Origin of the sequence: Arthrobacter sp. KN11-1C (assembly GCF_052180225.1) — a bacterium.
Lineage (GTDB): Bacteria > Actinomycetota > Actinomycetes > Actinomycetales > Micrococcaceae > Arthrobacter.
The window spans coordinates 1821342-1878240 of the sequence record NZ_CP197467.1 but is presented as its reverse complement, the minus strand read 5'-3'; the positions used below and the strand labels follow the sequence as shown (position 1 = coordinate 1878240).

Below are 56899 nucleotides of genomic sequence, written 5' to 3'. Positions count from 1 at the left end.
CCGACGATGTACGGGCGGGTCTCGATGCCGTTGGCGAGGGCGAACTCGAATTCCTCGACGATGCGGTTGGAGGCGAGCTTGAAGTCGGTCTCGGGGCCGATTTCCGGAACGAGGTAGTGGTAGTTCGTGTCGAACCACTTGGTCATTTCCAGCGGCTGCTGGTCCTTGTTGCCGCGGGCCAGGGTGAAGTAGCCATCGATGTCGAGCTGGCCTTCGGCGTTGAGCTGCTGGCCGAAACGGGCCGGGACGGCGCCCAGGTGTGCGGTGGCGTCGAGCACCTGGTCGTAGAAGGAGAAGGTGCCCGGAACGGCGGCGGCTTCGTTGAGGCCGAGTTCCTGGAGCCGCTTGGCGGTGGTCAGCTGGATGTCCTTGGCAGCGGCGTCAAGGGCAGCGGCATCGATCTTGCCGGCCCAGTAGGCTTCGATTGCCTTCTTGAGTTCGCGGCGGCGGCCGATGCGCGGGTAGCCGAGCAGGGATGCGGCGGGGAACGCTGCGTTGGTCTTTTCAGTGAGATTCTGTTCAGTCATGGGATTTCCTTGGGGCAGTAGGTGCAAATCGATGTGTCGAGGGGTGCGCGGAGCAGCGTTGGCTGATCAGCTGACGAGTTCTTGGCGGCGGGCGATGGCGCTGAGCCTGCTGGCGGGCCGGGCCGGGCGGGGCAAGGCAAGCTTGTCCAGCACGTCCAGGGCGCAGGCATGCTCGTTGAAGGTGTACAGGTGGATGCCCGGAGCACCGGCCTGCAGGGCGGCGTTGGCCAGGTCCACCGTGGCGCGGACTCCGATCTTGCGCCGTTCGGCGTCGCTGTCCGCCGCGGCAAGGCGCTCGATCAGTTCCGGTGCGGGTTCGACGCCGGTGAGCTCGCCGAGGCGCTTGAGCCGGCGAAGGCTGGTCAGCGGCATGACGCCCGGGATGATCGGGATCGTGACGCCGGCCCGCCGGGCACGGGAGATCAGGTCCGCATATTGCTCCGTGTGGAAGAAGACCTGAGTGATGGCGAAATCGGCACCCGAACGCTGCTTCGCGAGCAGCACCTCGACGTCGTGCTCTACGCTCGGCGACTCCGGGTGGCGCGTGGGATAGGCGGCCACGCCGACGGCGATCTTGCCCGCGCAGAGGAGAGCCGAACGCCGCTGTTCCACACGCCGGATGAGTTCGATGAGGTCCTGGGCGTAGCGCAGCGAACCGCTGACTGGCTGGCCGCTGTCCTTGGGGAGGTCGCCTCGCAGGGCAAGGATGCCGCGCACGCCGTTGTCCAGGAGTTCGCCGATGATCTCGGCCAGTTCCTGCGGGGTGTTTCCGACGCAGGTCAGGTGTGCCAGTGGCCGCAGGGTGGTTTCGAGCAGCAGCCGGTTGATGAGCTCGACGGCGGTGTCCCGGTTGGAACCGCTGGCACCGTACGTCACGGAGACGAAGTCGGGATCCGTCGCCTCAAGCTCCCCGATAGTGGTCCAGAGGGACTCCGCAGCGGCCGGAGAGCGCGGCGGGAAAAGTTCGTAGGACAGGGCAACAGGGGTGGCGCCGGTGAGGTTCGGATGGGTGTCGATGAGGCTTGGTGGTGACATTTGCGTCCTTGGCTGTGTGTCAGCGGGCCTGCGTTCATGGACGTGAAAACCAGGTCCATGGACTGCAGAATCGGTGAATTGAGTTTGGGGATACACGCAACGAACTCCAGCAGGGCGCAGCCGCGACTGTTACGCCTGGAATGAAGTTGTCCGTGTGCAAATGTCAGGCCCACATGGGGGCACCCACACCCTCCTGCCTGCCTTCAAGAGGCAGATCCGGCGGAGGATCGCTGACACGTTACCGCGGTAACTTGAATACGACTCTAGAACGGGGCTCGGGTCGCCACAAATCCTCCACCGAATTAAGACGCACTTTTACGCTACGTTTCGCCCGATTTCTGAAGATTCTTCGCTGGGGCTTCCAGCCTGGTCCGGCCGGCCAACATTACGCCACGGGGAGCCCCGATGCGAGCCCTCCCCTTGGCGGTCCGGCAGGACTATTCTTTTGCCATGATCCAGCTTCCCGCCAGTTACCAGGAGTACCTCGCCGGCAAAGAGGAAAGATTCGTCCAGACCGTCCGCCCCATCCTGATGCAATCGGCCGCAGACCAGCTTCACGGCGTGCGCGTGGTCTACAACCACAGCGGCCACCAAGCGCATCTGGATGATTCCATCCCGTACGGCACCGTCGTGGAGGACATCGACTGAGCCCTGGCTGCTTAGCCTTTCATCGCGCCCGAAAGCGCGAACGCACTGCCGGAGCCCCTGGCGACCACAGTGTAGAGGATAAGCACCGGGACGGAATACAGGATGGAGAACGCGGCGAGCTCTCCGTAAGCGATGGCTCCATGCTGTCCGAAGAAGCTGAAAACGGATACCGCGGCCGGCTGTTTGGAGTTGGACAACAACAGGATGAACGGGACGAAGAAGTTCCCCCAGGCCTGGATGAAGACGAAGATGAACACCACGCCCAGCCCTTGCCTCATCAGCGGCAGGACGATTCTCCGCAACGTAGCCAATCCGGAGGCGCCGTCCATCCAGGCAGCTTCCTCCAACTCAAGCGGCACGGAGTCCATGAAGTTCTTGGTCATCCAAATGGCCATGGGCAAGGTGGTGGTTGCCATGAAAAAAATGGTTGCCGGCATCGAGTCCAGCAGTTGCAACTGCACGAACAGCCCATAGACCGGCACCATGATTGCCGTGACCGGGAGCGAGGTACCGAACAGGATCGCATAGAGGAACGGCTTGTTGAAGCGCGATTGGTAGCGGGACAGCGGATAGGCCGCCAGGACCGCAGCCGCCAGGTTCACGACGGCGGTTCCGGCGGAGAGCAGGAAGCTGTTCGCGAGCGGCTGGAACAGCAGGCCAGGCGTCAGTACGGCGGCAAAATTCGCGAACGACGGCGATGCGGGCCACCGCGTCTCGTATCCGGCGTGCGGATCGACGGAAGCAAAAAGCAGCCACGCAAGGGGCAGCACGAAGCACACGCCGATCACGGCCAAAGCCGCATTCGCGGCCAAGCGGACGCGGAGGCGTCCCCAGCCCACCGCCGTCGGGCGCTTCCCGGCGAGCAACGGAGCGCGACGGAGGGACGTCACGGTTTCGCCCCCCGGATCAGCCTGACGTACACGGCCCCGAAGACCATGCCGATCAGGATCAGGACCGAAGCGATCGCGGTGCCGTATCCGATGTCTCCGAGCTTGAAGGCTTCCTGGTACGCCAGCACGGGAAGGGTGGTGCTCGCGTCGGACGGACCACCCGCCGTCATCACCCAGATGAGGGTGAATACCGCGAGCGTCTGGAGGGTGATCAGCATGAGGTTGGTGGCGATGCTCCCGCGGATGATCGGAAGGGTGATGAAGGCCAGGCGTTGCCAACCCTTGGCGCCGTCCATGAGTGCGGCTTCGGAGATGTCGCGCGGGACTTGGGAAAGCGCGGCCCTGTAGACCAGCATCGAGAACGCGGTGCCGCGCCAGACATTGGCCAGGACCACGGCGGCCATGGGAAAGGCATAGAGCCAGTTGGTGCCCTGGACACCGAACAGTCCCAGAAGCTGGTTGAGCGTCCCGTCCTGGCTGAAGTACGCGTAGGCCGCGAAGGCCGCCACGATCTCAGGCAGTATCCACGAAGCGACCACCACCGTGCCCACGAGCGATGCGGTGGCTCTCCCGGATCGTGTCATCAGCAAGGCGATGCCCAGGCCCAGGGCGTTCTGTCCGAGGATCGCGGACGCGATGACGAAGACCACCGTCAGCCATGCCGAGAGCGGGAAGACGGAGTCCGTCAGCATCCGGGCGTAGTTGTCCAGGCCGACCCATTGAGGGGTCAGTGCCGCTTTGCCGGACAACGCGGCGTTGGTGAAGGAGGCATAGAAGGACCACGCCACAGGGGCCAGCATGAAGAGGCCCAGCAGCACGATTGACGGAACTACCGGCACCAAGCGGAGCCTGCGACGCAGAGTCCTTTGGATGGGGGTTCTGCGCCGGAGGGAATCGCGGCTGCGGGAATCAGGGACTGCCATGCGTCATTTCTGCATGACCTTGGCGTCGCCGACGAGTTTCTTGACCGAGGCGTCGTATTCGGCCGCGGCCTTTGCCGGGCTTTGCTTGCCGGTGATGACCGCCTCGGTGGCTTGTTGGACGGCGAGGGAGATCTTCGGATAGTCGGCTGTTGCCGGACGGTAGTGCGTCACTCCGACCAGGTCGGAGACAGGCTTCACGAACGGGTTGGCCGCTTGGTACCCGGGATCGGACGCGACATCGGTGCGGACCGCGATCTGGGAGTTGTTGACGTCGAACGCCAAGGCATTCTTCTTGTTCAACGCAGTCGTCAGGAACTTGAAGGCCAAATCCGGGCTTTTGGTCTTCGCGCCGACGGCGAGCGTCCAGCCACCGGACATGCTCACTCCACCGGGATCCTGACCGAACTGGGTGGGGAACGTGGCTACTCCCATGTCCTGGGTGTAGCCGGCCCATTCATATGACCCGCCCTTCTGCCAGAACGATGGCGCGTACGAGCCTTCGACGGTGGCGCCCATTTTGCCCTGAGGCAGCCACTGGCCAAAGACCTTCTTCCACACATTCGAATCGAGGGCGTCCGCCGGCGTCACGGAAAGCTTCTCGTCGTAAAGGGTCTTCAGGAACTGGAGTGAATCGGTGAATCCCTTGGAACCGAGCACCCACTTCTTGTCACTCTCCGAATACAGGGAGCTGCCCGTTCCGTAGAGCAGTTCGTAGAAGCTCTGCATGACGGTTCCTTCACCGGTGCCTGTTCCGGCGTACATGCTGAAGGGAATCACTCCTGGATCCGCGGCCTTCATCTTGCGGGCCGCGGCCAGGATGTCATCCCAGGTCTTCGGCTGCCAGGGCACGGGTATGCCGGCCTTCTGGAGGACTGACTTGTTGTACCAGATCGCCCTGGTATCGGTGCCGAGCGGGACGGCGTAGATACTGCCGTCGTCACCGCGTCCCGCGGCCTTGGCACCCTCGTTGAATTTGGACCATTCGTCCCACGAGGCCAGCTGCGAGTCGAGTTTCAGCAAGTATCCGGCGTCGACGTCCGAGCGGACCTTGAAGGTGTCCTCGTAGAAGACGTCCGGAGCGGTGTCGGGGGAACGCTGGGCCAGCGCGAGCTTGGTGCCATAGTCGTCGTCGTTGGCCTGGATTGGCTCCAGGTCCACGGTGACGCCCGCGTTTGCTGCTTCGAATTCCTGCTTGGCATCCTGGAAGACCTTGTCCAGGGCGGTGAAGGAGTCCGTCTTTTGGTAGACGATCTTGATGGTTTGCTTGCTGATGGCTTGCGGTTGGGCAGAGCAGGCTGCCGAGGCCAAAAGGCCAACGACCCCGAGCAGTGCTGCTCCGATCCGGACTGGGCGACGCATGACGCTCCTTCTTCAAGCGGCTGCAGCCCCCCACACTTCAGCTGGCCCAGCCTGTTGCCATTATTGATAAATGCAGCCCTGAGACACAGGACGTGGTGAAGGCCTCAGCCTTCCAACAGAAGCCGCTGGGCGCGCGGCGCAAGAGTGTGTTCCAGTACCAGGCAGGCCGCACCGATCGCGCCGACGTCTTCGCCCACTCCGGTCCCGACAACTTCGATGCCGTGGATGCTGTTGGCGGCACTGTTGGCGGCGAGCAGTGCGGGTATGCGCCCCAAGTAGCGTTCCGCCATGCGGCCCCAGAACGGGCCGCCGAAGACGACGCGTTCGACGTCGAGGGTGTTGGTCACCACCGCAACCGCGCGGGAAACCAGGACCGCCGACTTATCGATGATCGCGATGGCGCGCTCGTCGCCTGCATCCGCGGCATCGCAAAGCCGGGCAAAGCCTTCCTGCACTTCCGGGCCCTCGGTGCCTTTGCGGCCACCGTTCAGGACACCTTGCTCTTCGGCTTCGGCCACGAGGACCTGCGGTATACAGGACGACTTGACGCACCCGCGCAGGCCGCAATCACATTCCGGCCCGTCCGGATCCACAATGATGTGTCCGATTTCGCCGGCGTTGCCGGATGTTCCCCGGACAACTTCGTCGTTCAAGACGATGCCGCAACCGATGCCGGTGCCCATATACATGAAAATGAAACTGCCGGTTCCGCTGGCCCCGCCTGCCCAGGTTTCGGCGACCGCCGCGCTGGTGACGTCCTTGTCCACGAGGGTCTCAAGTCCGGTGGCTTCGGCGAGGGCGTCCCTCAAGTGCACCCGGTCCCACCCCGTCATCAGGGGCGGATCGACGACGGTTCCCTCATCAAGGTCTATCGGGCCGGGCGCCGCGACGCCAAGTCCCGCGATCTTCCCGGTATCGACACCGGAAGCTTCGATCAGCGCCTTGATTTCCTCCGCTATGGCGGCGATGACGCGCTGTGGATTGCTTCCCGTCGGAGTGGGAATCCTGGAGTGCTTCACGACGTCGCCCACCAGGTCCAGCACAACGGTGGTGATGACGGCGGGGTCGAGGTGGACGCCAAGCGCGTACATTCCGGACGGGTTCAGGCGCAGGATGGTGCGGGGCTTTCCCGGACCGCTCCCTTCCTTGCCTGCCTCGATAATGAGTTGCTGATCCAGGAGGCGGCGGGAGATGTTCGAAATAGTCTGCGGTGAAAGGCCAACGATTTGGGCAAGCTCCACGCGGCTCAGTCCGCCTGATGAGCGCCTGATGGCGTCGAGAATGACGGTCAGGTTGAAATCCCCCATGCGTGGCAGATTGGTTCCGCGCCTCGGAGTCGGCTGCCGGATCTCAGTCACGGATTCCCCTAAAATCATTCGAATAATGCTGTTGCATTTGCATCGTACGGCACGTGTGCTTGTCCCGGTATGCCCACACGCTGCGCGGGCGTAACGGACGCCGATATTGCTGATGGGAGGCCCGGAATATGGCACTGATGCCGCAGGCCGAGCTCGACGTCACCGCGGAGTTGGTAAGGAATCTACTCGAGGAGCAGCTGCCACGGCTCTCGGACCTTCCGTTGGAACTGGTAGCCAATGGCTGGGACAACGTCATGTACCGGCTCGGCGAGGAGTGGGCCGTCCGCTTGCCCCGCCGGGAGGCGGCAGCACAGTTGATGCTGCATGAGCAGCAATATCTCCCCGAATATGCCAAGCGGTCCCCCGTCCCACTCCCAAGCCCTATCCACTTGGGGCGGCCGTCTGCGGACTTCCCCTGGCCTTGGAGCGTGGCTCCTTGGTTGGAAGGACTCCCGGCTGTGCTCGTTTCCCAGGAGTCACGGAACGCGGCGGCCGAGGACCTGGCCGCGTTTCTCCTCGCCATCCACGTCCCGGCCGCGCCGGGTGCTCCCGTCAATCCCGTGCGCGGGGTGCCTTTGGCAGCGAGGTCGGACGCGGTCATGGACAGGCTCCGCGATTCCAGGCGCTATCCGCAAGCGGGGCGGTTGCGGGCGCTCCTGACGGAGGCTTGCCTTGCCCCACCGTGGGACGGGCCCGCACTGTGGCTGCACGGCGACCTCCACCCGGCGAACGTCCTTGTGCGGCCCGACGGCCGGCTCGCCGCCGTCGTCGACTTCGGAGACCTCGGCGCCGGGGATCCCGCCGTCGATCTCGCCGCGGCGTGGTTGATGTTCGACGGCGGTGCGCGGCATCGTTTCATGGCGGCCTTCGGAGCCGCCGTGGATGCGGCGGCGTGGGCCCGGGCCCGCGGCTGGGCTGTGGTCCTCGCGACGGCGATGGTCAGTTTCTCGGATGACAATCCGGCGATGGCGGGAATCGGGCGCTTCGGGGTGGAGCAGGTGCTGTCGGAGCGCTGCCCGCCGAACCGGGCGGGCGACTAGCGTTTGATGCTGCGTGTCACGGTGAATTTCGGGTTCCGGCCGATTTCCGTGGTGGGGCCGATCAGCCTTTCCAGCGCAGCGCGGTACTGCAAGTGGCTGTTGTAGACAGTCCAGAGTTCGCCGCCGGGAGCCAGGACCCGCGCTGCGGCATCGAACATCTTCGTGGCCGCGCCGGCATGGACGCTGGCGCCGAGGTGGAACGGCGGATTCAGCAGGATGAGGTCGGCGCTGCCCGGTTCGAAGGTGGACATGGCGTCGTCCTGGACCACCGTGATGCGGTCTGCCAGACCGTTGGCTGCCGCCGTTGCCCTGGCGGACGCGACGGCCGCCGCAGATTGATCCGTCGCTGAAACCCGGGCCTCGGGACGGTTCCGGGCGTACATCGTCGCGAGGATCCCGGTCCCGCAACCAAGGTCCACCGCGTGGCGCGCCGTGGGGATCCTGTCCAGGAAGCCCAGGAGGAAGCGCGTGCCGATATCCAGCTTCGTGCCTGAAAACGCACCTCCGTGGGCACAGACCGTCATGCCGAGCTCCGTGTTCTGCTCCGAGACCGGGAAGGGCTCCGGCGTTTCCGGCCGCGTGGGATTGATGGCGAGCAGGACACGTGACTTCCGCTGCGCAAGCTGTGGCTGCACGGACTCGAAATTGCGTTCCAGGACGGCGTTCATGCCCAGGGTCATGTGCTTGACTCGTCCTCCGGCGAGCAGGACCGCGTCCGGCGCCGCAAAGCGGGCAACGGCGTCGACGATTTCCTCCAGTTCCGCGAGGGCCTTGGGGAGCTGCACGATCACCAGTTCGGCGCCGTCGAGCAACCCGGCACCCAGCTCGAACTGATCGAAGCGGCCGGCCAACCCGGACGCGTCCGCGTTCCGTTGCAGCGCGAGCCTGCCGGCGTAGAGGTCCTGGGTCACGCGCACGTGCCCGACGCCGAGGGCCGCCACAGCGCCCAGGGTCAGGGCCCCGTAGCGGTCACCGATCACAGCGACGCGGGTTTCCTGGCCGGGCACGTAGCCTGCCGCGGTCTCAAGGAGGAGCCTGTCGGTGGCGTCATGCGCCTGCAGGTTCTCTGCCTCGACGTCGGGGAAGCGGCGCAGGGTGCCGAACAGCGTCTCAAGGGTTTCATCCAGCTCGGTCAAGGTCACGGTGCACCAATCTATCCCCCTCGGGAACCCTCGACAACATAGGGGTGGCGGAGGAAGGTAGAGATTGCAAGTAACCGACCGTCTGACCGCTGCCGTCGGCACGGCACCCGCCGCAGCAGTGGCCCAACTAGCTCGCAGTTGATGTCGTTTTCAGGGCTGAAAGCGACATTAACTGCGTGGGCCCACGCCGCCCGGGTTCCCTGGCCGAGCTTGCGAGGCGAGGGTGGCGGTGGGGACTAGTTGGGGGCATCCACGGCTACCCACGGAGAGACGAAAAAGGGAACCACCCGCTCGGGTGATTCCCTTTTCTTCGGTGGAGCTGAGGGGACTCGAACCCCTGACCCCCTGCATGCCATGCAGGTGCGCTACCAGCTGCGCCACAGCCCCGAACTTTGCTCACCGGGACTTCCATCCCCGCCGGAGCAACTCGTCAATACTAAACCACAACGATGTGAGATTGGAAATCGAACCCGGCGGCTTCGGGACAGAGCTTCGGGACAGATGAGGTGCGGTCGATTGCTCGGCCGCACCTCCCCCCATTCCTGCCCTTCAGCTTGTTGTCACAATCGCAACGAGCCACTGGATTAAAGTCTAGAGACTGAAAGGCCAACAAACAAACCGTCCAACCGGTTTATGACTGATCGGTTCCCCGGGAAACGTCGTAGGAGGAAGAAAATTCGCCAAGGGCGCTCCTGAACGATTCCGGTTCGCGCCCGGAGATCCGCCAAAGGCGTTCAGAGGAGTACCAGTGATCCTTCGTTACCAAGTCAATCTGATGGCCGCTGAATCCGGCCGCGCGCAAGGCCGAACCGGCGCATTCGTCATCCCCCAGGAACCTCGGATATTCCACGCCGCATGCCCGGGCAACCCCTTGCAGGAGAAGTGACACAGGAACCGGTTCCGGATATGCGGCGTGGAACGCCTGTCCGGGTTGCGGAGGGGCCAACGCGAGCCCGGAAATCAGCCTTCCCAGCGCCTCCACACTGACGAGCGAAAGCAACGCCGAACCGTCTCCCGGCCAGCCGCCAGCCACATTCATCAGCTTGAGCAGGCCCGGGACAAACCAACGGTCTCCCGCACCGAACACGAGGTTGGGGCGGACAACCTCCCCGCCGCGGCCGAGAACCAGCTCTTCGGCGACGGCACGGCTGGCACTGGCCACCGAGGCCGGGTGATAACGGGCCTCGGATTCACGGATGCCGCGGTGCGGTCCGCTTCCGTAAACGCTGCACGTGCTGACATAGATCAGCCGGGCAACTCCTGCTTGCCTGCACTGCTCAAGGACGTGGCTGGTGCCGGACTCGTTGATCGCGTGGGCCAGGCGGGGGTCGGAGCCCACATAGGATGCCGCGTGGATGACAACATCCGTATCGCGCAGGAATGGGATCAGGCTCCCCGGGACGGAAATGTCGGCGGTGGCAATGGTAGCGTTATTGTTTCGTAGTCTTGCAACCGGTTTTCGTGAGAGTGCCACAACGTGCGCCCCTCCGGACCCGGCGAGTGAGGCTACAACCCGACTTCCAATGAAACCTGACGAACCCAGGACCAGAACCCGGGGCACATGGTCAACACATGTTGACATGGCACCCACAGGTCCCCCGGTCCGCCAGCTTCATGTACTCAAGTATCCCGGACGCAGAAACCGGAGAGGTCTCCACGCGGATCATGCAACAACGTGCCAAAGCCACCCGAACGGCAGTCATTGAGGGTGCAGCGTCGATCTTTGAAGAGGTCGGCTATGGGAATGCAAGCCTAAGCGACGTCACTGAGCGCGCCTCGGTCACCAAAGGCGCGCTCTATTTCCATTTCAAATCGAAGGAAGACCTGGCGCTGGCGGTCATAGCCGAACAGCACAACATTGTGCGTGTCGCTGGCGAGAAGATCGCCTCCGCGGGGCTGCCGGCATTGGAGACGATGATCGCCATGTGCCGCACGTTCGGGCAACAGCTTCTCGACGAGCCCGTGGTCAGGGCCGGAATCCGGCTGACATTTGAAGCTTCGGCGTTCAACGGCGACGTCAAGGGTCCGTACCAGGATTGGGTCACCACCATGGAGATGCTGACGCGCCAAGCCCAACTCGAGGGTGACGTGCGGCCCGAAGTAGATGCCGGCGACTTCGCACGGTACCTGGTTGCGTCTTTCACTGGCGTGCAGATGGTTTCCAACGTGCTGACGGAACGACGCGACGTCCTCAAACGCATTGAGGACATGTGGCGTTTCATGATGCCGGCCATTGCGCCGATACACGGGCAGGGCTCCGGGACTCGCTGAACTAGCGCGGCTCTTTGACCAGGGCCAACAAGGACATCAGGGTCTCTCCTTCGTGCAACAACCGGACCTTCACCACGCCGCGCGCAAGCTTGGATTCGAGCTGTGTCACGGCAACATCCACGGGATAGCTGAACTCGACCAACCTCATGAATTCCGCCTCAAACAGGGCAAAATCGGCATCCGGTCGGGAAGTCGCCGCCCGTACAGCCTGCCTCGCTGCCTCCACCAGCAGCATTCCCGGGACGTGGTCGAGGGGATGGTCAAAGAAGATCGGATGCGTTGGATCGACGCGCAACGGCCAAACGAACGGGCGGCTGCTTTGCCCCAGCATCACGTTCCGCTGGGTGGCATGCCCGACGTCGACACACGCCAGTAAGTCGTCCCCGGCGGCGGGCAGCCCAGTGCTGACCGCTCCGCGGAAGCGCTCATACGTCACGGGGTTCACAATGCGGGCCGCGGCCGCCCCTCCCCCTACGGGAGTGCCGTCAACGACGAACCGGGCGGACACTGTCAGTGCCGACAATTGCCCTCCACTGAGCTTCATATCCTTCACGTCGAGCTCGACGGCAACCTGCGTGGGTACCAAGGGATCCAGGATCGCTGCTTCCACCGAAATGCTCATGTACGGCATGATGAACGTATGGCTCAAGGGCACTCCGCACAGATGGGCCAAGAAGATTACTGCCTGCCTCAAGGTCTCAGCCATCAGCGCAGAGTCCGGCGAACCGTCCGGCGATCCATAAAACACGTGCCAGCGCGGCCATTGCGCTCCCGCAACAAACCGTCTGGAGCTTGATTGGACAAAGTCAGTCAAGAAGACTTCCGAAACGGAGCGCTTATGAACGAGCTCCCGATTGACGGAAGCCTCAAAGAGCGCTTCATCGCGCATTGGGTCCCCCCACTCCTCCCACATTCTGACAGAGCAGCAACCGCTGCTGTTGCGCCCCCATTAAATGCCCAAATCCTATCGGCAAGCCGTGCCCGTTGGATGATCGATGCCGGTGAACTCCCCACATTGACATACCTACTGGTCGGTTTGTAACTTGATAGGGTGGAATTCGCAGACACAGGCAGCACACCCAAGGGCGCGGCCACCCGGAATGAGATCCTTCGGGTTGCCGCGGAAGTTTTTGCGCGCAAGGGCTTCGAGCAGACCCGGATGGACGACATCATCCGCGCAGTCGGGCTCACGAAGGGAGCCATCTACTTCCACTTCTCGTCGAAAGCAATGTTGGCCCAGGCCGTCGTCGACGAGCAGAAGGCACGGTGGCTGCTTCGCGTCCACGAGGAAATTCTCAGCAAGAACAACCCGCTCGAAGAGTTGCGCCATCTCGGGGAGTTCATGGTCAGAACAGTCCGGAGCGACTCGTCCGCGTGGGGCGTGGTGCACCTGGCCAATCAATTGGCATCCACCAACGAGAATGCCGGCGGTACCTCACCCCTGGCGGCATGGGTGGATCTTGTGGCCGGTATCCTTCAGCGGGGCCGCGCAAGCGGCGTCCTCGCGTTTTCGGGAGACCCCGACGATGCGGCAACGGTCATCGTGGCCGCATTCGATGGGTTGAAGTCGGTTACCGACGCCCTTGACCCGAAGGACCTCGACGCCTTCGAGCGACGCGCGACCCTCCTCTTGGAACTGGTCGAGCGGCAGTTCATTTCCAGCCAGTAATGCGGCAAACCACAAGCCAAAGACCTCAACCCTTAGCCAAAAAACAAACCGCACAGTCAGTTTATTAGGAGAAGAAATGAACATTTCAGCCAAAACAGCCCTCATCACCGGAGCGTCCACCGGCATTGGTTCGGTGTTCGCCCGCAGGCTGGCTGCCGAGGGCGCACGTTTGATCCTGGTTGCCCGCAGCCAGGACAAACTCGACGCGCTTGCGGGTGAACTCCGCGGGCAGGGCACCGAAGTGACCGTCCTGGCCATGGACTTGAGCCTGCCGGACTCCGCAAAGGAACTACAGCTCGCCACCGACGCCCTGGGGCTCAAAGTGGACATCCTGGTCAACAACGCCGGATTCGGAACACACGGACACGTTCTCCATGCAGACGCCGATCGCTACGCGGAGCAAATCCAGTTGAACTGCTCCACCTTGGTCGGCACCAGCACGCGTTACCTGCCCGGCATGGTGGAGCGCGGCGCGGGGGCGATCATCAACATCGCGAGTACGGCCGCCTTCCAGCCGGTACCCCTCATGGCCGTCTACGGCGCGACGAAGGCCTTCGTTCTCTCGTTCACCCAGGCGCTGTGGGCCGAGACGCAAGGCACGGGCGTGAAAGTGCTTGCCGTTTGCCCGGGAGCCACGGACACGCCGTTCTTTGAAATCGCCGGCGAGTCAGCTGCCGCGGGCAACATGCGGACCCCGGAGCAGGTGGTAGACACTGCGATGTCCGCGATCCGCGGGAACAAGCCGAGCGTCGTGGATGGCCGGCTCAACTCCTTTGTTGCGCGGGTGGCCGTCAAGCTCCTGCCCGAGAAGCTGGTGATCGCGGTCGCGGGACGAGTCATGCGCCCGGCCAACTAGTCCCCAACTAGCTAGCAGTAGGTGTCGTTTTGGGCCCTCAAAACGACATCTACTGCGAGTCAGTTGGGTGCCCCACCGTCAGGTTCCCTGGATGATTCCGATCTGGACTACGCCGGTATTGACCAGCGTCTTCGCCAGGTAGACAACCTGGCCTGAATGCTCGACGGTCTGGGTCAGGATCAGCACCGGGTCCTTGGCGTCCAGCTCGAGCAACTCCCCTCTCGCGACGCCGGGGGTGCCTGCTGCGATATCAGTCTCGCCGGGCCCAAAGGCCGGGCCAATGGCCGAGATCAAATTGGCCAACAGCGTCGCTTCCTGCCCGACGTCGTCCACAATGGCCCGCGCCGCTTCAGGGTCGCGATCAACGAGACCCCCCTTGCTTGCCACGTGCTCCTGGACCAGGGCAATGGGTGAGCCGTCCCGCGTGAGGACGCTCTCGAAGAACCAAGAGGCCTCCTCTTCCCGGATTCCGAGAGGCTCCGCGGTGAACACCGACGACGACGGGTGCAATACGTGCTGCGTACGGCTGACCTGGATCGCCGATCCGGCCTCGGCCAGGATCTCCTCCATGGGCCTGATCCGTTCAAGGCCGACCCGCGGCAGGCGGGTGGCCACAAAACGTCCGATGCCCCGGCGGGAGCGCACATATCCGTCTTCTTCGAGGAGCATCAGGGCTTCACGGACCACCGTCCGGCTGACCTTCATCGCCGAACCAAGATCAGATTCCGAAGGCAACAGCGAGGAAACAGGGAAATGCCCGGCCCTGATGGCGTTCATGATGCGCGAGTAGACGGCAACGCGGAGCGGGATGTTGGCCGTAGCATCCAACGGCTCCGAAAGAACGGCTTCAGCACTGCGGTCCAAGATGGCTCCCTTCGTCGATAGTGAGAGTTTACGCGATGGGTATTCCAAGCTTGTATAACAAGCGTGTATGATTCACATATAAGCCACCTTGTGCTCTGCGCCACACCTGCATCGAGCCACCCCCCAAGCCGTTCTGTTTCAAACAAGGAAGTTTGTCCATGACAACCCAAGCCACCAGCACCGCAGGGCTCCCCGTTCGGCGAAAAGCAGCCCGAGTGCCCGTCCTCATCGCCACGCTCATCCTTTCGATCCTCAGCTACCAGCTCAACGCCAGCCTGTTCTCGGCCGCCCTGCCTGCCATGGCCGCCCACTTCCAGGAATCCACGGAAAACGTGGCCAAGGTCCAGTCATTGTTCTTCCTGACCGGCGCGGTCCTGGGCATGGCATTTTCCCGGTGGAGCGACTTCCTGGGACGCCGCCGCACCCTGCTGATCGTCCTCTCGATGATGTTGTGCGGCACCGTCTTGTGCCTTTTGGCGCCAAACCTGACCGTTCTCCTCGTGGGCCGGGTCCTGCAGAGTGCAACGAGCGCCACGTTCACCATTTCTTTCCTGCTCCTGTCCGAGCGCTTCAGCAAACGCCTCTTCGGCATCTCCGTCGGTGTCATCTCGGCGGTCAACGGCGGCATCGGCGGGCTCGACGGCTTCCTGGGCGGTTTCATCACCGACACCATCGGCTGGCACTTCCTCTTTGTGCTGGTCCTCGGCGTGGGCGTGCTCGCGATCGTGCTGGTCGCCGTCGTCGTCCCGAAGCGAGCCGCCCGGACACGGGAGGGACGCATGGACTGGTGGGGCGCCGGTACTCTGGGCACATTCCTGGTTCTCCTGAGCAACCTGATAGGGCAGGCTTCCACATCGGGGTGGGGCGATATCTGGACCCTTGGCTATCTCGCCGGCGCAGTGATTGCCGGGCTGGCGTTCGTCGCCGTGGAAAGGCGCGTTGCGCGCCCGCTGATCGCCATCGAGCAATTGCGGTCCCGCCAGGTATGGCCGGTTTTGGCAAGCACCGTACTGACGCTTGCCGGCATCTTCTCGGCGTTGAACTTCACCGTGATCCTCCTGAGCCAGGACGCAAAAGCCGGATATGGCCTGTCCGCCTCCATGTCCGCCCTCCTCTACCTGACGCCCACAGCCTTCGTCGGTGTGCTCACCGCGGTGTTCTCCGGCTGGTTTGCCCAGCGCATCGGCTGGTTCAAGGCGTTGCGGATCAGCAGCGGGCTGATCGTCGTCGCCGCGGTTGCGGTCGCAGTCTTCGCCGCGGACCGCTGGATGGTCTTCGCCCTGCTGATCATCATGGGGGTCCTGTACCTCGGACAGTTCCAGAGCACCGTCAGCGGCATCGCCGTGTTGAACTCACCCAAATCGGCTCCGGGTTCCGTGCCCGGCCTCAATGGAGCCTGCTTTGGAATCGGAGCCAGTGTGGGTATCGCCGTCGTCGCACCGGCCGTCGCCACCGGAACCATCGCCGGCTACCAAACTGCCCTGTGGATCTCGGCGGGCTTCGCCCTCGCGGCCTTCGCCGCTTCCCTGATCCTCCGCCCTGTCGCCGCGAGCTCCGCAGCGGCGCCCGCCGTCGTCGTCTCCCATGCTTGATCCCGGACCCGAGTCACCCAACCCACGAAGGAGCACCATGACCACCACCACACCGCAGCCGTTCTACCTCGACTGCGATACCGGCATCGACGATTCCCTCGCCATCGCCTATCTTTTGGCGAGCCCCGAGGTGGAGCTGGCCGGGATCGGAACCGTCAGCGGCAACGTCAGCGCCGCAACGGGGGCCGTCAACACGTTGAACCTGCTCCATGCGGCCGGGAGGGCCGGGATCCCGGTCGCCGTGGGTGCCCACGATCCCCTCATGGGAACGTTCGACGGCGGAGCGCCTCACGTCCACGGCGAGAACGGCATCGGCGGGGTCGTCTTGGAGGACTCCGGGCTGACCTTCGAATCAGAGACTGCCGCGGAGATGCTCGTGCGGCTCGCCCACGAGCACCCGGGTGAGTTGCGCGTGATTGCCGTCGGTCCGCTCACCAACCTGGCCCTCGCACTGCAGCTGGACCCGAAGCTCCCGGGCCTCGTCCGCGATGTCACGATCATGGGCGGAGCCGCGTTTGTGCCGGGCAACATCAGCCCGGTCGCCGAGGCCAACATCTTCAATGACGCCGAGGCCGCCGCCGTCGTGATGGAGGCCGATTGGCCGGTGACCATGGTTCCATTGGACGTCACCATGAACCACCGCTTCGATGAGGCCCATCGTGCGGCCCTTGCGGCGGCCGGACACCCGGTGGCCAACGCACTCTCCGGCATGCTCGTGCAGTATTTCGCCTTTTACAACACAATTTTCGGTGAGCATTGCGCCGCCCTCCACGATCCGCTGGCGGCGGCAATCGCCGTGGGTGCCCTGGAGCTCGACGACGCCCCGCACGTCGGAATATCCGTCGACACGAGCACCGGCGAGGCGCATGGCAAGACCCGCTGTGAGCGGTTCGACGGCGGAGCCGCCGGTGCGCGGCAGGTGCCGGAACGGGCGTCCCGGGTTGTGCTGTCCGTCAAGGGCGACGCCGCCGCCCACCTCCTGGAGCGGATCCTGTCCTTGCCGGCGGCGAACTGAAGGGTCTTTCGATGAACATGGCTTCCGGCACGAGGCCGGAAACCCAGCACCGCAATCCAGCACCCCCGGAAGGACAGCCCATGCCCATCCCCAGCACGCTCACCGTTGTCGGCAGCCTCAACGTCGATCTCACGTGCCGCGTCCAGCGCCTGCCCTCCCCCGGTGAAACCATCGGCGAAGGCACCCTCAACCGTCAGCCCGGCGGAAAGGGCGGCAACCAGGCCGCAGCTGCCGCACGGCTGGGTGGCGCTGCCCGCATGGTGGGCGCCGTCGGCGCGGATCCGGACGGACGGCTCCTGACGGACGCGCTGGACCGTGCAGGGGTTGATATTTCCGCAGTGGAGCAGGTTTCCGCGCCGACCGGTACTGCTTTGATCGTGATCGACAGCGAGGGCGAGAACCAGATCGCCGTGGCTCCTGGAGCCAACGCCATGGTTTCGCTGGAGCACGCCGATTTCTCCGATGGCGGGCCGGTACTCGCACAATTGGAGATCTCCGTCGATGCCGTGCTCGAAGCCGCTCGCCGCACCACGGGGTTCTTTGCCCTCAATGCGGCACCGGCGCAGCCATTGCCGGATGAACTCCTGGAGCGGTGCCAGCTGGTGATCGTCAACGAGTCCGAATACGAGCTCATCCCGGAGCTCCGGAACGCCAACCGCGTGGCCGTGACCTACGGTGCAGGCGGTGCGTCGATGTACAGGCAAGGGGCCAAGACCGCCCACGCGCCTGCGAGCAAGACGAGCGTCGTCAACAGCGTGGGGGCCGGTGACGCCTTCTGTGCTGCGCTCGTGCTCGCACTCTCGGCCGGCCTCGATGAGGAAAGCAGCCTCGCGGCGGCCTGCGCGGTGGGGGCTGCCGCCGTCGCGAGCGAGCTTTCCCAACCGGAGTTCGAGCGGCTGGAACACTACCTGCCGAACTAAGAGTCCGGGCTTATGGCGGGGCACCGCCCGGCAGCAGCGAACCGCGGGCCGCACCCACCATGCCTTCCACTGCGCGGGCCAGGTGCGTACCGCGGTCGCTGACACCGTCCCAGCGAACGAGGGCCTGGGCATTCAGCCCGTCCACCATGCCCAGGATCTGCCAGGCGACAGACGGAGCATCGAACGTCTCGAACTCACCGGCGTCGATCCCCGCTTCGACGACGCGCTGGACCACCGCCTGCCATGCATCCATCTGCTCACGGACGCAGGCTGCGAGCGCCTCGTTCCGGCGCCCCAGGGTCCACGCCTCTACCCAGATTGCCGTGACATCGAGGCGGCTACCGTCCATGAGTGTTTCGAGGAGCATTCCGAGTTGCTCCAAGGGAGTCGGCTGCCGCTCCAGGAGGCTCGCGACCTCTTCGGTCTCCGCCGCCACGATGGTCGTGAAAATGCCCGCCACGAGGGCCTCCGCATTGGGCTGGTAATGCGCCACGAGGCCCGAGGCCACGCCCACCCGTGCCGCCACGTTGCGCAGCGTAATGGCGGAAAGCCCCTGTTCGAGCGCTATTTCCCGGGCGGCCTCGGATATTTCGGCCGCGCGTTCGGCCGGCGTCTTCCGCGCTGCGCGTTTCTGTATGGTGCTTGACATCACAGAACAGTCTAAAGTAGTTTTCTTGTTATTGATCAGGCGATCAACAAGAATCTTCACCTCACCGACACTTTCACCTCACCAATACGCAGGAGACTTCCATGGCCTGGAGAATGCCAGCCGAAACCGCACCCCATGAGCGCACGTGGATGGCGTTCCCCCGCACCGGCCTGACGCTGGGCGACGACGCCGCTTCAGCGGAAGAAGCGTACGCGGCGTGGACCGCCGTCGCGCACGCGGTGTCCGAGTTCGAACCCGTCACCATGGTGGTCGACCCCAGTGAACGGGACCGGGCCAGCCGGATGCTCGGCGCCGGAATCGAACAGCTTGAAGCGCCACTCGACGAATTCTGGATGCGCGACGTCGGACCCACCTTCGTCGTCGACGACGAACGTCCCGGAGTGCTCGGCGCAGTCGACTGGATCTTCAACGGCTGGGGCGCACCGGCCTGGTCCGAATGGCAGAAGAGCGCCGGCATGGCCCGGTTTGTCGCCGAAGCGTCCGGCGCCGAACTGGTCACCTCCTTGCTGGTCAACGAGGGCGGCGCCATCCACGTCGATGGTGAAGGAACCGTGCTCGTCACGGAAACCGTCCAACTGGATCCACGCCGAAACCCCTCTGCGGACAAGGCACGCGTCGAAGCGGAACTCTCACGCACGCTGGGCACTAACCACACGGTGTGGGTGCCGCGCGGCCTCACCCGTGACTACGAGGACCTCGGCACACGCGGCCACATCGACATGGTGGCGACACTTCCTTCCCCGGGCCGGGTCCTGCTGCACTCGCAGACCAATCCAGGTCACCCCGATTTCGAGGTCAGCCGCACCCTCCAACGGTTCTTCGAAACCCAGCAGGACGCCGCAGGCAAGCCGTTCGAGATCACCTTGCTTCCCGCACCCGAGACCCTGCGCGACGAGGAAGGCTTCGTCGATTGGAGCTACGTCAACCACCTTGTGGTCAATGGCGGCGTGATTGCATGCGGCTATGGCGAAGAGCGGGCCGACGCCCTCGCCGCGGAAATCCTGGCCGAGGCGTATCCGGGCCGCCGCGTCGTCACCGTGGACGCCCGGCCCATCCTTGCCCGCGGCGGAGGAATCCACTGCATCACGCAACAGCAGCCCACACTCACCAGGCCGGCCGCACGATGAGCCACTTCGACGTCGTCGAGGCCTCCATTGCGCAGTTGCGTGCAGCGCTCGAGGCGGGCGAGGTAACCAGCGAGGAACTCACCCAGGCGTATCTGGACCGCATCGACGCCTACGACCGCAACGGCATCACCTTGAACGCCCTCGTGGTGATGAACCCCGAAGCGCTCGCCGATGCCCGGGCCTCGGACAAACGCCGGGCAAGCGGCGGCGTCCTCGGGCCCCTCGACGGCATTCCCTACACCGCGAAGGACAGCTACCTCGCCAAAGGGCTCACGGCCGCCGCGGGCTCCCCCGCGTTCGAAAACCTCATCGCCCAACGCGATGCCTTCACCATCGAACGGCTCCGCGCGGCAGGCGCAGTGCTGATCGGCCTGACCAACATGCCACCCATGGCCAACGGCGGTATGCAGCGCGGCGTCTATGGACGCGCAGAGAGCCCCTACAACGGCGATTTCCTCACCGCGGCGTTCGGATCCGGATCCTCGAACGGCTCGGGGACCGCTACCGCCGCGAGCTTCGGAGCCTTCGGGCTGGGCGAGGAGACCTGGTCAAGTGGCCGCGCACCGGCGTCGAACAATGCCTTGTGCGCGTACACCCCCTCGCGCGGGGTCATTTCAGTGCGCGGCAACTGGCCACTGGTCCCCACCATGGATGTGGTGGTGCCCCACACCCGGTCCATGGCGGACCTCTTGGAACTGCTCGATGTCATCGTTGCCGACGACGCCGAAACCCGTGGCGACTTCTGGCGTGCGCAGCCGTGGGTGCAGATCCCGGCCGCGTCCCTCGTCCGTCCAGCCTCCTACCCGGCGCTGGCACCATCCGACGCCGACGGCGCGTGCCCGGCTTTGCTGGGGAAACGCTTCGGGGTGCCGCGCATGTACATCAACGCAGACCCCGAGGCCGGGACCAGCGAAGCTCCTGGCATCGGCGGACCCACGGGTCAACGAATCCAGACGCGAGATTCCGTGATGGACCTGTGGGAGGCGGCCCGGCGCGACCTCGAAGCCGCCGGTGCCGAGGTGGTGTTGGTGGACTTCCCAGTGGTCTCCAACTACGAAGGCGACCGCCCGGGCACGCCCACCATCGCCACCCGCGGACTGGTGAGCCCTGAGTTCCTCCGGCGGGAAATCGTCGATCTCTCGGCGTGGGCCTGGGACGATTTCCTCTCAGCAAACGGTGATCCGGCGCTCAACAGCCTGGCCGACGTCGACGGCGCGGCGATCTTCCCGCACCCGGAGCGGGCGCTCCCGGACCGCTATGACGGTTTCGACGACGACATCGCCGACTATCCCGCGCACATCCGCGCCCATCGACCCGCATCGGTCACCGACATCCCGCACCTCGAAGAAGGCCTGCGCGGACTCGAAGAGACCCGGCGGGTGGACCTCGAGGAATGGATGGACGGCCTCAAGCTGGACGCCGTCATTTTCCCGGCCGCCGCCGACGTCGGACCGGCGGACATGGACACCAACGAATCCTCAGCCGATCTCGGCTGGCGCAACGGCGTCTGGGTGGCCAATGGCAACCTCGTTCCGCGGCATCTGGGAATCCCGACCGTCACTGTGCCGATGGGAACCATGAGCGATATCGGCATGCCCGTCGGGCTCACGTTCGCCGGCCGTGCCTACGACGACACCGCGCTGCTCGCCTTGGCGGCGGCGTTCGAGGCCACAGGCGAGCGTCGTACCGCTCCCCCACGCACACCGCGGCTCGACTGACGGATCAGGTGGACTCGTCGTCGAAGGGAGCCTTCTGCCCGGCCGCCAGCCGCACAACCGGGCGGGCGGGAGGCTGGACAGGGTGCTGCATTTGGGCTGGGATGGCAGGCTCGGGTAGCGGCTCGTCCTCGAGGAGGGCTTCACGGATAATGCGGCGAGGATCGTATTGGCGTGGATCCATTTTCCGCCAATCGATGTCCTCGAATTCGGGGCCGAGCTCCTGCCGGAGCTTTTCCTGCGCGCCGGAGGCCATGCGCCGCAGTTCGCGGATAAGCCGCCCCAGCTTCCTTGCATACTCTGGAAGCTTGGTCGGCCCAAGGACCAACACGGCAATGATCAGGAGAAGGGCAATCTTCTCGACCGAAATATCGATCATGGCTCCATTCTAAAGCCACCACCCGGTGGTTCAGGGCGGCACCGGGCTGGGTGGATCGGGCTAGGATATCGCGAACAACGCGACGGCAAGTCCAGCAGCCATCAGCGCCTCGCGAACGCCCTTCCATCGGGGAACGGCGTCCGATTTACTCTCGGCCGGCATCGCGAAAGTGCCCAGCACCCACCCGGTGGCGGCGAAAATCATGAGCAGGGCGCCCATGATGTCGGCAAGGATGATGCCCAGTTGGTGGCCTGGATGATCCGACACCGATCCGGCTCCACTCGACGCGGAAAGCAGCACCCAGCCCGAAAGCGCAGCCACCAGGGCGTTATAGATCGCGGACCATCGCCCTGCCTCGCCGGGACCCGAGCTCCTGTACACGATTCTGATGACGAAAAAGAGGAAGACAAGGCCAATCGCTGCTCCCAGGGGGACGACACCGAGCTGGGCCCATCCGAGCCCTACCGCCGCCATGGTTGCGGCCAATATCCCCGCTGCGGCCGCATCAATCCGTGCCGCCACACTCTTGGCCCGGAAGATGGCTCCGAACCCCAACACAGCCGCTGCCCCGAAGAGCACCACCAGAGCGCCTACAACAAACCAACCTCGGAACATACCCTGCCAATCCTCCTGCGCGCTTCCGGTTGAAACCCACCCGCAGTCATATCACTTCCGAATGGGAGAAACCTGCACGCTACGCGCAAATCAGGGCTGCACCAGCAGGGCAATGACTCCGGAGCGGACAATGATGGTGATCCCGAGGGCGATGTACACCACAGGAATCACCCGGTTTCCAGCCCGGCGGCAGAGCTCACCCACCTTCGGGTGCGCTGTCAGCCAGTAGCCCGCTGCGCACCACACCGCCACCATCACTGCGAAGGTAAGCCCCGTCGTCACCGAAGCAGCCGGCCCCAGCGAGCGGAAAAGCGGAATGTATACCGAGATGTTGTCTCCACCGTTGGCTACGGTCACCGCGACAACCACGGGCACGTTCAGCGAGCGCGGCTTCGGTGGATGTCCGGACGGGCGGGCGACCTTGAGCAAGGCGTAGCACCCCAAAACAAGCGGCACGAGGCCGAGGAAACCCACCCACTCAATCGGGACCGGAGTGAGCGCCAATGCCGCCGCGGCCGCCACCACGGTCAGTATTCCGATGCCGATGTACTGGCCTACCCAGATTCTCCAGAGTCTTGGCACCGTCCGGGTCCTCGCTGACAAGAAAAGAACGGACAAGACCAGGAGGTCGTCGAGGTTTGTCGCAGCAAAGGCTCCAGCCGCTGTCAGTACGGTGCCGCCCAGATCTTCCATCGCTGATGACATTACCGCTTGGAGCAGGCGCCCCTGCCCGGACCGCACAGGCTGGCGTCATCGACCGGGCCGTGGCAGCATCGGACGATGGATACCGATGCCCGTCCGTACGTCGAGTGTGGCCAGCCGGAACCTGCCGTTCCGCTATTTGGCGGGGACGTGACGGAGGGGCTCGTCCGGGTGGGCGATACAGTGCGGCGCCCTGTGAGCGATGCTTCTCCGCGAGTCCGCCGCGTCCTGGATTTCCTCCAATCGGCCGGCTTCCAGGGGGCGCCCCGCTTCCTCGGCATCGACGAAAGCGGCAGGGACACCCTGAGTTTCGTTCCCGGCGACGCCGCCGGTCGCCCTTGGCCACGCCGCGTCGCCGACGAATCGAGCGCCATCAGCGTCGCGCGCTTGGTGCGGGCCTACGATGACGCCGTGCAGCCGCTTGGGGTACCGGATTGGGCACACGCGCACGACGCCGCTGATCCCCTTGGGTGCCCCGGCTCAATCGCGGGACCGGCAACATTCCTCGCCCATATGGACATCACCCCGGAGAATGTCGTCTTCCGGGACGGCACCGCCGTCGCCCTGATTGACTTCGATCTGCTGCGCCCCGCGACCCGGGCTGAAGAGGTCGCGAACTTGCTCCTCTGGTGGGGCGCGTGGATGCCCGTCACCGACCGCGATCCCGTCATGCGCGGGGTCGACGCCGCCTCCCGGGGCGCCGTGCTGGTGGACGCCTATGGCCTGGGCCCTGCTGACCGCGCCAAGGTAGTTGACGTGGCCCGGAACGCCGCGGACCGCTCCTGGCATCTGATGGGGCACAGGGCGTTCACCCAGGGCGGCGGCTGGAAACGGATGTGGGACGAAGGCATCGGGGACAAGATCCTTCGCCGCCAGGCATGGCTCGCCGAAAACGCCGCAGCTCTCCACGCCGCGATAACGAGCCGCTAAGCCTCGTCGGGGTGACGCAGGCCTAAAGGAGCTCAACGTGTCTCAATATTTCACTTAATGAGAATGAGTATTGATAGCATCAATACTCATTGTCGCTCCCACCCGAAAGTTCCTCCATGCACCCTGCCCTCCTGGTTCGAGATTTGGGGGTGTCCCTCAGGGGACGCGCCTTGATTGACGGAGTCAGTTTCGCCATTGACCCGGGACAAAGAGTGGCGCTTCTCGGAGCCTCGGGTTCAGGCAAGTCCCTGACCGCGGCTGCCCTCCTGGGACAGCTTCCGCCCACGATGAGTGTTTCCGGACAATTGCTGATCAATGGCGCGGAGGTGCCGTTGTCCCGCAGGCGAAGCAGTCGCGCCGGGATCGCCGCCATACATCAAGACCCCATGTCGGCGCTCAATCCCCTGGTGCGCCTCGGCAAACAACTGGAGATCCCGCTGCGGCATGCTGGGTTTTCAGCCTCCATGGCACGGAAACGGGCACTTGAGCTGCTCGGGTCGGTGGGAATAGCGGAAGCCGAACGGACCATGGAGAGTTTCAGCGGCGAATTGTCGGGCGGTCAGCTGCAACGGGTCTGCATCGCACTGGCCCTCGCCTGCCATAGTTCCGTCCTGGTGGCGGATGAACCCACCACCGCTTTGGACATGGTCAACCAAGCCAAGGTCCTCGAGGCTTTGACCTCCTATTCGCGGTCGACGCATTCGAAGTCGACGCACTCGGAGTCGGGCAGCTCCCCGTCCGGGCGTTCCGCATCCGCGGCCGCGATGTTGTTCATCACGCATGACCTGGCCGTGGCCGCGGCATTGTGCCACCGGGCCCTTGTCTTGAGTTCCGGCCGGATCGTCGAAGAGGGATCGATGGAGTCGCTGGTGGAGCGGCCCCGCCACCACTACACGAAGCAGTTGGTTGAAGCGGCCCATGCCGGCTTCTATGCCCTCCCCCGGGAAGCCACGGCATGAATGCAGTATTGAACGCCTCCAATCTGGGGCTCAGCTACCCAGGCAGAGGGCTCCTGGCGCAACGCCAGGCCCGGCCCGCGTTGCGGGGTGTGTCCCTCAGGATTGCCGCGGGAGACAGCATCGGCCTGGTGGGTGGCTCGGGGGCCGGAAAATCGACGCTCCTGCGGGTCCTTCTTGCTTTGGAGAAGCCGGACGCCGGAACCGTCACGTTCAACGACACTCCGGTGGTGCCCGGCCCGGCATCGTCGTTGAGGTGGTACCGCCGCGCGGTGCAATACATCCCGCAGAATCCGGCGGCGAGCCTCGACCCGGGGATGAACGTGGAACGCCTTCTCCTGGAACCCCTGAGGCAACTGCGCATCGACGGAGACCACCGCCGGATGATCCTGGATGCGCTGCAACGGGTCGATCTCGATCCGGGAATGCTGACGCGTCAACCCCGGGAACTCTCCGGCGGGCAAAACCAACGCGTGGCCATCGCGCGGGCACTGGTCCCCGCTCCGAGCGTCCTGCTGGCAGACGAGCCGGTGAGCGGGCTCGACCTTCCGCTCAGGAACACCGTCCTGGACCTCATGGAGCATTTGGTCCATCGGGACGGGCTTGGGCTCCTGTTCGTCTCGCATGACCTGGCCGCGGTCGCCCGGCTGTGCTCCCGGACCTTGGTCCTCTCCGGGGGGCGCATCGTGGAACAAGGGCCCACCGAAGCCGTGTACGCCAAGCCACAGACCCGGGAGGCCAGGGAGCTCGTCAACTCCATCCCCCGGCTGAGCAGGCACAAAGAAGACGACAAGGACGAGGCATGAAAGGGAACCCCCGCGCGGAGCCCATGCTGCGGCTCCTGCTGGCCAGCCAGCTCATTTTCAACCTTGGCTTCTACTCGATTGTCCCCTTCCTGGCGGTTTCGATGCGCGAGGACTTCGGCATGGGCGCGATGGCCGTGGGAATCATCCTGGGCGCACGTACTTTCGCCCAGCAAGGATTGTTCCTCGTGGGCGGCGCCGCCGCGGATCGTTGGGGAGCACGGCCCGTGATGATCGCCGGATGCCTGGCCAGGATTTCCGGGTACCTTCTGTTGCTCTGGGCTTCGGACTTCCCCCTCTTCCTCCTGGGGGCCGTCATCACAGGGGTGGGTGGCGCCCTCTTTTCACCCGCCTTGGAAAGCCTTGTGGGCGGGGCCGAAGAACGACGAGCCGCCCTTCAGCCCCACAAGACCAGTCTTTTTGCCCTGCTGGTGATCTTCGGAGAAATCGGGGCGGTAGCGGGTCCCCTGCTCGGCTCCATCTTGCTCCAAACCGGCTTCGACACAGCACTGCTCGCCGGGGCGGGTGTCTTTGCCGTGATGGCCGTGGCCTTCAACGCGTTCCTTCCAGCAGCAAAGGCGAGCGCCGTCACAACGTCCGCCGGGCGCCCGGCGGCCACACCGCCGTCGGACACTTGGGCCTGCCTCAGGGAGAGGCGCTTCGTCGCCTTCGCGGCTTTCTACAGCGTCAACCTTTTTGCCTACAACCAGCTCTATTTCGGTCTACCCATCGAGCTGGAACGGAGCGACGCCGGTTTGGGGGCGCTTTCCGCGGTTTTCGCCTACGCATCCATCCTGACCATCACCCTGCAGTGGCCCATCGCGGGACTCATGAAACGGAAAGGGCCAGCCGCAGCGCTTGCCGTGGGATTTGCCGTCCAAGGCGTGGGGTTCGTGGCAATTGCAGCCATGGCCATCCTTCCTGCACCCGCCGCATTCCCTGCGCTGCCGGCGTTCCTGCTGGTCACCGCGCTCGCCCTCGGGCACATGTGCGTGGCACCCGTTGCCATGGATCTGGTCCTCGACTATGCCGCAGGGCGCCCCACCGGCGACTACTACGGCCTGCTCGCGAGCTGCGGCGGAACGATGGTCCTGCTCGGCAATGTAGCGCTTGCTCCCCTCTATGAACAGGCCACCACGCCGTCCCTGGCCGCGGCCGCTCCGTGGCTGGTGTCGGCAATCTTCGCGGCAGCCTCCGCGGCACTCATCCACCGTTTCCTTCCGGCACCTGTTCCGGCGCCGCGCATACAACAACTCCACCCCGCCTAGATCCACTCACACCCACGAAAGAAGGCACCAATCCATGGCTATTCCACGCCCAAATGCAATGACGGCGATAATCCTCTCCACCGCAATGGCCGCCGCCCTCAGCGCTTGCTTCGCCCAAGGCAACCCATCCTCGGCCGGCAGTACCGACTCCAGAATCAAAGTAGCCATGTTGCAGCCACCGCGTTCAGGACTTACTCCCTTGAGCGACGACGCCTTCAAACTCTCACGCTGGAAGACCGCCGAGACACTGGTTGTCCTCGATGCGCTCGGCGATGCCCAGCCGGCGCTTTCAACGGCCTGGAAGCAACTGGACGGCAGGAACTGGCGCTTCGAACTCCGCACAGGCGTGAAATTCCATGACGGAACACTGCTGACGGCGGAACAAGTGGCGGCATCGTTGACGGCGGCAGCCAACGCGAAGCCCAAGCCTCGGATCCTCGACGGCGTCCAGCTGGGCGTCCGTACGGACGGCGCGAACGCCGTCGTCGTCACCACCCAAACGGACGACCCGTTGGTTCCGCAGCGGCTTTCGAGCCCCCAGCTTTCCATCCTTGCCGCGTCCGCCTACAAGCCAGGCGGCGTCGTGAGCCCCATCAACGCCGGAACGGGCCCGTATGTCCTGGCGTCCGCGGACGGCACCAGCTCGGCAACACTGAACCGCTTCGCCGACTACTGGGGAGAGAAGGCGGCGAGCAGCGGCGTCGACGTCCAGTACGTTCCGGACGGCACAGCGCGCGCTGCCGCCCTCAGGACCGGAAGTGCCGACGTCGTGGAGGCCATTCCCGTAGGCCAGGTCGCCCAGGTCAAGGCGGACTTGATTCACGAAGTCCCCATGCCCCGGACCAACACCCTCTACCTGAACACCAAGACGGGTCCCTTCGCGGATCCCGCTGTCCGGGCAGCGGCCCGGGCGTCGGTCGGGCGGGCCACCATTGTTGAACGGGTCTACGAAGGACGAGCGGACATCGCCGAGGGCCTCCTGGGCCCGGCCCTTCCCTGGGCAGCGAAGGAACGGCAAGGCACCTCCTATGCCGACACACTGAAGAAGCGGGCGGAAGTGGCACCCGCCCATGGCCGCCGCATCAAACTCGGCACATTCACGGACCGCGCCGAACTGCCCGAGGTCGCAGTGCAGCTTGAGCAGCAACTCGAAGCCGCAGGCTTCATCGTGGAGCAGGAAGTCCGCGAGTACCAGCACATCGAGGCGGACGCCCTGGCCGGCAAGTTCGACGCCTTTATCCTGTCCCGGGCAACGGTCCTCGACTCCGGCGATCCTGTCGCCTACATGTTCAGCGACTTCTCCTGCAAAGGCTCCTTCAATATCTCCCAGTTCTGCGATCCTGAGGTGGACGCAGCACTGGGCAAGGCCGCAGCCATCCCCGCAGGCCCGGAGCGCCGGGCGGCAATTGCCGCCGCCGAAGCCCTGATCCTCTCGAAGGATGCTGCCGTGCCGCTGCTGCACGAACGCGTCATCCAAGGGGAATCGGCCAGGATCCGGAACGTCGAACGTGATCCCCGCGAGCGCGCCCTGATCACCAGCAAGACGGGAATCGCCGGCTGATGCTGGGCCCGGCGTTCATCAAAACTACGGCTTCCCGGGCCGTGGCACTCCTCGCCATAGTTGTGCTGATAGGGCTTTTGCCGTGGCTTTCGGGACAACGCCCCGAGTACACCATCCTGCGGGCCCGGTACGCCGACCGGGAAGCGACCGATGAGACGCTGGGCATGATCCGCGCGGAACTCGGGCTCGATCGGGGACCGGTACACATCTTCCTCGACTGGGCCGGAGGCATCTTGCGAGGGGACATGGGAAATTCCTGGATTACGAATACGCCCGTCGGCCCCGGCACCGTGGAAACCCTCGGAGTATCCGTCACCTTGATGGCGTGCGCGGTGGCCGTCGCAACGGTGGTGGCCGCCGCGCTGTGCGTTCCTTCCGTGATGCGGGGCCTGGCCGGGAACCCCGGGCGAGGGTCCGGCGTCGTAGCGGCGGCCATGACCGCCCTGCCCGAGTTCCTCCTGGCGGCGATGCTCCTTGTCGTGGGTGCCGTGTGGCTGAGCTGGTTTCCGCCCTATGGCTGGCAGGGCCTGGACCATGCGGTGTTGCCGGCACTCGCCCTCGGCCTGCCCGCGGGCGGGCTGATCGGGCGGCTGCTTTCCGACGCCACCAGCCTGGCGCTCGCCGAAAAATGGGGAGGGACCTGGGCGATGGCCGGAGCAAGCCGCGCCCGGCTCACCGCGGCGGTGCTCCGCCGGGCGTTGCCATCGGTGATGAGCCAGATCGGGCTTGTCCTGATCGGGCTCACCGGCGGGGCGGTTGCGGTGGAGAAGGTCTTCGCGATTCCCGGTTTGGGCCGCGCGGTCCTGGGCGCGGCGAGCGCCCAGGACATACCCGCGCTGCAGGCAGGAGTCCTGGCCCTTCTCATGCTGGCGATCGGGGCAGGTTCCCTCGGCGCTGCGGCCCGATACCTCCTGTTGGGAGCGGCGCTGCGCTCAGGGGCGGTTCCGGTTCCGGACCCGCCGGGTAGCTCACGACGGCGGGATGTCGCCGTTCCGCTCGTGGCGGCGGGAGCGTTGCTGCTCATCGTCGTCGCGGGCTTGCTTCGCGATCCGTTCACCTCGAGCCATGCACGGCTTGCCGGGCCGGGCTTCGAACTGCCTTTCGGTGCCGATGCCAGCGGACGGGACCTCCTTGCCCGGGTGGGGCATGGTGCCGTGTCCACCCTGGGGACGGCTTTGCTCGTGGTGCTGGCTTGCCTTGTGATCGGGATCGTCGTCGGGCTGTTCCCGCTCGCGGCCACCGGTCCCCTGGAAGTTGCCAACGCCGCTCCGCCTATCCTGGCCGGGCTGATCGTTGCCGTGATGACCGGCCCGTCGGCCGAAGGAGCGGCGATAGCCGTCACCCTGGTCAGTTGGGCACCCCTTGCCGCCCACACAGCGGCCTTGGCACAGGAGGCCAGGGCACAACCTCACGTGAAGATCCTGCCGGTCCTCGGCGTGGGAAGGTTCCGTATCCTCTGGCGCTACATCCTCCCGGCCATCCTTGGCCCGGTGTTCAGGCATTCGATGCTCCGGATACCGGGAATCGCGCTCGCCTTGGCAGCCTTGGGATTCCTGGGCCTCGGCCCCCATCAGCCGTCCCCCGAGTGGGGCCTCATCCTCGCTGAAGGAATCAACTACGTGGAGCGGGCCCCCTGGGCTGTCGCAGCCCCGGCGTCGGCGTTGATCCTCGCCTCGATTCTGGCCGTTTCACTGTCGAGCGTGACGTGGCGCGCTCTACTGGGAGGCCTTAGCCCTCAACAACTGACCAGTTTCGCCCCGGACGCTGTCGCGGCGACCCCGAACCACGCGCCCGGAAACAAGGAATCCGCGTCAAAAAAGGTAGATCGTTGAGGGGGCCAACCCTTGGAGGGGGATCCGGTCCCGATTGACTCATTCGAATATATGTTCGAAAATTGAAGTATGTCTCCTCGCCTGTCTTCCGCATCGCCGGCTTCGCTGCGCGATGACTTGCAGGCGCAGATCCACCTCATGCAGGGCAAGCGCGGAAGCGAACGCTCGCTGCCCGTGCTCCCCTCGCTCAGCAGGCTCCTCCCGGGAGGGTTGCGCCCGGGTGCGGCGTACTCCGTACAGGGATCCATGTCGCTGGCCATGGCCTTGTTGGCCGGGCCGTCACGCAATGGCTCATGGTGCGGGGTAGCCGGGCTGCCGGACTTCGGGGTCGAGGCGGCGGCGGGTTTCGGCATTGCGCTCGACCGGCTGGTGCTGGTGCCTGAGCCCGGGACCAATTGGGCGCAGGTGATCGCCGCCATGGCGGACGTGCTCTCGGTGGTGCTTGCGCGTGCTCCGGAAAGAGTCGCACCCGCCGAGGCTGCCCGCTTGGGAGCCAGGCTCCGGGAGCGGAGTGCCGTCCTTCTTGTCCTGGGACCGTGGCCGCAGAGTGAAGCCGTCCTGCAAGTGAATGGATATGAGTGGGCGGGGCTCGGGCAGGGCCATGGACATCTCTCCAAGCAGGAGCTCGAGCTCGAGGTCGCATTGAGGGGCAGTTCCCGCAGGGCCTCCGTGGATCTGACGGACAGCGGCCCGGTGGATCTGTCCCGCCATCGGATGGGAGCATGATGCTGTTTCAGCTCGAAACCCCGGTGCGCGCGTTGGTGACATGGTTCCCCGATTGGCCCCTGGTCGCCGCCCGCTTGGCAGATGCCCTGCCGCCTGATGTACCCGTGGCAGTCATCGGCAAAGGTGTCATAGCTGCTTGCTCCGCGGAAGCCCGGGCAGAAGGAGTGGTCCGGGGCTTGCGGCTCAGGGAAGCGCAGACCCGCTGCCCTGAGCTGGTGGTGTGTGCCGTTGATCCAGTGCGGGATGCGACGGAATTCGAGCCTGTGGTCTCGTCGCTCGAGGAACGGACTCCTGGAGTGGAAGTGCTTCGCCCCGGCCTCTGCGCTATCCGGGCCAAGGGTGCTGCCCGGTATTACGGCGGAGAAGAAGCGGCCGCAGGTGCCGTGCTTGAATCGGCGGACCGCCTCGGCGTGGAGGCAAGGGTGGGGATCGCCGATTCCGTGTTTGCCGCCGAGCAAGCAGCCCGGAGCACCAGTGAACTCTCTGCCGTCCTGGTGCTTCCGGCGGGTTCTTCGCGGGATTTCCTGGCGCCCTTCCCGGTGGAGGTACTTGGACAGCCGAAGCTGGCTTCCTTGCTCAAACGCCTTGGCGTCCTCACCCTGGGGAATTTGGCTACACTTCCTGCTGCAGATGTCCGGGCCCGCTTCGGTGCTGCCGGTATCACTGCGCACGCCTTGGCCAGCGGCCAGGATCCCCGCAAGGTGGTCCCCCGGACTCCCCCGCGGAAACTGGATCAACGGGCGGACTTCGAACCAGGCCTGGACCGGGTTGACCAACTCGCTTTCCAGCTCCGCGCCACGGCAGACGCCTTCGTGGCGGGGGTGCAGACGGAAGGCCTGGTCTGCACCGAGCTGAGGGTCCTCATCACTGACGAAGCAGGGAGCCGCTCCGAGCGGACGTGGGGCCACCCCCGCCATTTCACTGCCAGCGACGTCGTGGACAGGGTGCGTTGGCAGCTTCAGTCGCAGCCCCCGGCCCCGGCCAGCGATAAAACAGCCGACGGCGGAGCCGTCAACAGTGGAATGAGCGACGGCGGCATGGCCCGCGGCGGGCTGTCGTCACCGGTCGTGCGGGTCGAGTTCGTCCCCGTCCGGGTGGATTCCATCGCACATCATGGGCGGGCGCTCTTCGGAGACGGAGCCGAGGAGCAGATTCATCATGGACTCAGCCGGATCCAAAGCATGCTGGGACATGAAGCCGTCGTAGTGCCCGCGATTTCCGGAGGCAGGCTGCTCGCCGAACGGCGCCGTTTGGTTCCTTGGGGAGACGCCTTGCCCACGGGAGCGGCCGCCCTGGCCACCAGACCGTGGCCCGGCAGGATTCCAGACCCGCAACCCGCCACGGTGTTCGCTTCCCTCGTCCCTGTCCTGCTGCTTGATGCGAACAAGGAAAAAGTACGTACAGACCATCGCGGCGGATTGATTGCCCCGCCCATGTGGTTCTGTCCCGGCGGAGACCCAGCGCGACGACGACTCGTAGCTCAGTGGGCCGGCCCCTGGCCGCTGAAACAGAGATGGTGGGATGCCGACCACCGCCTTGAAGCGGACCGGTTCCAGCTTGTGGACGGAAACGGGGAGGCCTGGCTCCTTCTCCTGGACGAGCAGAACTGGTGGGCAGAGGCCCGCTACGACTGAACACCAGACACCGAACTTTAGGCAGGAAGTTAAAGATGGCTTGGAACAATCCGTCGATCCCGTGGTCGGAATTCGAACGCACGCTGTCAGACCGGCGGGTTCCGGAGATCGGCAAGGCCAAAGGCGACGGCGGCGACAGCCCCGCCTGGTCGAGGAAACGCGGGCCTTACCGTCCGGTCCCCCTCGATCCCGCAAGGCGTGCGTCCAAGGCGGGTGCCGGCGTCGTGCCCTATGCCGAACTGCACGCGCATTCCCACTACAGCTTCCTGGACGGCGCCTCGTCACCCGAGAAACTGGTTGAGGAGGCAGTCCGGCTGGGCCTCCATGCCCTCGCGCTGACCGACCACGACGGCTTCTACGGGATCGTTCGAATGGCGGAGGCCGCCGAAGCCTACGAGCTGAAAACCGTGTTCGGCGCTGAGCTGTCGCTCGGGCTCAGTAAACCACAGCAAGGCGAAGCCGACCCCGAAGGCGACCATTTGCTTGTCCTCGCACGCCAGGAAGAGGGCTACCACCGATTGGCAGGGGCGATGACCGCCGCGCATCTGGCAGCCGATGCCGTGAAGGGCCACCCCATCTATGACCTCGACGAGCTGGCGCATTCCCTGAAGGACCACTGCGTGGTGCTCACCGGATGCCGCAAAGGCTCAGTCCGGAGGGCCCTCATGCGCGACGGCGAGCAAGCCGCCGCCTTCGAGGTGGACGCGCTGATCGAGAGATTCGGACGGGAAAACGTGGTGGTCGAACTCTTCGACCACGGGAATCCCCTCGACAGCAGCCACAACGACGCCCTCGTCCGGATTGCCGAGCGGGCAGGTTTACCTTTCATCGCCAGCAACGCCGTGCACTATGCGTCCCCGGAGGGATTTCCGCTGGCAACGGCCATGGCGGCTGTCCGGGCACGCCGCAGCCTGGAGGAGCTGGACGGTTGGCTGCCCGCAAGCAGCGGCGCCCATCTGCGGAGCGGCTCCGAGATGGCGGCGCGGTTCGCACGCTACCCCGGCGCGGTTGAACGGACTGTCCAGATCGCTGACGAGCTTGCGTTCCAGTTACGGGCAGCCCGCCCGAAGCTCCCCAAGCTTGATGTTCCTGCCGGGCACACTCTTATCACCTGGCTCCGGCAACTTGTCGAAGAAGGCATCAAGGACAAATATCCGGAAGCCGACGAACGGGTCCATAGCCGGATCGAGCAGGAACTCGCAGTCATCGAGGCGAAGAACTTCCCCGGCTATTTCCTGATTGTGCACGACATCGTCCAGTTCGCCCGTTCCCGCGGCATCCTCTGCCAGGGCCGGGGGTCCGCGGCGAACTCGGCCGTCTGCTACGCGCTGGGGATCACCGCCGTCGACAGTATCTTCTACAACCTTCCGTTTGAGCGTTTCCTCTCCAGCCTCCGCGAGGAAGAACCGGACATCGACGTCGATTTCGACTCTGACCGGCGGGAAGAAGTCATCCAATACGTCTACGGCAAGTACGGGCGGTTCAACGCGGCCCAAGTGGCGAATGTCATCAGTTACAGGCCGAAGAACGCCGTCAGGGACATCGCCAAGGCACTCGGTTACAGCCAGGGCCAGCAGGACGCCTGGTCCAAGCGGCTCGATCACTGGGGCGATCTCAGCGAAGGCAAAACCATCAACATCCCGGCCCCGGTCCTGGACCTTGCCGACCAGATACTGGGCTTCCCCCGGCACCTCGGCATCCACTCCGGCGGCATGGTCCTCACCGAGCGGCCTGTCGGCGAGGTAGTACCCATCGAGCGGGCCCGGATGGAAAACCGCACGGTCCTGCAGTGGGACAAGGACGATTGCGAATGGATGGGCCTGGTCAAGTTCGACCTTCTTGGCCTGGGCATGCTCGCCGCCCTGCAGTACTCCTTTGATTTGATCGACAAACATTTCGGGGAGCGGTGGACCATCGAAACCATCCCGCGGGAAGAACCGGCCGTCTACGACATGCTCTGCAGGGCCGACTCGATCGGGGTCTTCCAAGTGGAATCACGGGCCCAGATCAGCACGCTGCCGCGGCTGAAACCGAGGGAATTCTACGATCTGGTGGTCGAAATCGCGCTGATCCGCCCGGGTCCCGTCCAAGGCGGTGCCGTCCACCCGTACATCCGGCGCCGCGCAGGCACGGAAAAAGTCACGTATCTCCATCCATTGCTGGAGCCAGTGCTCAAGCGGACCTTGGGTGTGCCCTTGTTCCAGGAGCAGCTCATGCAGATGGCAGTTGCCGTGGGCGGCTGCACTGCAGAGGACGCGGACTTGCTCCGCCGCGCGATGGGCTCCAAACGGGGCCGGGAGAAGATCGAGTCGCTCGAGGCAAAGCTCTACGCGGGGATGGCGGCCAACGGGATCAGCAAGGATGACGCCGACGCCATCTACGCCAAGATCCAGGCCTTTGCGAACTTCGGCTTCGCGGAATCGCACTCCTTGAGCTTCGCAGTGCTGGTCTACGCAAGCTCGTGGCTGAAGCTGCACTATCCCGGCGCATTCCTCGCGTCCCTGCTCCGGGCACAACCCATGGGCTTCTACTCTCCGCAAACCCTCGTGGCGGATGCCCGCAGGCACGGGGTCCAGGTGTTGCGCCCGGATGTACTGCATTCCCTGGCCGAAGCGACCCTCGAAGTGCTCGGCGAGGATGGAATTGCTGGAACGGGACAGGCAGGCGGCATGGATTCCTGCTTGCACTTCCATCAGCCGGAGATCGGCCTCTTCCAGCAGGATCGACCACGCGAGGACCACCTGCACCGGCGGGATGGCGCACGCGCGGTGCGGTTGGGGCTCGACGGCGTCACATCCATCGGCGCCGAGGTGGCGAAGCGGATCGTCGCCGAGCGCGAGGAGCATGGCGCCTACCGGGACATGGCCGATCTGTCCCGCCGCGCAAACCTGAGCGCGGACCAGCTGGAGGCACTCGCGTCCTCCGGCGCACTCGATTCGCTGGGGATGAACCGCCGCGAAGCACTGTGGCAGGCCGGCGATGCCGCGCTCGAGCGGGAGGGACAATTGCCCGGGACCCACGTCGCCGTCCAGCCGCCGCTGCTGCCCGAACTCTCCCCCTTGGAAAATGTTGCCTACGACATGTGGGCAACAGGCATCAGTACCGATGACCACCCGATGCGCCATGCGCGCGGAAACCTGGATTCCAGGGGTGTGCTGCGGGTGGACCGGCTCTCCCAGGTCGAGTCCGGCACCCGCGTTGAAGTGGCCGGCGTCGTGACCCACCGCCAACGCCCCCAGACCGCGCAAGGGATCACCTTCGTCAATCTGGAGGACGAGAGCGGCATCCTCAACGTCATCTGCAGCGTTGGCCTCTGGACGAGGCATCGCCGCGTCGCCCGCGAATCATCCGCGTTGATCGTCCGGGGGTTCCTCGAACGATCGCCGGAAGGCGTCACCAACCTCGTGGCGGACAAGCTGGAACCCTTGGTCCTGGCAGCGAAGTCCAGCTCCCGCGATTTCAGGTAGCCAAAAACCAGTCCCGGGCGGGGTTGGTCACCGCCGGGGCATCCCGGAACTGTTCGGGCTGCGCCACCCAGCCCACGCCGTTGGCGATGACCCGCTGGATCTGCGGCTGGTGGTAGACGGGGTACTCCTGGTCGCCGGGGCTGAAGTAGAAGATCCGCCCCTTGCCGCGGGAGAACGTCACGCCGGAGCGGAACACCTCCCCGCCTTCGAAGGAGCTGATGAAGATCAGGTCGTCCGGCTCAGGGATGTCGAACAGCTCGCCGTACATTTCCTGTTTGGGGATCAAGATGGGGCTCTCGACGCCGGCCGCGATCGGATGCGCTGGCTTGACCGTCCACACGAGCTCGCGTTCGCCGTCGTTGCGCCATTTGAGCGAACACGTGGTGCCCAGCAGCCGGGTGAAGATCTTCGCGAAATGCCCTGAGTGCAGCACCACGAGTCCCATCCCGCCGAGGACATGCCGTCGGACGCGCTCCACTACCTCATCGCTCACCTCGTGATGCGCGATGTGCCCCCACCAGAGCAGGACGTCGGTGGCGGCAAGGGTTTCCTCGTCCAAGCCGTGTTCGGGATCGGCGAGGGTCGCCGTCGTGATGTCGGCATCCGGGTAGAAGCCCCGCAAGCCCGCTGCGATGGCACCGTGGATGCCGTCCGGGTACATGTCCACCATGGTGTCCGGTTGGTTACGGGCCTCGTGGACGGCTTCGTTCCAGACGACGATCTTCAGTTTCTTATCGGTCATCAGAGCACCACTTCGCGTTGTTCGAGGGCGGACTTGTAACAGGCATCAAGGATGAGGGCCCGGCTCAGGGCGAGCGATCCGTCGTGTTGTCCCCAGACGGTCTCGCCGCCGCGGACGGCGGCGATGAAGTCGTCGACGACGGCCTGGTGGGCAAGGCCTGGAATCGCTTCAGGTTCGTAGTCGGCGTTTTCGCCGTCTTTCTCCGTGAAGATCCTCAAGCTGCCGACCGGCTGAAGCGGGGCCCCGACGGCGCGCAGTTCGGCGCCGCCGTCGGTCCCGTAGACCGTGAAGTCGAGCAGGTCGTCCACCTCCCGGTAGCTCGCCCAGCCCGCTTCGAGGATCAGGGTGCCTCCGCCTTCGAGCCTGATGAAGGCGGTGGCGAAGTCCTCCACTTCGAACTTGTGGCTCGCGGGTCCGGCGGTGTAGCGGGCGCTGCCGCCACGGCCCAGCGGCCCCAGTTCCGAGTGCGTCTGCGCCGAAACGGAGAGGACCTTGGGTTCGCCCAACAGGTGGAGCGAGTAGTCCAGCACGTGGACTCCGATGTCAGCCAGCGGACCACCGCCGGCCAGCTCCGGATTGGTGAACCAGCTGCCCAGGGTAGGGATGCCGGCGCGGCGCAGCCAGGAACCTTTGGCGTAGTACGGACGTCCGAGTCCGCCGTCGTCGATGATGCTCTTGAGTTTTTGGATGTCGCCGCGGCGGCGGTGGTTGAACGCAACATCCAGGACACGGCCGGCCTTCCGGGCCGCCTCAACCATGGCGCGTCCTTCTTCGCCGTTGCGTGCCAGTGGTTTTTCGCTCAGCACGTGCAGTCCGCGCTCCAGGGCCGCTATGGAAATCGGAGCGTGCAGGAAGGTGGGAACGGCGACACTGATGGCATCCAGGCCTTCCAGCCCGATCATGTCTTCCCAACGGGCGAAAGCATGTGGAATGCCGTATTCCTGTTTCATCTGGGCGAGGAGATCTTCCTCCATCCCGGCGACCGCGACGATATCCACGCCGTCGATGGCGCTGTAGGCCTTAAGGTGCTGTTGGCCAGCCCATCCGATGCCCACAACGCCCACCCTGAGGCGTGCTGCCGTTGCTTCCTGCTGAATGCCCACGGTATTCCTGTCTTTTCACTGATCTCGGGTTGGAGCCAATAAATACGCTTTCATGGGCCTCAAAGGGCGTCAATGCTTCAGCGCTTCGAATTGTCGCCTTTTCCGGATCGGGGCAGGGGCCGGGATCCCATTAACGGAACACGCCCCCGCTGCTCGATCCGGCAGCGGGGGCGTGCACTTTCAGGCGTTGGCTATGAGCCCCAGTTCGGCCTTCGAGGCCAGGGAGGGGTGCTTCGGGAAGACCCGGACGGTGTAGCCGAAGGATCCGGAGCGGTTGATCAGGATGGAACCGGTGAACAGGTGGCGGCCATTGCCGAGGTCCTCCGTTTCGGTCAGCTCGACAAGAGCGACATCCTCCAGTTCGTCTCCGTCCTGGGCCCGGCCGTACGCGACCTCAACCGACACGTCCTCGGGCGTGAGTTCGTTGAGGGTGATGTAGGCGTTGACCTGGAGGGTGTCCCCGATCTGCGGTTCTTCGGAGACGCCCACGGAGTCGACGTGTTCCACGATGAGCTGGGGCCAGGCGTCGCGGACTTTGCTGGTCCAGGCCGCGAGTTCCTTCGCTTCCTTGAACGACGCCGTTCCCGCCTGCCTGCCGGCGACAGCTGCCGGGCGGTAGAGGGTGTTGACGTAGTCCTGGAGCATGCGTTCGGCCGAGACGGCCGGGCCGAGGTGGGCCAGGGTGTGCTTGATCATGGACACCCAGTGCGTCGGCACGGCTTCCGGGCCGGTCTGCGAAGGACCGGCCGCTCCGGCGTGTTCGGAGACCGTGGAACCGTAGAAACGCGGTGCCACCTGGGTCTCCAGGAGCTCGTAGAGCGCGGCGGCTTCGATGTCATCGCGTTCGGTCGGGGACGCGTCGTTGTTCGCGGTCGGGATCGCCCAGCCGTTCTCGCCGTCGTACATCTCATCCCACCAGCCATCCAGCACCGAGAGGTTCAGGGAGCCGTTGATGGCCGCCTTCATCCCCGAGGTCCCGCAGGCCTCCAGGGGCCGAAGCGGGTTGTTCAGCCACACGTCGCAGCCCGGGAACAGGGTCCGGGCCATCGCGATGTCGTAGTTGGGCAGGAACACGATCCGGTGCCGCACGGCGGGGTCGTCGGTGAACTTCACCAGGTCCTGGATCATCTTCTTCCCGGCGTCATCGGCCGGGTGGGACTTGCCGGCGATGACCAGCTGGATCGGGTGCTTCGGGTGCAGCAGGAGCGCCTTGAGCCGGGCCGGGTCCCGGAGCATCAGGGTCAAGCGCTTGTAGGTAGGCACGCGCCGGGCGAAACCGATCGTGAGCACGTCCGGGTCCAGCACAGTGTCCGTCCAGCCCAGCTCCGCATCAGCCGCACCGCGCTTCTTCCACGAAGATCGCAGGCGCTTGCGCACGTCGTCAACCAACGCACCACGCAACTCTCCCCGCAGGGCCCAAAGCTCGGCATCATCCACGTCGTAGATCTTGTCCCAACCGGTGGCATCCACGTCGGTGCTGCCGAAGTGCTTTGCGGCGAGCCGGCTCATCTTGGGATCGATCCAGGTGGGTACGTGGACGCCGTTGGTGACGGAGGTGATGGGGATTTCGGAGTGGTCGAAGCCTGGCCAGAGCCCGGAGAACATCTCGCGGGAGACCACGCCGTGGAGTTTGGCCACGCCGTTGGCCCGCTGCGCCAGGCGCAGGCCCATCACGGCCATGTTGAAGACTGCAGGGTTGCCGCCGTCGTAGTTTTCCCGGCCCAGTTCCAGGACCTTCTCCACCGGCACGTCCGGGGCCAGGCCAGCGTCGAAGAAGTGCCTGATCTGCACGGCCTCGAAACGGTCGATGCCCGCCGGCACCGGGGTGTGCGTGGTGAACACCGTGGACGCGCGCCCGGCGGCGAGGGCCTCGGACCAGCTCAGCGGGGCCTCGGAGGACATGAGCTCCTGGATCCGCTCGATGCCCAGGAACCCGGCGTGGCCTTCGTTGGTGTGGAACACTTCCGGGGCCGGGGTGCCGGTGAGTCGCTGGTAGACGCGCAGCGCCTTCACCCCGCCCATGCCCAGCAGCAGTTCCTGCTGCAGCCGGTGGTCACCGCCCCCGCCGTAAAGGCGGTCCGTGATCACGCGCGCGGCGTCGTCGTTGGACGGAACGTTCGAATCGAGCAGCAACAGCGGCACGCGCCCGACGTCGGCCCGCCAGACATGCGCACGCAGCGTCCGGTCGCCCGGCAAGGGAAGCGTGACCAGGGCCGCCGAACCGTCTTCCTCGCGCAGCAGTGTCAGGGGCAGGCCGTCCGGGTCGAGGACCGGGTAGGTCTCCTGCTGCCAGGCGTCCCGGGAGAGGGACTGCTTGAAATAGCCCGCCTGGTACAGCAGCCCGACGCCGATCAACGGCACGCCGAGGTCCGAGGCAGCCTTCAAATGGTCACCGGCCAGGATCCCCAGGCCACCGGAATACTGCGGAAGCACCTCGGTGATGCCGAACTCGGGCGAGAAATACGCGATGCACGCCGGGGCGTCCTGACCCAGGCCCTGGTACCAGCGCGGCTCGCTCAAGTACCGGTCCAGATCCGAAGCCGCCTGCTGCACGCGCTCGACGACTGCGCCATCCGCTGCGAGCTCCTGCAGTTCCTCGCGGCTGACAAGGCCGAGGAAGGTCATGGGGTCGTGCTCGCTTTGTTCCCAGGCCTCGGCGTTCAGTGCGGAGAAAAGTTCACGCGTCGGCAAATGCCAGGACCAACGCAGGTTTTTCGCCAACCGCGCCAAGGGCGCGATTGCGTCCGGCAGAACCGTTCGGACTGTGAACCTTCGGATTGCTTTCACTTCCGGCCACCTTCGAACGCGGACAGGGCCGCTTTGGTCAACGTTTCCATGGGGTGTACCTCCAAGAGGTTGTTGTGATGATGGGGGGATGGTGGCTTGGGGGTAGGACCACTGGGGCGCGCGGCGAGGAGGCTTCCAGGAAGCCATCGGGGAAGGGCAAGCGCTTACATGCTTAGCGCGGGCACCATTGGCCTCGCAGGCGCACGGGTCCTGGAGCTCAGAAGCAGGGGGCGGTCTCCAGGTTCCGTCCACGCACTATTCCGGGGCCTTCGCCGTCAGGGAATAAGGGGACGCGGTTGCTCGTGGACCCGCGGCGAAAGCCGGGGATTTCCTGTTCCGGTTTGCGTAACGTCGACCGCATCGTCAACTCCGGGCGTCGGCACCGAATGATTCCAAGCACGACTTACTTCCTTAGTCTTCCGGGAACGCTGATCGGTGACCATCCGCCATGTTGTATCAGGAGGAATCTCATCGCCGTTCGTCGACGCGCCTTGTCGACGCGGGTCGATGGCTCGACAGTAGTTGGCGGTTCAATGATGTGTCAAATGTCACAACCACTTGTGATGGAGCCGCGTCATGAAGGCCGCAAATTGGCGGATCACACCCGAACCGCGAGGCGATTCTACGGCTGGCTGGCGCGCACCATGGCGGTGCTTCCGCGCAACGTCAGCACCGGTTCAGCGAGCCACTGCAAGGCGCCCACGTCGTCGCTCCTGAGGCGCCGGGTAAGGAATTGTGCCGCCTCACGCCCCATGACGCCGGGTTCGGCGGACGCCGTCGTGAGGGCGGGCATGAAGCGCTCGGCGGAGCCGGCGCTGGTGTTGATCGCGACAACGGAGAGAGACTCGGGGACTCGCCAACCATGGGCCGCTGCAGCAGCCAGAAGGCCTGCGGTGGCCGCTTCATTGATCATCACGAGTCCGGTTGTTTCCGGAGATTCTTCCAGGATCTGTCCAAACACTTCGCGACCGCCGGCCAGCGAACTCGTCGTTGGGAACAGCCGGGCAGTGATACCGTGCCTCGACGCGGAAGCTGCCACGGCGTCCCAAGACCGGACCATCGGGCCGTATCCGGTGTCCAGGGATTCACGCGAATGCGTCACAAGGCCGATTTCCGTGTGCCCCAGGCTGACGAGGTGCGACACGGCCAACTCCCCCATGGCTTCAAAATCCGCGTCGACGAAGGTCAGGCCAGCGGCGTCCGCCGGCCGTCCGATCGCGACGAATGGAACCCCGGTTTCCAGGAGTACGGGAATGCGTTCGTCGAATGACCTGACTTCCATCAGGAGGATTCCATCTACCAGGCCTTGGGCCACGATCCGCTGCATTTCGACGAGATCGTCGGGATCCATCGGCCAGAGAAGGAGGTGGTATCCATCAGCCCGCGCTTGCTCGGCAGCACCTTGGACGTATTCGAACTCCGTCGTGTTCATACCCTGCTCGCCGACCGGGAAAATCAAGGAGACAATGCCGGTCCGCTTGCCTGCCAACCCCTGGGCGAGCAGGTTCGGCGTATAGCCAAGGTCGGACATGGCCCGCAGGATGCGCTCCCGCGTTTCGGGCGCAATCGGCCTGACACCGCTGAGGGCATAGGACACCGTGCTCCTGGAGACGCCCGCTATCCGCGCAACATCGGCCATGGTTACCAAGGACTATCCCCCTGCGTTATCGGTGGCTGCTCGGCGATGGGCTAGCGATTGCCGCAATCCGCCGGACGGTAATGCCCCATCGTAAACCGTAATCGGTTGGCAAAGTGGCGGAGGCATGCCCAGCCCACTGTTGCATACACTCGGCGGCTAAGCGAGGGTGTGGTGTGGGAATGCCCGGGGCAGGTCAGTTGAGCGCTAAGGTTGCTCAGTCGCGCTGACCGCCCGGTTTCTCTCCAAGCCTTTGGCTTCGTGCAGGGCGGCATCGGCAGTGGCGATCATTTAGCGGCAAATGCTTGGATCGCGGCGTCTCCGCCGCATGGCCGTGGGTGTCATTAACTGCTTTGAAGTGCTCCAGGACCGCCAGGATCACGGTGGCACCCGCCCCTGCCGCCTGCAGCCTACGGCATTCCCCGCCTGCCAATTCCATGAACGCTGCGCGGTTCAGAAGCCCGGTCAGTCCGTCCCGGGTAGCGCGTTCCCTAAGTGTGTCGACGATCTGCCAAGCATTGACTGCCGGGTTCTCCGGCATTGACGCGAGGGCGGTTACCCCGGGACCGGCGAGAAGCTGCCATCACAGTGTCGTGAGCAGTCTCAGGGAACGGGTGCCGGCCCGCACGCGAGCTTCGCGACGGGATTCACCTCTCTCAACATGGCGACCGAGTACGACCGCCGAGTGCTGGAATTACCGACCGAACGACTCGCTCTCAAGCGTCTGGAGCTCACGGGTCTTCTCAAGCATTCTGCGCAGCAGCCGATTAAGCCTTTCGACATCATTCGCCGAAAGGTCTCCCAGGATAATCTCCTGTCCGCGCATCGAGATAGGCAGCATGGCGTGGTGCATCTCTGCACCTGCCTGGGTGAGGTACATGGGTCGCGAGCCACGCGGTCCGTCAATCAGAAGCACAAGGTCACGATCAAGCAGGGTATTGACACTTTTGGAAACTACCGCTTTGTTCAGGCCCAGGAAATCCGATACATCGGTCGCGGATGCGCCCGGACGAATTGCCAACGCCGAAATGACTCGCCAATCGTTCGTACCGAGCTTGAACCGTCTGCGTAGCTCGTGGGACTCCCGCCACACGAGCGCGTTGGAGAGAAGCGAAAGTAGCCGGGGCGTGAAGTTCTCCGGGTCGATCGTGTCGACCAGCGGATCCGTAACCGCTTGAGGAGGAATGTGAGCTCGCGTCCGTTGCTCTATCTCGCCTTGCATGGTCCTCCTTATGGCGGCGCGAAATCTGCACCCGCATGGTTAGTACTTAGATGAGTCTCTCAGACGAAAGGAGGTGCGCCCGGGATCCGCTCCGAAGGGCCACAATTTCGTCGGAGCATAAACAAGTTTAGATAAATTCCTGTTTACAGGTAAACAGGATCGTGTTAGTGTCGCTACGTCGAAGCCGGAAACACCAACTTTCCGACCACGAGTGAGTCGATGAGGACGCCACGAAAAGGCCGAGGATCGGCATCCGTGTCATTCAATGAGGAGGCATGAGATGGGCCAAATGAGCCTGCAGACGGGCGGGAATCCGCACACCGTCGAAGAATTGAAAGAACTCGCATTCGAGCTGAGATCAAAGCTGCTGCATCTGTGTGGCACTTATGAGGGGGCAGTTCACATCGGTGGTGACCTGTCTGCCGCTGATATCTTCACGGCGCTGTACCACTACGGTCTCGATGTCGATCCCACCGACATCGCCAACCCGGCGCGGGACCGCTTCGTGCTGAGCAAAGGTCACGCCGCGGTCTGTATGTATATTGCGATGTCCATGCGTGGATTCTTCCCCTACGAAGGGATAGTCGAGACGTACGGCCAGCTTGACTCCCCCTACGGAATGCACCCGTGCAAGGTGCAACTTCCGGGCGTCGAATGCTCGACCGGATCGCTTGGTCATGGCCTCCCCTTGGCTGTTGGGATGGCGCTAAGCGCCCGAGGCCGAGGCGAATTCCACCGGGTATTCTGCCTGCTTGGCGACGGCGAGACCGGCGAAGGATCGGTATGGGAGGCGGCGATGGCCGCCCGAAGCAACGAGCTTGGCAATCTAGTCGCATTCGTCGACCGCAACCGCCAGCTGATGACGAGTTTCGCAGAGGAACGAGTCGTTTTTGAACCGTATCCGGACAAGTGGGCGGCGTTTGGCTGGAACGTCGTCAACGTTGACGGCCACGACATGGCCCAGCTCGTCGGTGCAATCGACAGGCTGCCCGCAATCGACAGCAAGCGACCGACCGTGGTCATCTGCGAGACGGTCAAGGGGAAGGGCGTCGACTTCATGGAACGCAACCTGGCATGGCACGCAGGCTCACTGGGGGCAGCCGACCTCGAGCGTGCGATCGCAGCGCTCGAAGCATCCCGCGAGAAGGAGTCAGTCTGATGCCCGTTACCTTTACCTTCGGAGAAATGCTCTCGGCGCGGTCCGTCATCGGATCGACCCTCGCCGAACTCGGCGACGAGCATGAAAACCTGTGGGTGCTCACGCCCGATATCGGAGCGACGCTCGTCGAGTTTCGCGACAAGTTCCCGGAACGCTTCCTCGATGTGGGCCTCGCCGAACAGGCATGCGTCGGCATCGCGGCTGGCCTGGCGTACGACGGAAATATCCCCGTCGTCTCGGGCATGCTCCCGTTCCTCAGCATGCGTGCACTTGAACAGGTCCGAAGCGACGTCTGCTATCCGAATCTCCCGGTGAAAATCATCGGGACGCACGGCGGTCTCGTCGGCAACGGCGGTTCCACCCATTACGCGGTCGAAGACCTCGCGCTCATGTGCGCCCTGACGAACATGACTGTCAATTCCATAGGCGATCCATTGATGGTTGGCGAGATCATCCGCCAGTCAATGACCATGCAGGGACCGATATACATCCGCCTCGCTGTGGGCAAGAAAGACCGGGTTCTCTACGAGCCAGGGCACCACGATGTGCGCATCGGCAAAGGAATCGTTGCGCGTGAGGGCACCGACGCCACGATCTTCACCCACGGAACGGTCGTCGCCCAGGCGTTGGACGCCGCGGAAGAGCTGGCGAAAGACGGCCACTCGGTGCGCGTCGTCGACATGTTCACACTCAAACCGATCGACGACGACCTCATTTCGCGTTGCTCGGTCGAGACGAACGGCCGGTTTGTCGTCGTCGAGGACCATCTCGCGTACGGGGGCCTCGCGTCCCGGGTCGCAGATGTCGTTGCAGATCGCAACATACACCTCACCGCCTTCGAAAGGCTCGGAATTCCCCAGGTGTACGCGGGGTTCGGTGACGACGAGGAGTTGCGAAACAAGCACGGCTACGGACTCGAGGCGACGATTGCAGCCACACGGCGCGCGATCGCCACGCAGTCCTGATTCATCCACCTGTTATCCGCTCAATGGAGAGACGAATGAAAACAGTAGCAGTCACCAAGATCGGGAACCTGCGCGACCCCGATGAGAGGGCCCGCGGCCGGATCGGGCTGGTTGATTTCCCCGAGCCCCCCTTGGGACCCGAAGATGTGCGGATCCGGGTCGCCTACTCCGCGATCTGCGGATCGGACCCGCACCTGGCGGAAGGATTCTTCGGAACCGAGGTGCCGATCGGGCTCGGCCACGAGCTCTCCGGCGTGGTCGAGGCACTGGGCGCGAAAGCGGACCGCAACGGACTGCGGATCGGCGACCGCGTCGCCGGCAACTTTCTGCGGTTCTGCGGGACGTGCACACCCTGTCGCGGCGGGCAACAGCAGTTCTGCGAGCACATCCGGGAATACAACCGCCCCGGCATGGCCGAGACTGTGACCTGGCATGAGTCACAGGTCTACAGGCTGCCGGACAACGTCTCTTTGCTGAGGGGCTGCCTTCTGGAACCGACATCGGTTGCAGTGAGAATAGCGGATAAGACCAATATCAAAGTCGGTGATCGCGTCGCCGTCTGCGGAGGTGGCCCGATCGGCCAGCTGGCTTTGCAGGTTCTGAAAATGAGCGGGGCGACTTCGCTTACCCTCATCGAGCCGATTGCTGAGCGCCGTGAGACGGCCCTCCGCCACGGTGCCGACACCGTGATCGATCCGATCGCCGAGAACCAGGTTCTGCGCACACAGGAGATCACCGATGGTCACGGGTTCGACATCGTGATTGACGCCTCTGGGTCGACGCGCGCCGTACGCGGCCTGCTCGACCTCGCCGCCAAGGGGGGAACCATCGTCTACGGGGCCATGTACCCGCAGGACTTCGAGATGCCGCTCAACCTCTCGGATTACCTCTACCTCAAGGAACTCACGCTTACCGGCGTCTTTGTCTCACCGTATGCGTTCCCACGCGCATTGCAGATTGTGCCGTACCTCGACTTGGACGATTTCACCCAGACGGTGTTCGACATCGAGGACGCTGAAGCGGCTTTCGCCGCACATATGAGCGGCGAGCACGCGAAGGTCGTCATCCGCTGCAACCGGATCGAGGACGGGAACCGCGTCGCATGACCATCCTGAAACCTCCGTCTAATGAAACCGCTCTGCTCAAGCCGGCACCGGCCTTTGAGGCGCGCGACATCGTCAAGCATTTCGACGGGGTGCACGCCCTCAACGGCGCGCACCTTTCGGTGCAGCCAGGCGAAATCCATGCGCTCCTCGGTGAGAACGGCGCCGGTAAGTCGACTCTTATCAAGATCGCTACAGGACTGTACTCACCGAACTCGGGAACGCTTCACCGGAATGGTGAAACCGTGGAGTTCGCCAACGTGCGGGTGGCCAACCGCGCTGGCGTCGTCGCGTTGTACCAAGAACTGTCGATCGTCCCCACGATCAGCGTTGCCGAGAACATCCTCCTGGGCGAACAGATTCCGAACCGGGCCGGCCTGGTTCAGTGGAAGACCCTTCGACACAGGGCAAAGGAGCGGCTGGACAGCCTGCACCAGAAGATCCCGGTCGGCCGGCTTGCCGGCGAACTTTCCCCGGTCCAGCAGACAATGGTCGCAGTTGCCCGGGCTCTTGCCGCAGACGCCCGCGTCCTCATCCTCGACGAGCCGACCGCATCGCTGACCGACACCGAGATCCGGGATCTCTTCATGGTGCTTCGCTCGTTGCGCGATCAGGGTGTCGCAATCGTCTACGTCTCGCACCGACTTGAAGAGGTCTTCGAACTCTGCGACCGCCTCACGATCATGCGCAATGGCGAGACGATCGTCACGAAACGGGTCGCAGACTCCACCATCAACGAGGTCATCTCAACCATGGTGGGACGCTCCACCGGGGAACTCTATCCGGATCGGGGCACGGCCACGACGACCGTCGCGCTGACCGTCCAAAACCTCCACGGGCACCGGGTGAAGGACATTACTTTCACGGCCTATGCAGGTGAGGTCCTCGGCATCGGAGGGCTGGCAGGTTCCGGGCGCAGCGAACTTCTGCGCATTCTCTCCGGCGCGCAAAAACACAGATCCGGAGAAATCACCGTAGATGGCTCAGCGCTGCCCAACTCCCCCGGGGTGGCGAGGACACTCGATGCCGGTGTCGCGCTCGTCCCGGAAGAACGCCGGAGCCAGGGAGTGATCCTGAGCGCGTCGATCCAGGACAACATAGCCCTCGCGAACATCTCCGCGGTAAGCTCCCTCGGCCTCGTATCTGGCGGGCAGATCGCCACCATAGCCAAGCGCGGAATGGAAGAGCTGCAGATCAAAGCCCGAAGTCCGCGCCAACACGTTGGAGAGCTGTCCGGAGGCAACCAACAGAAAGTCGTCTTGGCCAAGATGCTTGCGCGCAAGCCCAAGGTCCTGCTCATGGACGAACCGACCCGAGGCATCGATGTCGGCACGAAGGCGGAGATCTACCGGTTGATTCGCCAACTCACCGCGGAGGGAACTGCAGTGATCGCGGTCAGCTCCGAACTCCCGGAGCTCATCGGAATGAGCGATCGGATCCTCATTATGCACGAAGGCAAAATCTCCGGCGAGGTCGCCGCAGAGGGCGCCGACGACGAACTCCTCCTCTCGTACTGCTACGGAAAGCCAGAATGATGATGACAACAACCGCTCCAGCCAAGAAGACCACTCCAGCCACTACACCTGCTAGGTCGATCGGCAGGCTGCTTCTGCACGGAGGCACCGTGTTTGCCCTTCTCGCGCTCATCGTCTTCTTCTTCGCAATGCGTCCCGACGTCTTCCTGACGTTCGTGAACGTGAAGAACATTCTGTTCCAAGTTTCCATTCTCGCGATCATCGCGGGTGCCCAGACAGTGGTCATGGTTGTTGGGGACTTCGACCTCTCAGTCGGCGCAACCTCGAGCCTGGCCGGCGCCGTCGCAGCATCCCTGATGCTGACCGGAGTCCCCATTGCCATTGCGATCGTCGTCGCGCTGGGCGTCGGTCTGCTCGTCGGGCTGGTCAACGGCCTTCTCATCGCCTACGTGAATCTTTCCGCCTTCGTCGCGACGTTGGCGACGATGACCTCCGTCGTCGGCCTGGCCTATCTTGTCACCGCAGGAACCACGCTCTTCGATCTTCCAGATGAATTCAACAATCTGGGTCAGGGGCGCCTCCTCAACATCCCTCTGCCCGTATATATCGCGATCGTCATCTCGTTCATCCTGTGGGGAGTCCTGCGGTTCACGACGATCGGCCGCCGGTGGCACGCAATCGGCGGGAGCGTAGAAGTATCACGGCTCTCCGGCGTCAATGTACGGCGCGCCCGACTGCTCGCCTTCGCTATCGCGGGCCTGGTCTCGGCGATCGGCGGCATCCTCTTGGCCGCCCGGCTGGGGAGCGCAAGCGCGGTTCAAGGCGGCGACAACATGATGTTCTCGGTCGCCGCTGTGTTCCTGGGCATGACCGTCATCAAATCGGGTGCCGCCAACCTCGGCGGCACCATGATCGGCGTCGCCATCATCGGAGTCATGAGCAACGGCCTGAACATCCTCGGCGTGAACGCCTATGTGCAGCAGGTTGTCACGGGCCTGATCATCATCGCAGCGGTGACCCTCTCATCCCTCAAGACGCGGCAGAGGTAGCACCACCCGCTCCGCGGAACGTCCGGCGGGCTCCCGCATGGACAACCCAGTAAAACGCAATCATCACAAAGGAGTAATAAGTGCGTATCAAATTCAAGGTCTTCGCGGCCCTCGCTGCGGCCGCTGCATTGTCCCTGTCGGGCTGCTCGGGCTCAACCGGAAGCAGCGACGCTGGCAAACCCCTCAAAGTCATAGCCTTCACCTCGGGCAATCAGACCCCTGTGGGCGCGTGGTGGGTCAAAGCCGTCACGGCCAAGGCTAAGGATCTCGGCTGGGATCTGACAATGATCCAGGGAGATTTCGACTTCCAGAAGATGAACCCCGCGGTTGAGAGCGCCATCGGCAGGGGCGCGGATGTCATCCTCGACGGCTACACCGACATCGCATCCATCGGTTCGATCGTCTCCGCCGCCAAGGACGCGAACATCCCGATCTTCGCCATGGACAGCTCAACCAAGGAAACCGACGGGTTTGCCGTCAACATCACCACCAACCAGCAGCAAATTGCTGACGCCACGGTCGGTGCCCTCTCCAAGACGCTCGGCGACCTGAAGGGCAAGACCGTCATGGTCATCGGCCATGACCCGCATCCCGGGATTCGAATGCGCGCCGACTTGGCGAAGAAGGCGCTCATCGCCGCCGGAGCCACAATCGCCGGGGGTGACATCCAGAAGGTCAAGTCCCCTGCCTCGGGGCGTACGGAAGCATTGGCTCTCGTTGCCGATTACCTCAGCGCTCACCCGAACGGCCTCGACGGGGTGTGGGTCGGCTGGGATGACGCCGCCTTGGGCGCGTCGAAGGCCCTCTCTGAAGCGCACTCTACGGCGAAGGTGACAGGCGTCGACGCGACGAGCGAAGCGATTGCCCAGATCAAGGCCGGCGGAAACTTCCTTGCCACGATCGAGCAGCCCTGGCCCAAGATCCTCGACAAGCTGGTCCAGAACGTTAGCGCCTACCAGAAGGATCGTACGCTGCCGAAGACGAAATTCGAGGCCGACGATACGACTCTGGTTGATTCCTCCAACGCCGCAAACATCACCCCTTCGGACAAGTTGGGCTAAAAGAGCCTCCGCGGTACGGGGCGGTCAGCACCGCCCCGTACCGCTTACCCGATATCGAACCCAGGAAGAGGAAATACCATGCGCCTTAAGGGCAAAGTCGCCATTATTACCGGCGGTGCAAGCGGAATCGGCCGGGCAACGGTTCACAAGTTCGTCCGCGAGGGCGCACGAGTGCTTGTTGCCGACATCGACTTCAATCGGGCCAAGGACGTCGTCGATGAGGTGACGGCAGCGGGCTTCGAGGGCGCCGCCGCCGCGGCCCAGGTGGATGTCTCACAATTCGCCGAGGTTGAAGCCACGGTTGCACGCGCCGTCGAGCTGTTCGGCAAGCTCGACGTCATTTTCAATAATGCGGGCATCGCGGGGGGCCGGCCATTGCTCGATCATGATCCCGAGATCGACTATGCGCCGATGATCCGCATCGACCAGGACGGCGTCTACTATGGCATCCTCGCAGCGGGCCGGCAGTTCCGCAAGCAGGGAACGGGCGGAGTAATCATCAGCACCTCCTCGATCTACGGCGAGCAGGCGGCCGAGCTGGCGTTCTCGTACAGTGCCGCCAAGGCGGCCGTGATTTCGTTTACCCGTTCAGCGGCCTACGAGCTAGCCGAGTTCGGTGTGCGTGCGGTGGCCATCACTCCGGGTCGTGTGGGCACGCCGATCATCAACCAGTTCAGCGAAGAACTGAAGCAAACGTTCGCGTCGGAACAGCTTCGCGGTGTCATGACCGAACCTGAGGAGATCGCCGACGTCGTAGCCTTCCTTGCCTCCAACGAAGCAAATGCGATCAACGGAACCGTGGTGCACGTTGACGACGGATACTCAAGCTTCAAGCAGCGGTTCGCACTGCCGACGTTCTGAGGGAGCGAACCATGGATGCTGATTTGGACGTGGCCTGCCACCTGAACATCTTCGTCCCGGATGTGTCGGCTGAAGAGCTTCCCGCGGCGCTGGATGCCATCGCCACCAATGGCTATCGACGTGTAGTGCTGCCGCCGCTGGATCCGGACTCCGTCGACGCGCCGGCGCTACGGGCTCTCATTACAGACCGTGGATTGACCCCGATCACCATCGCAGTACAGACTCCGCGTGCCGACGTATCCTCACCAAACGCCGACATACGCCAAGCAGGAGCGGACTTGCTCCGCCGGACACTCGAACTCACCGTAGCCCTCGGCGCCGATCAGCTGAACGGAGTGCCTTACGGCGTTTTCGGCCGCCCTGCCCGACTGACGGACCGTGCGGCATTTGAGAGGTCCGCGGCGGAGGTCGGGCGCGTCGCGGACAAGGCTCATGACCGGGGAGTCCGTATGACTTTCGAAGTGCTCAACCGCTATGAGACTTCCCTGGTGAACACCGCCGTGCAAGCGATGGAGTTCGTCGCCGCGAGCGGCTCCGAGCATCTTTGGATCCATCTCGATTCCTTCCACATGGCAATCGAAGAGGCAAACGCACCGGCCGCGGTCCGCACGGCGTTGCCTAGGCTCGGCTATCTCGAGCTCGGTCAGTCCGGGCGCGGTTTCCTCTCGTCCGGCGCGGTTGACGTTGCCGGCATCGTGCGCCAGGCATTGGACGACGGCTATGAGGGACGCTGGGGAATCGAGGCGTTCTCACGCTCAATCCTCGACGCCGGCGCGTCCGACATGCTTTCGATCTGGCGGAGTCCCTTCGACGCCGGCACGGCACTCGCAGCCGACGCCTCGGACACGATCGACACAGGCTGGGCAGCACGCGCAGCTTGCCGCCTATGACCAACCACTTGGAAATGAACAGAAAGGCAGGAACATGACAACCTCCACCGAAACCGCGAAGGCTCTCATTGACGAGGCGACATTCGGCGGCAAGATCTACATTGACGGCGAGTGGATCACCGGCGCAGGGGGCGAGGCCGCCTCGGTCGAACCCGCGACAGGGGCAACCCTCGCAATGGTAGGACTCGCCGGGCCCGACGACGTCGCCAAGGCCGCAGAGAGCGCTTCGCGTGCCCAGAAAGAGTGGGCGGCCACCCCCCATCCCGTTCGCGCAGCAGTCCTGCGACGGGCAGGTCAACTATGGGAAAAGCATGCAGGGGAAATCTCAGCGTGGAACGTGCGCGAAGTGGGCGCCATTCCCCCACTCGCGGGATTCGCCCTGCATGTCACCGCCGCAGAGTGCTATGAGGCGTCCGCTCTCCCCTCCGCACCCCGGGGAACCATCCTTTCAAGCGAAGAACCCCGCATCTCACTGGCCGAGCAAGTTCCGGTGGGAGTCGTGGGCGTCATTTCGCCCTTCAACGTTCCGTTGATCCTCGGAATCCGGGCCGTGGCGCCCGCGCTAGCGCTGGGAAACGCCGTGTTGTTGAAGCCGGACCCGCGCACCGTCATCACCGGCGGAGTGTCCATGGTGCGGATTTTCGAGGAGGCGGGGCTTCCTCCTGGTCTGCTACAACTCATCCCCAGCGGATCCGACGTCGGCGAAGCGATGGTCACTGATCCGCGCGTTCGCGTCATCGCCTTCACCGGATCCACGCGCGCGGGCCGTCTCGTCGGTGAACTTGCGGGCCGACACCTCAAGAGGGCGCACCTCGAACTCGGAGGCAATTCGGCGTTCATCGTGCGCCACGACGCCGACGTTGACAAGGCAGTCAACCTCGCGAGTTGGGGATCCTTCCTGCATCAGGGGCAGATCTGCATGACAGTGGGGCGCCATCTCGTACATGAGTCTTTGTTCGAAGAATATGTCTCCAAGCTCGCGGCGAAGGCGGAATCGATGCACGTGGGCGATCCGGCAGGGGGACAAGTCCACCTCGGTCCGCTGATCGATGAGGTGCAGCGCAACCGCGTGCACGCTTTGGTGCAGGATGCTGTCGCCCAGGGCGCTCTTCTGCGGGCAGGCGGCACCTACGAGGGACTGTTCTACCGTCCCACCGTTCTAGCCAACCCACCCCGTGATGCCGCCGTCTACTGCGACGAAGTCTTCGGCCCCGTCGCTTCAGTCGTGCCTTTCTCCACGGATGACGAGGCGGTCGAACTTGCTGCCGCAACCGACTTCGGCCTCTCCCTGGGCATCGTGACAGACGACGTGATGGCGGCGCTCGAGATGGCGCGCCTCATTCCGACCGGGATCGTACATATCAACGATCAGACTGTGAACGACGAAGCGAATACACCGTTCGGCGGCGTCGGAGCGTCCGGCACCGGATCCCGCCACGGCGGTGTGGAGGCGAGCATCGACGCCTTCACCGAGACCCGCTGGATCACGATGCGGCGGGAGCCCGGCTCGTACCCGCTCTGATGCAAGCCTGGTTTTGGGGGCTTAACGCCAAGCCCGGATAAACAATTCGAAGGAGTGTTCGTGGACGTCAGATTGCTGCGGGATTGGGCGGCTTTGGGATGAGCCAGATCCATGCGCCGAGCCACATCGGTAGTGACGATACCCGTTCCTCGACATCCCCACGGGTAGTGACCCTGACGCCTGCTCCGGCGATCGACAAGGTGTACTTCCTCGATAGGGTCCGGGCTGGGCAGGTCAACCGGGCCAAGAAGGTCGCCACATACTTTGCAGGAAACGGCGTCAATGTGGCCCGGACCCTCTGGCTGGCCGGCAGCACGGTTTCGGCTGTGCTTCCGGCCGGTCATGAGGACCCCGCACTGGCTGGATGCGACGACGATGGATTCATGCAGGTGGTCCGCGGCGTCGACGTCGGGAATCCGATCCGCACGAATGTGATCCTTGTCGACAAGTCGGGAACCACGACGAACGTTAATGCCCACCCGGCCCCTCTGGCCCACGACCAGTGGGCCAGGATATGCCAGGCTGCTACCGACGAGGTCCAGAGAATCAACGCAGATTGGTTCGTTCTCGGCGGTGCGCTGCCCATCGACACGGGAACCGGAGCCCCGGTCGATGTGCGGCCCCTCTTTCGCGCAATGCATTCCCTCGGAGTTCGCGTCAGCCTGGACACAGCCATCGGCAAAGCTCCATTGGAGTGGGCGAAGGCATGCCAACCGGACCTGGTGAAGCCGAACGCCGCGGAGCTGACAGCCATGGCCGGGATTCCCATCCGTTCCCTTCGCGATGCGGAGCAAGCGGCCGCCTTGGTGAGAGCACGTGGAATCAACACGGTACTCGCAAGCCTTGGCCCGGATGGCATCCTTGAGGTCGGTGACCACGGGACGCTGTGGGCGCGCGGACCCGAAGCACAAGTCATCAACACAACGGGTGCCGGAGATGCTGCGCTGGCAGGCTATCTAAGCGTCCCCCGTCACGGCAACCAATGGGGCCGCCCGCATGACGAGGCCCTCCGGCGGGCCGTCTCATGGGGAGCCCTCGCAGTTGAGCAGGCAACTACCATGCTGCCGCACATCATCACGAACCCCACCAATATCCGGGTTGGTCCCCCCGAGCGGGACCACCAGCTCAGCTGAAAAGACCCGAACCATCCTCGAACTTGGCGGGACCGTACACATCTGGAAGCACGAGAGGCCACCTACAGTCGTTTCTGTAGGTGGCCTCTTCGGTTTCGCTGAACTTCGTGTACCAGCGTTGACGTCGATCGCCCGAGCGCGCTGAATCAGTGCAGATCTTCGGTGAGATGGCGCCTGGGGGCCCTCGGTGGCGTTAGGAAACCTCGATGGTCACTATTGCCGGTCCGGTCGCAGAGGCCTCAGTCGCCAGACCAGTCTTTGAAGTGACTGCCCGGGAGACGCAGCAGGCCATTTTCTCCGTAGCGCTTTTCTGACGTGCACTGTAGAAGACGTCGCGATGGTCAATGGCACCCTCAAGCTGGAGGATCCTGACCTCGCAGAGTCCGCACTCGCCCTTGCGGCAGTCGTACATCATGTCCGCCCCGGCGTCCTCGAGGGCTTCGAGCATGGAGCGACCCGGACCTACGGGAACCTGTAGTCCCAGCTTAGGGACCTTGACGATGAATACCTCAGGGTCATACCAGCCGCTGTTGCCGAAGGTCTCATAGCGGAGATTGGGGTAGCTGAGCCCGTGCTCGGTCCAGGTGCGGCGGACGGCGTCCATCAGCCGGATGGGGCCGCACATGTAAAGCTCCGTATTCTCCGTGACGCCGGCCACTAGTGCTTCCACGTCCAGGGAGGTGCCTTCGTCATCGACATGGACCACGAGGTTTGCGCCGTGAAGATCACGCAGTTCCTCCAGGTAGGCCATGGCCGTCCGGGTCCGACCTACGTAAACGAACGTGTAATCCGAACCCAGGCTCTTCAACACCCTGGCCATATTCATGATGGCTGTGATGCCGATGCCGCCGGCCAGCATAATGTACCGCTCTGCGCCCACCCGGAGCGGGAAGTTCTGCAGCGGCTGGGTGATCTCCAGTTGGTCCCCCCGCTGCAGGGTGTGGATGAAAAGGGAGCCACCGCGGGACAGCGGCGCTTTCAGCACGCTGATCGCCAAGCGGGTGCCGTCTTCGCTGGACTCGACGATGGAGTAGGAGCGTTTGTCCTTCTGTCCGTTTATGCCGACCATCACGTCGACATGTGAGCCTGGTTCGGCCTGTCGCGGCAGCGAAGGCTCCAAAACGACGCGCTGGATGCCGGTCGCCACGCTCCGGACCTCGACGACCGTTGCCAACTGCCAGACCTCAATATTTGTTGCTGCCATTGCAAGTTCCTGTCTCTTAACCGGTTGTCCCCTGCTAGGCGACGGGAACCATGCGGCCTTCGGATTCGAGCTGTCGTTCGATGAGGCGCCGCACCCACATGCCGCCTGCGTCGATGTTGAGGTTGTAGAACTCGTAGTCCGGGTTGGCGTCGATGGCTGCCTGCTGCGCAGCAAGCATGGCCTCATCTTCGCCGAACACCCCGTGCACGCCCTCCCGTAATTGGGTGGTGATGAGCTGGCTGTCCAAGCGGTAGTTGCGCATGAACGCCCAGAAATAGTGGCACGACTTATCGGTTTCGGGCGTGATCGCGTTCATCACGAAGCCGTTGACCCCGTGGCTGCGGTCCCCTTCGAAGGCGCCCGTGCCGGACTTGGCAACCCCGACATCGATGTTGATCACCGACGGCGAGCGGAAGGTGATGATCTGCCAGCGGTCCACTTTGCCCTCGAAGCCAGGGAACTTGTCGCGCATGTTCTTGAGCCAGAACGGAGG

The 56899-nt window shown here is 64.2% G+C and carries 51 protein-coding genes and 1 tRNA gene (2 of these 52 only partly in view); 29 read left to right on the top strand and 23 right to left on the bottom strand.

All coding sequences use genetic code 11. The features are described from left to right. Both metE and ACSBOX_RS08790 read right to left on the bottom strand, forming a co-directional pair. Positions 1-527: the 5' end (the start) of a 5-methyltetrahydropteroyltriglutamate--homocysteine S-methyltransferase gene (metE, locus tag ACSBOX_RS08795; RefSeq protein WP_442545658.1), read on the bottom strand. It extends 1822 nt beyond the left edge of the window; the window shows 527 of its 2349 coding nt (coding positions 1-527); its start codon is at positions 525-527; its stop codon lies off the left edge, out of view. A 66-nt stretch (positions 528-593) separates the two neighbouring features. After that, positions 594-1562: a methylenetetrahydrofolate reductase gene (locus ACSBOX_RS08790; RefSeq protein ID WP_442545657.1), complete on the bottom strand. Its 969-nt coding sequence runs from the start codon at positions 1560-1562 to the stop codon at positions 594-596. Positions 1563-2012: 450 nt separating this feature from the next. On the opposite strand from ACSBOX_RS08790, the gene ACSBOX_RS08785 reads away from it, so the two are divergent. Further along, entirely contained in the window at positions 2013-2210 is a 198-nt protein-coding gene (locus tag ACSBOX_RS08785) for a hypothetical protein (protein ID WP_284764399.1), read from the top strand. Positions 2211-2221: 11 nt separating this feature from the next. Here the strand turns inward: ACSBOX_RS08785 and ACSBOX_RS08780 are convergent, their stop codons facing one another. From ACSBOX_RS08780 to ACSBOX_RS08765, 4 genes are all read right to left on the bottom strand, one after another. Next, on the bottom strand, positions 2222-3049 hold the full coding sequence (locus ACSBOX_RS08780) for a carbohydrate ABC transporter permease (protein ID WP_442545998.1): 828 nt from the start codon (positions 3047-3049) through the stop codon (positions 2222-2224). A 47-nt stretch (positions 3050-3096) separates the two neighbouring features. Beyond that, entirely contained in the window at positions 3097-4023 is a 927-nt protein-coding gene (locus ACSBOX_RS08775) for a carbohydrate ABC transporter permease (protein WP_442545656.1), read from the bottom strand. A gap of 3 nt (positions 4024-4026) precedes the next feature. Next, positions 4027-5382: an extracellular solute-binding protein gene (locus ACSBOX_RS08770; protein WP_442545655.1), complete on the bottom strand. Its 1356-nt coding sequence runs from the start codon at positions 5380-5382 to the stop codon at positions 4027-4029. 104 nt (positions 5383-5486) lie between these two features. Then, positions 5487-6740, bottom strand: a complete 1254-nt coding sequence (locus tag ACSBOX_RS08765) for an ROK family protein (RefSeq protein WP_442545654.1) — start codon at positions 6738-6740, stop codon at positions 5487-5489. Between the two features lie 128 nt (positions 6741-6868). On the opposite strand from ACSBOX_RS08765, the gene ACSBOX_RS08760 reads away from it, so the two are divergent. Then, the gene (locus ACSBOX_RS08760) at positions 6869-7780 is read left to right on the top strand and encodes an aminoglycoside phosphotransferase family protein (protein WP_442545653.1); all 912 of its coding nucleotides are present in this window, start codon (positions 6869-6871) and stop codon (positions 7778-7780) included. On the opposite strand, the gene ACSBOX_RS08755 is transcribed toward ACSBOX_RS08760, so the two are convergent. The 3 genes from ACSBOX_RS08755 to ACSBOX_RS08745 all read right to left on the bottom strand — a co-directional run bounded on the left by ACSBOX_RS08755 (position 7777) and on the right by ACSBOX_RS08745 (position 10504). After that, a complete protein-coding gene (locus ACSBOX_RS08755; protein WP_442545652.1) occupies positions 7777-8922 on the bottom strand; it encodes a class I SAM-dependent methyltransferase in 1146 nt (381 codons plus the stop codon). The two genes, ACSBOX_RS08760 and ACSBOX_RS08755, sit on opposite strands and share 4 nt — an antisense overlap. A 314-nt stretch (positions 8923-9236) precedes the next feature. After that, a tRNA-Ala gene (locus tag ACSBOX_RS08750) sits at positions 9237-9309 on the bottom strand. A gap of 244 nt (positions 9310-9553) precedes the next feature. Then, entirely contained in the window at positions 9554-10504 is a 951-nt protein-coding gene (locus ACSBOX_RS08745) for an NAD-dependent epimerase/dehydratase family protein (RefSeq protein ID WP_442545651.1), read from the bottom strand. Here ACSBOX_RS08745 and ACSBOX_RS08740 point away from each other — a divergent pair. After that, positions 10495-11193 (top strand): ScbR family autoregulator-binding transcription factor, encoded by a 699-nt coding sequence (locus ACSBOX_RS08740; RefSeq protein ID WP_442545650.1) that lies wholly within the window; start codon positions 10495-10497, stop codon positions 11191-11193. The two genes, ACSBOX_RS08745 and ACSBOX_RS08740, sit on opposite strands and share 10 nt — an antisense overlap. 1 nt (position 11194) lies before the next feature. On the opposite strand, the gene ACSBOX_RS08735 is transcribed toward ACSBOX_RS08740, so the two are convergent. Further along, the gene (locus ACSBOX_RS08735; RefSeq protein ID WP_442545649.1) at positions 11195-12082 is read right to left on the bottom strand and encodes a ScbA/BarX family gamma-butyrolactone biosynthesis protein; all 888 of its coding nucleotides are present in this window, start codon (positions 12080-12082) and stop codon (positions 11195-11197) included. Positions 12083-12244: 162 nt separating this feature from the next. Between ACSBOX_RS08735 and ACSBOX_RS08730 the strand changes: the two genes are divergently transcribed. Together ACSBOX_RS08730 and ACSBOX_RS08725 are read left to right on the top strand one after the other, a co-directional pair. Continuing rightward, a complete protein-coding gene (locus tag ACSBOX_RS08730) occupies positions 12245-12862 on the top strand; it encodes a TetR family transcriptional regulator (protein WP_442545648.1) in 618 nt (205 codons plus the stop codon). 76 nt (positions 12863-12938) lie between these two features. Then, positions 12939-13718 carry an SDR family NAD(P)-dependent oxidoreductase gene (locus ACSBOX_RS08725; protein WP_442545647.1) on the top strand — a complete coding sequence of 260 codons (780 nt, stop codon included), beginning with the start codon at positions 12939-12941 and terminating at the stop codon, positions 13716-13718. A gap of 78 nt (positions 13719-13796) precedes the next feature. On the opposite strand, the gene ACSBOX_RS08720 is transcribed toward ACSBOX_RS08725, so the two are convergent. After that, complete coding sequence (locus ACSBOX_RS08720) at positions 13797-14582, bottom strand: GntR family transcriptional regulator (protein ID WP_442545646.1); 786 nt, start codon at positions 14580-14582, stop codon at positions 13797-13799. A gap of 158 nt (positions 14583-14740) precedes the next feature. Here ACSBOX_RS08720 and ACSBOX_RS08715 point away from each other — a divergent pair, with 158 nt between their 5' ends. From ACSBOX_RS08715 to ACSBOX_RS08705, 3 genes are all read left to right on the top strand, one after another. Beyond that, positions 14741-16174: an MFS transporter gene (locus ACSBOX_RS08715; RefSeq protein WP_442545645.1), complete on the top strand. Its 1434-nt coding sequence runs from the start codon at positions 14741-14743 to the stop codon at positions 16172-16174. 37 nt (positions 16175-16211) lie between these two features. Further along, positions 16212-17189, top strand: coding sequence for a nucleoside hydrolase (locus tag ACSBOX_RS08710; RefSeq protein WP_442545644.1), 978 nt, complete (start codon positions 16212-16214; stop codon positions 17187-17189). Positions 17190-17269: 80 nt separating this feature from the next. After that, entirely contained in the window at positions 17270-18109 is an 840-nt protein-coding gene (locus ACSBOX_RS08705; protein ID WP_442545643.1) for a PfkB family carbohydrate kinase, read from the top strand. Positions 18110-18119: 10 nt separating this feature from the next. On the opposite strand, the gene ACSBOX_RS08700 is transcribed toward ACSBOX_RS08705, so the two are convergent. Beyond that, positions 18120-18758 (bottom strand): TetR/AcrR family transcriptional regulator, encoded by a 639-nt coding sequence (locus ACSBOX_RS08700; protein WP_442545642.1) that lies wholly within the window; start codon positions 18756-18758, stop codon positions 18120-18122. A gap of 101 nt (positions 18759-18859) precedes the next feature. On the opposite strand from ACSBOX_RS08700, the gene ACSBOX_RS08695 reads away from it, so the two are divergent. Together ACSBOX_RS08695 and ACSBOX_RS08690 are read left to right on the top strand one after the other, a co-directional pair. After that, complete coding sequence (locus ACSBOX_RS08695; protein ID WP_442545641.1) at positions 18860-19906, top strand: agmatine deiminase family protein; 1047 nt, start codon at positions 18860-18862, stop codon at positions 19904-19906. Beyond that, entirely contained in the window at positions 19903-21624 is a 1722-nt protein-coding gene (locus tag ACSBOX_RS08690; RefSeq protein ID WP_442545640.1) for an amidase, read from the top strand. The genes ACSBOX_RS08695 and ACSBOX_RS08690 overlap by 4 nt, the downstream gene beginning before the upstream one ends. A gap of 4 nt (positions 21625-21628) precedes the next feature. Here the strand turns inward: ACSBOX_RS08690 and ACSBOX_RS08685 are convergent, their stop codons facing one another. The 3 genes from ACSBOX_RS08685 to ACSBOX_RS08675 all read right to left on the bottom strand — a co-directional run bounded on the left by ACSBOX_RS08685 (position 21629) and on the right by ACSBOX_RS08675 (position 23320). Further along, positions 21629-22000 (bottom strand): sec-independent translocase, encoded by a 372-nt coding sequence (locus tag ACSBOX_RS08685; protein ID WP_442545639.1) that lies wholly within the window; start codon positions 21998-22000, stop codon positions 21629-21631. A 60-nt stretch (positions 22001-22060) separates the two neighbouring features. Then, entirely contained in the window at positions 22061-22615 is a 555-nt protein-coding gene (locus ACSBOX_RS08680; protein ID WP_442545638.1) for a hypothetical protein, read from the bottom strand. A gap of 90 nt (positions 22616-22705) precedes the next feature. Then, positions 22706-23320, bottom strand: a complete 615-nt coding sequence (locus tag ACSBOX_RS08675; RefSeq protein ID WP_442545637.1) for a cadmium resistance transporter — start codon at positions 23318-23320, stop codon at positions 22706-22708. Positions 23321-23395: 75 nt separating this feature from the next. Between ACSBOX_RS08675 and ACSBOX_RS08670 the strand changes: the two genes are divergently transcribed. The 9 genes from ACSBOX_RS08670 (at position 23396) to ACSBOX_RS08630 (ending at position 36494) form a co-directional block, all read left to right on the top strand. Next, positions 23396-24247 (top strand): phosphotransferase, encoded by an 852-nt coding sequence (locus ACSBOX_RS08670; protein ID WP_442545636.1) that lies wholly within the window; start codon positions 23396-23398, stop codon positions 24245-24247. A 116-nt stretch (positions 24248-24363) separates the two neighbouring features. After that, positions 24364-25206 (top strand): ATP-binding cassette domain-containing protein, encoded by an 843-nt coding sequence (locus ACSBOX_RS08665; RefSeq protein WP_442545635.1) that lies wholly within the window; start codon positions 24364-24366, stop codon positions 25204-25206. Then, entirely contained in the window at positions 25203-26009 is an 807-nt protein-coding gene (locus tag ACSBOX_RS08660) for an ABC transporter ATP-binding protein (RefSeq protein ID WP_442545634.1), read from the top strand. Before ACSBOX_RS08665 ends, ACSBOX_RS08660 begins: the two co-directional genes overlap by 4 nt. Continuing rightward, on the top strand, positions 26006-27274 hold the full coding sequence (locus ACSBOX_RS08655; RefSeq protein ID WP_442545633.1) for an MFS transporter: 1269 nt from the start codon (positions 26006-26008) through the stop codon (positions 27272-27274). Before ACSBOX_RS08660 ends, ACSBOX_RS08655 begins: the two co-directional genes overlap by 4 nt. A gap of 34 nt (positions 27275-27308) precedes the next feature. Further along, positions 27309-28835, top strand: coding sequence for an ABC transporter substrate-binding protein (locus ACSBOX_RS08650; RefSeq protein ID WP_442545632.1), 1527 nt, complete (start codon positions 27309-27311; stop codon positions 28833-28835). Between the two features lie 41 nt (positions 28836-28876). Continuing rightward, positions 28877-30667 carry an ABC transporter permease subunit gene (locus ACSBOX_RS08645; RefSeq protein ID WP_442545631.1) on the top strand — a complete coding sequence of 597 codons (1791 nt, stop codon included), beginning with the start codon at positions 28877-28879 and terminating at the stop codon, positions 30665-30667. A gap of 69 nt (positions 30668-30736) precedes the next feature. After that, a complete protein-coding gene (locus ACSBOX_RS08640; protein ID WP_442545630.1) occupies positions 30737-31393 on the top strand; it encodes a hypothetical protein in 657 nt (218 codons plus the stop codon). After that, positions 31390-33027 (top strand): DNA polymerase Y family protein, encoded by a 1638-nt coding sequence (locus ACSBOX_RS08635; protein ID WP_442545629.1) that lies wholly within the window; start codon positions 31390-31392, stop codon positions 33025-33027. The genes ACSBOX_RS08640 and ACSBOX_RS08635 overlap by 4 nt, the downstream gene beginning before the upstream one ends. 35 nt (positions 33028-33062) lie before the next feature. Further along, positions 33063-36494 carry an error-prone DNA polymerase gene (locus ACSBOX_RS08630; protein WP_442545628.1) on the top strand — a complete coding sequence of 1144 codons (3432 nt, stop codon included), beginning with the start codon at positions 33063-33065 and terminating at the stop codon, positions 36492-36494. Here ACSBOX_RS08630 and ACSBOX_RS08625 read toward each other — a convergent pair. The 6 genes from ACSBOX_RS08625 to ACSBOX_RS08600 form a co-directional block, all read right to left on the bottom strand. After that, the gene (locus tag ACSBOX_RS08625; RefSeq protein WP_442545627.1) at positions 36487-37236 is read right to left on the bottom strand and encodes a ThuA domain-containing protein; all 750 of its coding nucleotides are present in this window, start codon (positions 37234-37236) and stop codon (positions 36487-36489) included. The genes ACSBOX_RS08630 and ACSBOX_RS08625 overlap by 8 nt on opposite strands. Continuing rightward, positions 37236-38339, bottom strand: coding sequence for a Gfo/Idh/MocA family protein (locus ACSBOX_RS08620; RefSeq protein WP_442545626.1), 1104 nt, complete (start codon positions 38337-38339; stop codon positions 37236-37238). Before ACSBOX_RS08620 ends, ACSBOX_RS08625 begins: the two co-directional genes overlap by 1 nt. 180 nt (positions 38340-38519) lie before the next feature. After that, on the bottom strand, positions 38520-41126 hold the full coding sequence (glgP, locus tag ACSBOX_RS08615) for an alpha-glucan family phosphorylase (protein WP_442545625.1): 2607 nt from the start codon (positions 41124-41126) through the stop codon (positions 38520-38522). A gap of 622 nt (positions 41127-41748) precedes the next feature. Next, a complete protein-coding gene (locus ACSBOX_RS08610; protein ID WP_442545997.1) occupies positions 41749-42765 on the bottom strand; it encodes a LacI family DNA-binding transcriptional regulator in 1017 nt (338 codons plus the stop codon). A 214-nt stretch (positions 42766-42979) separates the two neighbouring features. Further along, positions 42980-43201: a hypothetical protein gene (locus ACSBOX_RS08605; protein ID WP_442545996.1), complete on the bottom strand. Its 222-nt coding sequence runs from the start codon at positions 43199-43201 to the stop codon at positions 42980-42982. A gap of 255 nt (positions 43202-43456) precedes the next feature. Next, positions 43457-43984 carry a MarR family winged helix-turn-helix transcriptional regulator gene (locus tag ACSBOX_RS08600; protein WP_442545624.1) on the bottom strand — a complete coding sequence of 176 codons (528 nt, stop codon included), beginning with the start codon at positions 43982-43984 and terminating at the stop codon, positions 43457-43459. A 289-nt stretch (positions 43985-44273) separates the two neighbouring features. On the opposite strand from ACSBOX_RS08600, the gene ACSBOX_RS08595 reads away from it, so the two are divergent. The 10 genes from ACSBOX_RS08595 (at position 44274) to ACSBOX_RS08550 (ending at position 55202) form a co-directional block, all read left to right on the top strand. Further along, positions 44274-45143 carry a transketolase gene (locus ACSBOX_RS08595; RefSeq protein ID WP_442545623.1) on the top strand — a complete coding sequence of 290 codons (870 nt, stop codon included), beginning with the start codon at positions 44274-44276 and terminating at the stop codon, positions 45141-45143. Next, positions 45143-46108, top strand: a complete 966-nt coding sequence (locus ACSBOX_RS08590; protein ID WP_442545622.1) for a transketolase family protein — start codon at positions 45143-45145, stop codon at positions 46106-46108. The genes ACSBOX_RS08595 and ACSBOX_RS08590 overlap by 1 nt, the downstream gene beginning before the upstream one ends. 35 nt (positions 46109-46143) lie before the next feature. Continuing rightward, a complete protein-coding gene (locus tag ACSBOX_RS08585) occupies positions 46144-47214 on the top strand; it encodes a zinc-dependent alcohol dehydrogenase (protein WP_442545621.1) in 1071 nt (356 codons plus the stop codon). After that, complete coding sequence (locus ACSBOX_RS08580; protein ID WP_442545620.1) at positions 47211-48746, top strand: sugar ABC transporter ATP-binding protein; 1536 nt, start codon at positions 47211-47213, stop codon at positions 48744-48746. The genes ACSBOX_RS08585 and ACSBOX_RS08580 overlap by 4 nt, the downstream gene beginning before the upstream one ends. Continuing rightward, a complete protein-coding gene (locus ACSBOX_RS08575; protein WP_442545619.1) occupies positions 48743-49735 on the top strand; it encodes an ABC transporter permease in 993 nt (330 codons plus the stop codon). Before ACSBOX_RS08580 ends, ACSBOX_RS08575 begins: the two co-directional genes overlap by 4 nt. Before the next feature lie 80 nt (positions 49736-49815). After that, a complete protein-coding gene (locus ACSBOX_RS08570; protein WP_442545618.1) occupies positions 49816-50796 on the top strand; it encodes a sugar ABC transporter substrate-binding protein in 981 nt (326 codons plus the stop codon). 78 nt (positions 50797-50874) lie between these two features. Beyond that, complete coding sequence (locus tag ACSBOX_RS08565) at positions 50875-51657, top strand: SDR family NAD(P)-dependent oxidoreductase (RefSeq protein WP_442545617.1); 783 nt, start codon at positions 50875-50877, stop codon at positions 51655-51657. A gap of 11 nt (positions 51658-51668) precedes the next feature. Further along, positions 51669-52547: a sugar phosphate isomerase/epimerase family protein gene (locus ACSBOX_RS08560; RefSeq protein ID WP_442545616.1), complete on the top strand. Its 879-nt coding sequence runs from the start codon at positions 51669-51671 to the stop codon at positions 52545-52547. Positions 52548-52581: 34 nt separating this feature from the next. Further along, on the top strand, positions 52582-54069 hold the full coding sequence (locus tag ACSBOX_RS08555; RefSeq protein WP_442545615.1) for a benzaldehyde dehydrogenase: 1488 nt from the start codon (positions 52582-52584) through the stop codon (positions 54067-54069). Between the two features lie 98 nt (positions 54070-54167). Continuing rightward, a complete protein-coding gene (locus tag ACSBOX_RS08550) occupies positions 54168-55202 on the top strand; it encodes a 1-phosphofructokinase family hexose kinase (RefSeq protein ID WP_442545614.1) in 1035 nt (344 codons plus the stop codon). Positions 55203-55395: 193 nt separating this feature from the next. Here the strand turns inward: ACSBOX_RS08550 and ACSBOX_RS08545 are convergent, their stop codons facing one another. Together ACSBOX_RS08545 and ACSBOX_RS08540 are read right to left on the bottom strand one after the other, a co-directional pair. Further along, positions 55396-56406 (bottom strand): PDR/VanB family oxidoreductase, encoded by a 1011-nt coding sequence (locus ACSBOX_RS08545; protein ID WP_442545613.1) that lies wholly within the window; start codon positions 56404-56406, stop codon positions 55396-55398. A gap of 34 nt (positions 56407-56440) precedes the next feature. Continuing rightward, on the bottom strand, positions 56441-56899 hold the final stretch of the coding sequence (locus ACSBOX_RS08540; RefSeq protein ID WP_442545612.1) for an aromatic ring-hydroxylating dioxygenase subunit alpha. 636 nt of this gene lie beyond the right edge of the window; 459 of the gene's 1095 nt are visible here — the last part of the coding sequence; its start codon lies off the right edge, out of view; it ends in the stop codon at positions 56441-56443.

Excerpts from the sequence above, each read along its gene's own strand:
- ACSBOX_RS08640 (WP_442545630.1), top strand. The coding sequence starts at position 30,737 with ATGTCTCCTCGCCTGTCTTCCGCATCGCCGGCTTCGCTGCGCGATGAC.
- ACSBOX_RS08695 (WP_442545641.1), top strand. The coding sequence starts at position 18,860 with ATGGCCTGGAGAATGCCAGCCGAAACCGCACCCCATGAGCGCACGTGG.
- ACSBOX_RS08580 (WP_442545620.1), top strand. The coding sequence starts at position 47,211 with ATGACCATCCTGAAACCTCCGTCTAATGAAACCGCTCTGCTCAAGCCG.
- ACSBOX_RS08745 (WP_442545651.1), bottom strand. The coding sequence starts at position 10,504 with ATGTCAACATGTGTTGACCATGTGCCCCGGGTTCTGGTCCTGGGTTCG.
- ACSBOX_RS08705 (WP_442545643.1), top strand. The coding sequence starts at position 17,270 with ATGCCCATCCCCAGCACGCTCACCGTTGTCGGCAGCCTCAACGTCGAT.
- ACSBOX_RS08560 (WP_442545616.1), top strand. The coding sequence starts at position 51,669 with ATGGATGCTGATTTGGACGTGGCCTGCCACCTGAACATCTTCGTCCCG.
- ACSBOX_RS08690 (WP_442545640.1), top strand. The coding sequence starts at position 19,903 with ATGAGCCACTTCGACGTCGTCGAGGCCTCCATTGCGCAGTTGCGTGCA.
- ACSBOX_RS08585 (WP_442545621.1), top strand. The coding sequence starts at position 46,144 with ATGAAAACAGTAGCAGTCACCAAGATCGGGAACCTGCGCGACCCCGAT.
- ACSBOX_RS08700 (WP_442545642.1), bottom strand. The coding sequence starts at position 18,758 with ATGTCAAGCACCATACAGAAACGCGCAGCGCGGAAGACGCCGGCCGAA.
- ACSBOX_RS08740 (WP_442545650.1), top strand. The coding sequence starts at position 10,495 with ATGTTGACATGGCACCCACAGGTCCCCCGGTCCGCCAGCTTCATGTAC.
- ACSBOX_RS08785 (WP_284764399.1), top strand. The coding sequence starts at position 2,013 with ATGATCCAGCTTCCCGCCAGTTACCAGGAGTACCTCGCCGGCAAAGAG.
- ACSBOX_RS08725 (WP_442545647.1), top strand. The coding sequence starts at position 12,939 with ATGAACATTTCAGCCAAAACAGCCCTCATCACCGGAGCGTCCACCGGC.
- ACSBOX_RS08650 (WP_442545632.1), top strand. The coding sequence starts at position 27,309 with ATGGCTATTCCACGCCCAAATGCAATGACGGCGATAATCCTCTCCACC.
- ACSBOX_RS08625 (WP_442545627.1), bottom strand. The coding sequence starts at position 37,236 with ATGACCGATAAGAAACTGAAGATCGTCGTCTGGAACGAAGCCGTCCAC.
- ACSBOX_RS08760 (WP_442545653.1), top strand. The coding sequence starts at position 6,869 with ATGGCACTGATGCCGCAGGCCGAGCTCGACGTCACCGCGGAGTTGGTA.
- ACSBOX_RS08715 (WP_442545645.1), top strand. The coding sequence starts at position 14,741 with ATGACAACCCAAGCCACCAGCACCGCAGGGCTCCCCGTTCGGCGAAAA.
- ACSBOX_RS08590 (WP_442545622.1), top strand. The coding sequence starts at position 45,143 with ATGCCCGTTACCTTTACCTTCGGAGAAATGCTCTCGGCGCGGTCCGTC.
- ACSBOX_RS08575 (WP_442545619.1), top strand. The coding sequence starts at position 48,743 with ATGATGATGACAACAACCGCTCCAGCCAAGAAGACCACTCCAGCCACT.
- ACSBOX_RS08550 (WP_442545614.1), top strand. The coding sequence starts at position 54,168 with ATGAGCCAGATCCATGCGCCGAGCCACATCGGTAGTGACGATACCCGT.
- ACSBOX_RS08670 (WP_442545636.1), top strand. The coding sequence starts at position 23,396 with ATGGATACCGATGCCCGTCCGTACGTCGAGTGTGGCCAGCCGGAACCT.
- ACSBOX_RS08685 (WP_442545639.1), bottom strand. The coding sequence starts at position 22,000 with ATGATCGATATTTCGGTCGAGAAGATTGCCCTTCTCCTGATCATTGCC.
- ACSBOX_RS08630 (WP_442545628.1), top strand. The coding sequence starts at position 33,063 with ATGGCTTGGAACAATCCGTCGATCCCGTGGTCGGAATTCGAACGCACG.
- ACSBOX_RS08555 (WP_442545615.1), top strand. The coding sequence starts at position 52,582 with ATGACAACCTCCACCGAAACCGCGAAGGCTCTCATTGACGAGGCGACA.
- ACSBOX_RS08610 (WP_442545997.1), bottom strand. The coding sequence starts at position 42,765 with ATGGCCGATGTTGCGCGGATAGCGGGCGTCTCCAGGAGCACGGTGTCC.
- ACSBOX_RS08675 (WP_442545637.1), bottom strand. The coding sequence starts at position 23,320 with ATGTCATCAGCGATGGAAGATCTGGGCGGCACCGTACTGACAGCGGCT.
- ACSBOX_RS08595 (WP_442545623.1), top strand. The coding sequence starts at position 44,274 with ATGAGCCTGCAGACGGGCGGGAATCCGCACACCGTCGAAGAATTGAAA.
- ACSBOX_RS08565 (WP_442545617.1), top strand. The coding sequence starts at position 50,875 with ATGCGCCTTAAGGGCAAAGTCGCCATTATTACCGGCGGTGCAAGCGGA.
- ACSBOX_RS08600 (WP_442545624.1), bottom strand. The coding sequence starts at position 43,984 with ATGCAAGGCGAGATAGAGCAACGGACGCGAGCTCACATTCCTCCTCAA.
- ACSBOX_RS08605 (WP_442545996.1), bottom strand. The coding sequence starts at position 43,201 with ATGGAATTGGCAGGCGGGGAATGCCGTAGGCTGCAGGCGGCAGGGGCG.
- ACSBOX_RS08635 (WP_442545629.1), top strand. The coding sequence starts at position 31,390 with ATGATGCTGTTTCAGCTCGAAACCCCGGTGCGCGCGTTGGTGACATGG.
- ACSBOX_RS08735 (WP_442545649.1), bottom strand. The coding sequence starts at position 12,082 with ATGCGCGATGAAGCGCTCTTTGAGGCTTCCGTCAATCGGGAGCTCGTT.
- ACSBOX_RS08790 (WP_442545657.1), bottom strand. The coding sequence starts at position 1,562 with ATGTCACCACCAAGCCTCATCGACACCCATCCGAACCTCACCGGCGCC.
- ACSBOX_RS08770 (WP_442545655.1), bottom strand. The coding sequence starts at position 5,382 with ATGCGTCGCCCAGTCCGGATCGGAGCAGCACTGCTCGGGGTCGTTGGC.
- ACSBOX_RS08680 (WP_442545638.1), bottom strand. The coding sequence starts at position 22,615 with ATGTTCCGAGGTTGGTTTGTTGTAGGCGCTCTGGTGGTGCTCTTCGGG.
- ACSBOX_RS08660 (WP_442545634.1), top strand. The coding sequence starts at position 25,203 with ATGAATGCAGTATTGAACGCCTCCAATCTGGGGCTCAGCTACCCAGGC.
- ACSBOX_RS08775 (WP_442545656.1), bottom strand. The coding sequence starts at position 4,023 with ATGGCAGTCCCTGATTCCCGCAGCCGCGATTCCCTCCGGCGCAGAACC.
- ACSBOX_RS08545 (WP_442545613.1), bottom strand. The coding sequence starts at position 56,406 with ATGGCAGCAACAAATATTGAGGTCTGGCAGTTGGCAACGGTCGTCGAG.
- ACSBOX_RS08655 (WP_442545633.1), top strand. The coding sequence starts at position 26,006 with ATGAAAGGGAACCCCCGCGCGGAGCCCATGCTGCGGCTCCTGCTGGCC.
- ACSBOX_RS08710 (WP_442545644.1), top strand. The coding sequence starts at position 16,212 with ATGACCACCACCACACCGCAGCCGTTCTACCTCGACTGCGATACCGGC.
- ACSBOX_RS08665 (WP_442545635.1), top strand. The coding sequence starts at position 24,364 with ATGCACCCTGCCCTCCTGGTTCGAGATTTGGGGGTGTCCCTCAGGGGA.